This is a genomic window from Janthinobacterium sp. CG_23.4 (assembly GCF_029892305.1).
Classification (GTDB): Bacteria; Pseudomonadota; Gammaproteobacteria; order Burkholderiales; family Burkholderiaceae_D; genus Janthinobacterium; species Janthinobacterium lividum_D.
The window spans coordinates 4312100-4368156 of sequence record NZ_JARXUX010000001.1; the positions used below are offsets into that span (position 1 = coordinate 4312100).

Consider the following 56057-nt stretch of genomic DNA (forward strand, 5'->3'; position numbering starts at 1 on the left):
CGGGTCCGGCGTTTCATGGGGGTAGCGCTGCAAGAACAGGCCCACGGTGATATCGCCGGCCACATAGCCGAGCGCAAAGCGCTGGCGCCACGGCAAATGGGAGAAATGTGGGGCCAGCAGCACGGAAAAGATGACAAAACGCAGATTGACGACGAGGGCCGTGGCAAAAATCACCCACACGGGCGCGTGCGCGGCCAGCAGGGGCAAGGACGCCAGCTGGGCCGAGCCGGCAAAGACCAGCAGCGTCATCGCCCCTGCCTGCACCGGCGTCAGGCCGCTTTTCACCATGGCAACGCCCACCACCATACCCCAGGCGGCAATGCCCAGCAGGCTGGGCGCCCCCAGTTTCAGGCCAGCGCGCCAAGCGTCTTTCAGCAAGCCCTCGTCCTTGTCGGCGGCAACGGCGTTCACGCGATGCTCCGGTAGGCTGAGTGTGGTAACTGCACAACATTTAGGCAGGGCGAGAGGGGCGGCAACGGTAATACCGGCAAGGCAAATCCAGTCAGTGTGGCGCTGCAGCCGCTATATTTGCGCAAAAAACGCGCCGCAGCCGCAAATAATCAAGCCGCCATTTTAGCCATGATTTTTGCTGTCTGCCTGAATCCGTTAAAATCGTACTTTTTGCAGCAGCCGACTTCCTTCCATATAGCCTCACGGAGCATGACAAGATGACAAAAACCACCCAGCCAGCGGTCGAACTCGACAGTAAAGACTTGCCAGCCCACTGCCCTAACCCGGCCATGCCGCTGTGGTCGTCGCATCCGCGCGTGTTTCTGGAGTTTAACCATGACGGTATCGCCAAGTGCCCGTATTGCGGCACGGCGTACACCCTGAAGGAAGGCGCCAGCGCCGGCCATCATTAAGCTGCCCAGCGGCGCGCACCGAGCGCGCCGTTTTCATTTGCACCTCTGAGTGCATACTCTGAGTGTCATATATAGCGCTCAAGCCGGAGTCGTCATGAAACGTCTGAAAGAACTCAATGGCAGCGCCGCCGAAGTCGAAGCGGCGTTCTACGATGCCTTGCACCGCGCCGACCTCGAAGCGCTGATGGCGCTGTGGGCCGACGATGAAGAGATCGTCTGCATCCACCCGGGCGGCGCGCGCCTGATCGGCCATGCCGCCATCCGCGCCGCATGGGAAACTATCCTCGCCGGCGGTGGCCTGCACATCGTGCCGGCACAGCTGCATGAAACGCACAATTTGATGAGTTCGGTGCACACCGTCATCGAAGGCGTCACCAATGAAGCCGGCGCTGCGGCGCACTTGCTGGCCACGAATGTGTATGTGAAAACGCCGCGCGGCTGGCGCATCGTCCTGCACCACGCCTCCGTCGCCCCCGGCGGCGCGCCGCCTGACGTCACGCGAGCGCAGATCTTGCACTGATGCCCATACCCTTTTCCACCAGCGCGCCCTACAGCGCGCCACTCTGGCTGCCCGGCGGCCACGCGCAGACGATTTATCCGGCCGTATGCCTGGCCAAGCCGGCCGTGCTGTTCCGCCGCGAACGCTGGCAAGCACCCGATGGCGATTTCGTCGACGTCGACCTGGTCGACGGCCAGCCGGGCCAGCCTTTCGTGGTGCTGTTCCACGGTTTGGAAGGCTCATCGAACAGCCACTACGCGCGCGCCCTGATGGCCGAGGTAGCCGCGCGCGGCTGGTCGGGCGCCGTGCCGCATTTTCGCGGCTGCTCGGGCGTAGCCAACCTGGCGCCGCGCTTTTACCACTCGGGCGATGCACAGGAAGTGGACTGGATCGTGCAGCGCCTGCGCCCGCGCGCAACGGGCAAGTTTTACGCAGCCGGCGTCTCGCTGGGCGGCAATGCCCTGCTATGCTGGCTGGGCCAGTCGCAGCACCAGGCCGAGATCATCGATGCCGCTGCGGCCGTGTCTGCCCCGCTGGACCTGGCGCAGGGAGGCAAGGCCTTGTCTTCCGGCGCCAACCGGCTCTATACGCGCATGTTCCTGAACACGCTCAAACCCAAATGCCTGGCCAAGCTGGAACAGTTTCCGGGCCTGTTTGCACGCGACGCCATGCTCGCTGCGCGCGACTTGCACGCCTTCGACAATGTCGTCACGGCCCCCCTGCATGGATACCGCGATGCCGACGATTACTGGCACCGCGCCAGCGCCAAGCATGTCTTGCAAGACATCACTGTGCCGACCCTGGTGTTAAATGCGCAAAACGATCCTTTCCTGCCCGGGCGCTACTTGCCGCGCAGCGCCGCAAGCAAGGTAACGCTCGAGTATCCGCGCCACGGCGGCCACGTCGGCTTTGCCGCTGGCAGCTTGCCAGGCAGTACGCGCTGGCTGCCGCAGCGCCTGATACATTTTTTTGAAGGCGGCAACACGGCGCCAGCGGCACCACAAAGCTGTCACGCTAGTGGCTCGCAAACGCACACGGAAAACCCTACACATGGATGAACTCGTCAAACAGGCGCTGGCCAAATGGCCCAACGTGCCCCACTGCTACGGCTGGCTGGGTCTGGATGCGCGCGGCAACTGGCGCATGCGCGACCAGCAGGCGCAACAGCAACAACTGCCAGGCGACAAGATCGCCCACGTGGCCCTGCTGGGATTTATCAACCGCAATTACGACCATGACGAACGCGGTTGCTGGTTTTTCCAGAATGGCCCGCAGCGCGTCTACCTGAACCTGGAAGCGACGCCGTATATCGCCCGCAGCGATCCGCAGCACGGTTTTGTCTTGCAGACAGGCGCACCGCTGGCGGCCATCGATGCCGCCTGGCTGTGCGACAACGGGGCGCTCATCCTGCGCCAGGGCGACTGCGTGGCGCAGGTCGATGACCGCGACATGGCGCAGGTGCTGCCCGCGCTGCGCGTCGACGGACAGGTGGCCAGCGACGAGGCGGTGCTGGACTGGCTGGAAAATAACCAGGGGAACTTGGTGTTATTGCATGACGGCAAGGAGATTGCCGTGCAGCCGCTGGCCTATGCCAGCGTAGCGCAAACCTTCGGCTTCCAGCGCGCGCCGCAAGCCGAATAAAAACTAGCCCTTCTGGTCCTTGATCTGTTCGCGGCGCTTTTCCTGCAGTTCGCGCTCGCGCGCATCGATCACGGCCTGGTCATAAAAAGTCGCGTCCGTCGATTTGCGGGCGATCGTCAACTGGTCCAGCGCGGCCATGGTGGCGCCCTGCAGCACGTAGGATTCGGCCAGCGCCATGTGCTGCAAGGTCATCTTGCCCTGGTCCGCATAAGACTTCGCCAATAAATCATACAGTTCCGGCTCTTCCTTGTAGAGCTGCACCTGGTCGCGCAAGTACAAGGTCGATTGCTCCAGCTTGCCCGCCGCCATCAACGCTTGCGCATACTGGTGGGCAATACCGCGCGAGAGCGGAAACTGCTGGCGCGCCGCCTCGGCCGCCTTCAGGGCTTGCTGCGCCACTTCCTTTTTCTGCGCCGGCATCAGCAACACTTCCAGCCCCATCGCGGCCAGCAGCGAATTGGGGCCCTGCGTGCCACCCGAGGTATACACATTCGGCCCGGCCGGCTGGTGCAGCGCGGTATTGGCCGCATCAAGTTCCTTCTGCGCCTCGACCGGCTTGCCCTGCTTGACGGCGACAAAGGACAAGCCGTAATGGGCGGCCGTCACCTGGAAGCGGCTTTGCTGCTCCAGTTGCGTCTTGAAGATGGCCGCAGCATTGAGCAAGCCTTGCACGCTTTCATCTTGCAGCGCGCGCGCGCGGGCGCGGGCCAGGTGGAAACTCAAGCTATCCGGACGCTGCTTGTAGGGCTGCTCGCGGATGCGTGCCTGGATGTCGGCGATGCGCTCCGTCGTCAGCGGGTGCGTCTGCAGATAGGCGGGCATCAGGTCACTGTACGAGCGGCTGGCGGCCTGCATGCGGCCGAAGAAGGCGACCATGCCGGTGGTATCGAAACCGGCTTCGCCCATGATCTGGAAGCCGATGCGGTCGGCCTCGCGTTCGGCATCGCGGCCGAAATTGAGCTGGCGCTGGATGGCCAGGCCCTGGCCCGCGGCAAACACGCCCAGCGCCACATCGCCGCCCGCGCGTGATGCCAGCGCCGCGAGCAGCATGGCCGCCAGCGGCATCAGGGCATCCTGGCGCTGCTGGCCCAGCATGCGCGCGATATGGCGCTGCGCCACGTGGCCGATTTCGTGCGACAGCACGGACGCCAGTTCGGCCTCCGTTTGGGCTGCCAGTACCAGCGCCGAATGGACGCCGATGAAACCGCCGGGCAAGGCAAACGCGTTCAATTGCGGATCGCGCACGGCAAAGAAAAAATAGTCGTAATTCGTTTCGCCGCGCACGCTGGGGCGCGCCGCCACGAGGGCGTTGCCGAAGGTGTTCAGGTATTCCAGCAAGGGCGCGTCGTCGAGATAATCGCGGTCGCCGCGGATGCCACGCATGATTTCCTCGCCGATCTTGCGCTCCATCGCCGGCGACAGGTCTTCGCGCGAGGTGTCGCCCAGGTTCGGCAGATTCGGCGCTGACGGCACGGCCAGCGGCGTCCAGTTGCCGGCCGGCTTGGCCACCGCGCTGGCGGCCGACGCCGGTGCGGACGTGTAGGATTGCGCCAGCGCAAACGGCGCCGCCAGCCACAATGCAGCGAGCATGGTTGCGCGCCGGCAGCCGCACAGCGATGCTGCAGCGGCGTTTTCAAATACGCTCGGAAGGGTAGTTTTTGAATTCACGGGTGCTATCATACCTTGTTAGCGGCGCCCATTCCCACGCGACAAACATGCACCATGCCAAGACATGGCGTGCTGGCCTGGCGTGCCGCATCTCCACTCCTCACCTATTTTGACGCCATGACAACAGCAGACAAGCAAGCCCCCGCCGGGGAACTGAGCCATTTCGATGCCACGGGCCAGGCCCATATGGTCGACGTAGGCAGCAAGGAAGACACGCGCCGCAGCGCCGTGGCCGCCGGCACCATCCGCATGCAAGCGGCCACCCTGGCCTTGATTATTTCAGGCAACGCCAAGAAAGGCGACGTACTCGGCATCGCCCGCATCGCCGCCATCATGGGCGCCAAGCGCACCAGCGACCTGATTCCCCTATGCCACCCGCTCGCCCTCACCCGCGTCAGCGTCGATTTTGAAGTCGATGAAGCGGCCAACAGCGTGCACTGCCGCGCCCAGGTCGATACCACGGGCAAGACCGGCGTGGAAATGGAAGCGCTCACTGCCGTGCAAATCGGCTTGTTGACGATCTACGACATGTGCAAGGCCGTCGACCGGGGCATGGTCATGACGAATGTGCGCGTGCTGGAAAAGCAGGGCGGCAAGTCGGGTGATTGGCACGCCGAGGTGTAAGGCGACAGCGCCACCGCTACAGGCAGGCACTGGCTAAGCCAACTTGACGCGGCGCACACGCCCGCATGCAGGGATGCGCGCGCCGTGGCCATGCCGAGCCGGCCAGTAACACGGCAATAACTGCCAGCTTAGCTAGCCGCTTGGCTACCCGCTTAGCCACCAGGAAAGCCCGAATGAATTTCCGTAAAATAAGTGCTTTTTCATCAATAAATCATGCATACTGCGGTTCGCCAATATCGAGATGAGCATCGCATGACAAGCAACAAGCCCGCCGCGCAAAACAAGCTCCAGGACTACGAATTCGAGGCGATGAATCTACAGGTGGGCGGACGCATCCAGTTCATCACGCACCGCACCATCAAGCCCATCCAGCATTTCTCTACCCTGATCGGCTACGTGAAAGACGAGTACCTGATCGTCAAGATACCCATGGAAAACGGCGCCTCCATCGCCCTCAACGAGGGCGACAAGCTGACCATCCGCGTGTTTTCCGGCGTCACCGTGTGTTCGTTTGCGTGCAGCGTGCTGCGCATGTTCGGGCGCCCCCTCAATTATGTGCATCTGAGCTTTCCCGACGCCATCCAGGGCACCAGCCTGCGCACGGCGATGCGCGTGAAAGTGGACATTCCAGCGCAACTCAGTTACCGCGACGTGGCGCCCGCGCCCGTATTCATCGTCAACCTCAGCGTCTCGGGGGCATTGATCGAGGCCGCCAGCATGCTCACGCCGGACGACGATGGCGTAGCGCTCAGCTTTACCCTGCTGGTGCAGCCGAACAAGCATCAGATGCGCGTCAATACGCGCGCGCGCATCCAGAACGTCAGCGTGGGCAAGCCCTCGCATGGCAACGCCGCCGACAACGCCGAAATCTATACGTATGGCGTGCAATTCATCGACCTGGAACCGACCCACTATACCCTGCTGCAAAACCTCACCTATGAAGCGCTGATTGCAGACCGGCAAAAAATCGTCTGACACGGACACGTCAGGCGCCGCTCACTGCGTCGCCACCACCTTGGGAGCATTGTTCCTGATAATGGCTTCCCTGGCCGCCGCATTCGTCACGCTGGTGCTGTTGAACCAGTTCAGGCTGCTGCCGCTGTTGAGCTGCAGCTCCATGCTCACCGTCTGGCCGCCCAGGCCACTGCCCAGGTCAGCTGCCAGGGTCAACTCGATATCACCCTTGAGCACCTTGGCGCCGGCCACTTCGCGCGTCGGGGTAAAGGTGGGGATGGCGCTGGGCACGGCCGGGGTAGGTGTGCTGCAGGCATCTGCCAGTCCACCATTTTCCTGCACGCACAGGGCCACGGCCGTCTTCAGCGGTGCAGCGGCCATCAGCACGTTGCTGACCTTGGCGCGCATCGTATAGTCACCGTACTGGGGAATGGCCACGGCCGCCAGGATGCCGGCGATGGCCACCACGATCATCAGTTCTATCAGGGTAAATCCGCTCTGCGCGCGCATCATATTCTCCCATGGTGCCGTTGCTCACGTCAGGTACACAGCAAGCGTCATGCCAGCCATGCGCCCGGGCAGCGGCAGTACCGGTGGAAAGAAAAGCGACACATTTGGGCAGGTTCGGACCAACGCCGTCGGTCCAGACCCGCAAGCGGACTGTCTTGCGGACAAAAAAAAAGGAGCCGAAGCTCCTTTTTTGTACTACGTGCACCGGGCTGGAATTACAGCATGGCTTTCAGCAGACGCGCCATTTCCGACGGGTTTTTGGTCACGGTGATACCGCAAGCTTCCATGATTTCCAGCTTGGCTTGTGCCGTATCGGCACCGCCCGAGATCAGCGCGCCGGCGTGGCCCATGCGCTTGCCTGGAGGAGCGGTAACGCCGGCGATGAAGCCAACGACCGGTTTTTTCATGTTGTCTTTGATCCAATAAGCCGCGTTGGCTTCGTCAGGACCACCGATTTCGCCGATCATGATGACCGCGTCGGTATCTGGATCATCATTGAACATCTTCATGATATCGATGTGCTTCAGACCGTTGATCGGGTCGCCGCCGATGCCGACTGCCGACGATTGGCCCAGGCCCAGTGCGGTCAACTGACCCACTGCTTCATAGGTCAATGTGCCCGAACGCGATACCACGCCGATGCGGCCTTTTTTATGAATGTGGCCTGGCATGATGCCGATCTTGATTTCGTCTGGCGTGATCAAGCCTGGGCAGTTAGGGCCCAGCAGCAATGTTTTGCTGTTGGCTTTAGCCATGCGGTCTTTCAGAGCCATCATGTCACGTACAGGAATGCCTTCGGTGATGCAAATGGCCAGATCCATTTCAGCTTCGACCGCTTCCCAGATCGCCGCTGCTGCGCCTGCTGGCGGCACGTAGATCACGGAAACGTTGGCGCCGGTTTCTTTTTTCGCTTCGGTGACGCTAGCGAAAATGGGAATGCCTTCGAAATCTTCGCCGGCTTTCTTCGGGTTCACGCCTGCCACGAAGGCAGCTTTGCCGTTCGCGTAGTCGCGGCAACCGCGGGTGTGGAACTGGCCGGTCTTGCCGGTGATCCCTTGGGTTACGACTTTGGTATCTTTATTGATCAGAATGGACATGTTGATTCCTTAATTAAGCTTGACCGGCAGCAGCGGCAACGACGCTCTTTGCTGCATCTTCCATGGTGTCGGCTGCGATGATAGGCAGACCGGAATCGGCCAGCATCTTTTTGCCCAGATCTTCGTTGGTGCCCTTCATGCGCACGACCAGCGGGACGTTCAGCGAGACGGCCTTGACCGCGGCGATGACGCCTTCGGCGATCACGTCGCAACGCATGATGCCGCCGAAAATGTTCACCAGGATGGCTTTCAGGCCTGGGTTTTTCAGCATGATCTTGAACGCTTCGGTCACTTTTTCTGCCGTGGCGCCGCCGCCTACGTCGAGGAAGTTGGCTGGCTCGCCGCCGAACAGCTTGATGGTGTCCATGGTGGCCATGGCCAGACCGGCACCGTTCACCAGGCAACCGATGTTGCCGTCGAGCGAAATGTAGGCCAGGTCGAATTTCGACGCTTCGATTTCAGCTGGATCTTCTTCATCCAGGTCGCGCAGGGCGACGATTTCCGGATGACGGAACAGCGCGTTCGGGTCGAAGTTGAACTTGGCGTCCAGGGCGATGACCTTGCCGCTGCCGGTGACGATCAGCGGATTGATTTCGGCCAGCGAGCAATCGGTTTCCCAATACGCTTTGTACAGGCCTTGCAGGTTGACGCGGGCGTCGACGATGGAACCGGCAGGCACGCCGATTTTGCTCGCGATGTCATCTGCCTGGGCATCGGTCAGGCCAACGCCTGGATCGATGGTGACGTGATGGATCTTCTCTGGATGGCTCTCGGCCACTTCTTCGATGTCCATGCCGCCTTCAGACGACGCCATCAGGACGATTTTCTGCGTGACGCGGTCGGTGACCAGCGAAACATACAGTTCTTGTTTGATGTCGGCGCCTTCTTCCACCATCAGGCGGTTGACTTTCTGGCCTTCGGCGCTGGTCTGATGCGTGATCAGCTGCATGCCCATGATCTGGTCAGCATATTGCTTGACCTGCTCCATCGATTTCGCCACTTTGACGCCGCCGCCCTTGCCGCGACCACCTGCGTGGATCTGGGCCTTGACGACCCATACCGGACCACCCAGGGTTTCCGCAGCCTTGACGGCTTCGTCGACGGACATGCACGCAATACCGCGTGGTACCGTCACTCCATATTGCCGGAGGATTTCTTTGGCTTGATACTCATGGATTTTCATGCTGGCTTCCCTTCTGATACTGATGTATAAAAATACGGTTAGTGGTGCAAAAAAAACAGGAAAGCGCCGGGGTCACGCTTTGGCTACCCAGCGCGGGTAATACTGTGCAACCGCCCCACCATCGGTGCGCAGGGCGTGGCATTTGTCGAGTTGAAACGGCTTTTCATGCGATAAGTCAGCATTCTCACCGTCACGGGTCGACCAGACATCGCCGGCAAATGCCTGAACCGTCGCAGTCGGCAAGACTTGCGCCAGTTCGGTCAAATGGGTACAGCCAGCGATTCCCGCCAGGCGCTGTTTCAAGTCGCGGCGGAAATTCTTGAGTAAATTCAAACCGATCAGCGCCCTGTATGCGGGGCCGATGGTATCGCAAAAACCAGGATAGGGCACGGAATCGGAGGCGGCAGCGGCCTCGACGATAGTCAGTGCGTGATCGACGGTAATGCGCAAGTGGAGGTCATGCAGGGGAGTGCCGGCGGGACGGGGGCCGGAGGCCAGCATCGCGTCATAGCTTTTGATATCGGTAATACGGGCGTCAATATCCCACAGGCCGTCGTCGCGCACATACGCTTGGACGTCGATAACGCGGGAGTGCCGTAAGGCGCGCCGGGATACGGGAGTTGACAGGGGCATAAGACCGATGCCGCTTGCGCGGCCGTAATTTAGTAAGCAGCAATGTGCATAAAGCACGCTGTTCGCAGCTTCTACGAACAGCAACCGCACCTGCGGCGCCGCAAAAACCCTAAAAGTGTAGCACACTGGACGCCGGTTGCGCCGCAACATAATTTTTTACTGCCTCGATAAAGACATTTCAAAGCATAAATAATGCACATGGAAATTGATGCCATTATCACCGATGGTGATGATTGATATGTCCGATGCACGCCGCGAAATACGCCAACGTGCCGCGCTTGCCCTGCAAACAGCAGCATGGGCAAGCCTGGCCCCACGCAGCGCAACAATAGGCCATCCAATGAACTGGCTGATGCCAGGGAAAGTGACTTGCCAGTAAAACCATGCTCTGGCGCGATGCGAGCGCGCGGGCAAGGCTCAGGGCAGCCATCGACTGTTGCAGAAGGAACACAGCGGTGCCGGCGAGGAGTCGCGGCCAGCGGGACCGCTAGCGGCGCGTACCTAGTCGTCTTCGGGCTCCAGGCCCTTCAAGGCCACGTGCACGGCACGCTGCGAAAAGCCGCGCTGCATCAAAAAGCGCATCTGCTTGTTGCGCTGTTCGGCATCCTGCGCCACCGTACCGAATTTGCGACGCCATACTTCGCAGGCGCGTGCGGTCTCGCCTTCGGCCAGGCCCGCCTTGAGTTCCTGCAAGGCCTCGCCAGCAATCCCATGGCTTTGCAATTCCGCCATGATGCGGCTATTGCCGAAACGGGCCGAGCGGCGGTGTATCAGCGACTCGGAAAAACGCTCCTGCGACAGCCAGTTGGCTTGTTCCAGGCTGTCGAGCAAGGCCTCCACATCATCGCCTTCCTGCGCATGGCGCTGCAACTTACGCCGCAATTCCATGCGGCTATGTTCGCGCATCGACAAAAAGCGTAGCGCCCTGCCCTTCAGGCTTAGTTGTACTGCAGCCATACACCCACCTTGTCTTTCATTCCACGATCACAGCACCCAAATACAATCGCCGCCCGGCGCAACAGCGCGGGACGGCGATCAGGGTCCTACCTTGCGGCAAGCCATGCGTAGGTCGGATTAGGCCACCTGGGCCGTAATCCGACAACATTGTTGGCGTCTGATCCGACAACATTGTTGACGTCTGTGGTGTTGTCGGATTACGCGCCGCTTTGCCGCGCTAATCCGACCTACTCTGACTTGGCTTCCGCCTTGGCAGCCTTGTCGGCGGCTTTATCCGCTTTTTCCGGCTTTTCAGCCGCCAGCGGTGGCAGTTCGCGCACGCCCAGCGAAGCGCGGACCTTGTTTTCGATCTCGCGGGCCAGCGCCGGACGCTCTTGCAAGAAGGCGCGGGCGTTGTCTTTGCCCTGGCCGATGCGTTCGCCGTTGTAGCTGTACCAGGAACCGGATTTTTCCACGATCTTGGCATCCGAGCCCAGGTCCAGGATTTCGCCTTCGCGCGAGGTGCCGGCGCCGTACAGGATATCGAAGTGCGCTTCCTTGAACGGTGGCGCGATCTTGTTCTTGACGACCTTGACCTTGGTTTCGTTGCCGATCACTTCATCGCCGGACTTGATCGAGCCGGTGCGGCGGATATCGAGGCGCACGGAGGCGTAGAATTTCAGCGCGTTGCCGCCGGTAGTCGTTTCCGGGCTGCCGAACATCACGCCGATCTTCATGCGGATCTGGTTGATGAAGATGACCAGGGTATTGGTGCGGTTGATGGAACCGGTCAGCTTGCGCAGGGCTTGCGACATCAGGCGCGCTTGCAAGCCTGGCAGGGAATCGCCCATGTCGCCTTCGATCTCGGCGCGTGGCGTCAGTGCGGCCACGGAATCGATGACGACAAGGTCGACGCTGCCCGAACGCACGAGTGCGTCGCAGATTTCCAGCGCCTGCTCGCCCGTATCCGGTTGCGAGATCAGCAACTCATGCAGGTTCACGCCCAGTTTTTGGGCGTATCCGACGTCGAGTGCGTGCTCGGCATCGATAAAGGCGCAAGTACCGCCAATTTTTTGCATTTCAGCAATGGTTTGCAGGGTCAGCGTGGTTTTACCCGACGATTCTGGACCGTAGATTTCCACTACGCGGCCGCGCGGCAAGCCGCCCACGCCCAGCGCGATATCGAGGCCGAGCGAACCAGTTGACACGACTTGCACTTCTTCGATCACCGCGCTGGCATCCATGCGCATGACCGAACCTTTGCCAAACTGCTTCTCGATCTGCGCCAGTGCGGCGGCCAACGCCTTGGCTTTTTCCGATGCGGGTACTACAGCTTTTTTATCGTCCATATGTTCTTTCAGCCGTTCTACAGTTGCAGATTCAGTTGAATCGTGCAGCCTGCGATAGCGCCAGTGGGTTAAATTCTTTATACAGACAGTACTGTATAAAAAAACAGTGATCAATGCAAGCGGAACGTGGATTTGTTTTGAAACAGATCAATACAAGCCTGGTTTTTCACAAAAACTATCCACCTTGCGGAAAATCAAACACAATACAGACTTCTGATGTCCTGAAGTTGCAAGCATAGGAAGTTCACCATGCGTATTTTACTTGCCGAAGATGACAGCGTGCTGGCCGATGGCCTGACCCGTTCGCTGCGCCAGTCCGGTTATGCAATCGACTACGTCAAGACCGGCCAGGAGGCCGATACTGCCCTGTCGACCCAGGAATTCGACCTGCTGATCCTCGACCTGGGCCTGCCGAAGATGTCCGGCCTGGAAGTGCTGCGCCGCCTGCGCGCGCGCGCCTCGCTGCTGCCGGTACTGATCCTGACGGCTGCCGATTCCATCGAGCAACGCGTGAATGGCCTCGACCTGGGTGCCGATGATTATATGGCCAAGCCGTTCGCCCTGTCAGAACTGGAGGCAAGAGTGCGCGCCCTGACGCGCCGTGGCGCCGGCGGCGGCGCGGCCATCATCAAGCACGGCCCCCTCAGCTACGACCAGGTGGGGCGCAGCGCCTACATCAACGAGCAGATGCTCGACCTGTCGGCGCGCGAACTGGGCTTACTGGAAATCCTGCTGGGCCGTACCGGCCGCCTCGTCTCGAAAGAGCAGCTGGTCGACCATTTGTGCGAATGGGGCGAAGAGGTGTCGAACAACGCCATCGAAGTGTATGTGCACCGTTTGCGCAAGAAGATCGAGGTCGGTGGCGTGCGCATCGCTACGGTGCGTGGCCTCGGCTATTGCCTGGAAAAATACTCGGAAGCGGCGCGCCTGAACGCCGAAGCGGGCGTGTCGGCCAGCCCGGCCAGCGGAACCGCCAGCAAGTGAAGGCGCGCGAAGCGCCAGCGGACGAAGTGAACGACGACGACTGGTTCGAGCCGCCCACCACGGAGCAAGATGACAGCATCGAGCATTCGCTGTTCGGCGAAATCCTCGACTGGATGCTGGCGCCCTTGCTGCTGCTGTGGCCGATGAGCATCGCCATCACTTACCTGGTGGCCAAGGGCATCGCGAATCAACCGTTCGACCATGCGCTGGAAGACAGCGTGACGGTGCTGACGCAGCAGGTCAAGCAAGCCGATGGCGCGATGCTGCGCCGCATGCAGGACAAAAGCAGCAAGGGCCGCGACTTCCTGCGCGGCGACGATGTCGATACCTTGTATTACCTGGTCATGGGCGGGCAAGGCGAATACCTCGACGGCGACCGTGACTTGCCGCCGCCGCAAGAACCCGATAAATACCGCAGTGGCATGGTGCTGTTTCGCAACGACACCATCCACGGCACGCCCGTGCGGGTGGCGTTCACCTATCTCGACATGCCCTCCAGCATCGACGATGAACCGCGCCGCACGCTGGTGCAAGTGGCCGAAACGCTGGAAAAACGCGCCCAGTTGGCGAATGAAATCATCAAGGGCGTGATCTTGCCGCAGTTCATCATCCTGCCCGTGATCCTGGCCCTGGTCTGGTTTGCCCTGGCGCGCGGCCTGTCACCGCTGGCGCAATTGCAGGAACGCATACGCGCGCGACCACCGGATGACCTCTCCCCCATCGAATCGGGCCAGGTGCCCGAGGAAATCACGCCACTGGTCGCTTCGCTCAACGAGATGCTGGCGCGCTTATCTTTGTCCATCGACATGCAGAAACGCTTCATCGCCGACGCTGCGCACCAGATGAAGACACCGCTGGCCGGCATGCGCATGCAATCCGAACTGGCCCTGCGGCAAACCGACCACGACGAGATTCACCGCTCACTGCTGCAGTTGGCGAAAAGTTCGGAAGCGGCCACGCGCCTGGTGAATCAGCTGCTGGCCCTGGCACGCGCGGAAAACCAGCCGCAGGCCGGCACGGCGTTTGCTCCCATCGAGCTGAGCGAACTGGCGCGCGGCGTGGTGCAGGACTGGGTGCAAGCCTCGTTTGCCCAGCATATCGACCTGGGCTTCGAACAGCCCGCGTATTCGATCATGATTTCCGGCAATGCCATGATGCTGCGTGAACTGCTGAGTAATCTGATCGACAATGCCCTGCGCTACACGCCCACTGGCGGCAGCGTCACGGTGCGCGTGCGCAGCACCCTGGAACTGGCCATCCTGGAAGTGGAAGATACGGGTCCCGGCATACCGCAGGCCGAGCGGGAACACGTGTTCGAGCGCTTTTACCGCATTCTCGGCAGCAATGTCGACGGTAGCGGACTGGGCTTGGCCATCGTGCGCGAAATTGCTCAGCAGCATGGCGCCGAAGTCGATATTTTTAACAATCCGCGCGCCCACGCACCAAAGCTGCCGGGCACCCTGTTACGCCTGAGCATCGCCCTGCTGTTGCCCGATCCCCCCGAAGACGATGAGATCACGTATGGATAAGCCCAGCATTCCCGCGACGCCGTTGCGGCCGGCACGCACACCGAGTCCCGAGCTGCAGGCGCGCCTCGATGTGCATTGGCAACAGACGCGGCGCCTGACAGCCATCCTGTTGCTAATCTGGCTACTGACGGGCTTTCTGACCGTATTTTATGCGCGCGAACTATTGCATCTGAACCTGTTCGGCTGGCCGCTGCCTTTCTATATGGCGGCCCAGGGCGCCTCGCTGGTCTACCTGGCCATCATTGCCTTCTATGCCTGGCGCATGCGGCGCCTGGACCGTGCTTTTCATGCCGAGGAGCAAAAATGAGCGGCCAGCGCAGCTTCTTTGCGCGGCTGTGCCGCTACTACCTGCTGTTTACCGCCGGTTTTGCCGCCTTCCTGCTGGCCCTGTCGGTACTCGAACAGGAAGGCATGCCGCGCGCCTGGATCGGCTACCTGTTCATGTTGGTCACCATCACCCTGTACGCCACCATCGGCGTCATCAGCCGCACCTCGAACGTCACCGAATACTATGTGGCAGGGCGCAGAGTGCCCGCCATGTTCAACGGCATGGCCACGGCCGCCGACTGGATTTCGGCCGCCAGCTTCATCAGCCTGGCCGGTGGCCTGTACCTGAACGGCTTCGACGGCCTGGCCTTCATCATGGGCTGGACGGGCGGCTATTGCCTGGTAGCACTCTTGATCGCGCCCTACCTGCGCAAGTTCAGCCAGTACACGATCCCCGATTTCCTCGCCGCCCGCTATGCCAGCGGCACCGACAAGCGCGGCGCCAGCGTGCGCGTCGTGGCCGTGGCCGCCACCATCATCGTGTCGTTTACCTATGTCGTGGCGCAGATCTACGCCGTCGGCCTGATTGCCTCGCGCTTCACGGGCGTGGATTTTTCCGTCGGCATCTTCCTGGGCCTGGCCAGCATCCTGGTCTGCTCTTTTCTGGGTGGCATGCGCGCCATCACCTGGACGCAGGTGGCGCAGTACATCATCATCCTGGTCGCCTTTCTGATTCCCGCCATCTGGCTGTCGGTCAAGCATGCGGATAACCCCGTGCCGCAGATCGCTTACGGCAAAGTGTTGCCGCAACTGAGCGCACGCGAACACGTGCTGGAAACGGACCCGAAAGAAAACGAAGTGCGCGCCATCTTCCGCCAGCGCGCACAAAGCTACCAGGCGCGCATCGCCGGCTTGCCCGGCTCCTGGGAGCAAGGCCGCCTGACAGCCCAGCGCCAGCTCGATACTTTACGCCAGCGCAATACCTCGCTATTCGATATCCGCAACGCGGAGCGCTATCTGATTGCCTATCCGAAAAGCCCGGAGGAGGCACGCGTGCTGTGGCAGGCGATGCAGGCGCAGAATCAGAAACGCGCCGAACCGATCATTCCGCACGCGCAGCCGTTTCCCGCCGCCGACCACGAGCAGTCCGACATCAAGCGCAACAATTTTCTGGCTCTCGTGTTTTGCATGATGCTGGGCACGGCTGCCCTGCCGCATATCCTGATGCGCTCCTACACCACGCCATCCGTGCACGAAACGCGCGTATCGGTCTTCTGGACCCTGTTTTTCATCTTGTTGATCTACCTTACGATTCCTGCGCTGGCCGTGCTGGTCAAGTACGATATTTACTCGGCACTGGTGGGCACGCAGTACACCAAGCTGCCCACCTGGGTGTCGTACTGGGCCAATGTGGACAAGCTCAGTCCGCTGATCAGCATCGTCGACGTCAACCGCGACGGCATCGTGCAATTGGCGGAAATTTCCATCGACGCCGACGTACTGGTGCTGGCCACGCCCGAGATCGCCGGCCTGCCCTATGTGATTTCCGGCCTGGTGGCGGCTGGCGGCCTGGCCGCCGCCCTGTCGACGGCGGACGGCTTGCTGCTGGCTATTTCAAATGCCCTCTCGCACGACATCTATTACAAGGTGGTCGATCCCAGCGCCTCGACGCAAAAACGCGTGACGATTTCAAAATTGCTGCTGCTGGCCGTGGCCTTCATCGCCGCCTACGCGGCCTCGCAAAAACCGGCCGACATCCTGTCGCTGGTGGGCGTGGCTTTTTCGCTGGCCGCCTCGACCCTGTTCGCGCCGCTGGTGCTGGGTGTCTTCTGGCAACGCGCCAATTACCAGGGCGCACTGGCCGGCATGCTGGCCGGCTTTGGCGTGTGCCTGTATTACATGCTGCACACCAGCGCCATGCTCGGTGGCAATGCCAGCGGTCAATGGTTTCATATCGCGCCCATTTCCGCCGGCATCTTCGGCGTACCGGCCGGCCTGGCCGCCGCCATCGTGGTCAGCTGGCTGACACCGGCACCAGCGCGCCGCAGCAAGGGACTGGTGGAGCATATCCGGGCGCCGGAATGAACCTCTATATTTAAATTTTTCATTCCAGCTTAAAACACACTATGCCCCAGTCTCTCTTGCGTCTGCTACATGCCTTGGCCGCCTGCGCCAGCCTATTTGCCATCTCCGTACAAGCGCACACCGCCATCGTACCGCCGCTGCCAGCTTTCTTCGCCAACCCGGAATTTAGCGCACCCCAGCTGTCACCCGATGCGCGTCACCTGGCCGTAAAAGTGAGCGGCGCGAACAAGCGCGACCGGCTGGCCATCGTCAACCTGCTCGATAACAACATCAACATCGTGGCGCAATTTAGCAACGTCGATGTCGGTGACGTCGAATGGGTCAACAACGAGCGCCTGATCCTGAACACGCGCGACCGCCAGACGGCGCCCGGCGACCTGCGTTTCGGGCCGGGACTGTTTGCCGTCAACCGAGACGGCAGCAACTTTCGCCAACTGGCCGCGCGCAGCGCCGCGCCCGACGCCTCCACCTCGGTCTATAAATTGCTGCCATGGCATACCTACCTGATGGGACAGCGTGGGGCGCAGGATTCCCCGGCCGTGTATGTGCGCAGCACCGTGTACACCTCGACGGGCGAAGTCGACTATGAGGGCTTGCGGCAACTCGATACGCTCACGGGCCGCAGCACGAGCGTCAAGCCGCCGGGCAAGGTGCGCCGCTGGCTGCTCGACCAGCATGGCGAACCACGCCTGGCTGTAACCCGGGAGCGCAATATGGAAAGCATCATGTACCGGGAACCGGACGGCGGCGCCTGGCGCACGCTGGCGCAGTTCGACGCCTACCTCGGCGGCCCAGATGCCTTCACCCCGCTCTCCTTTGGCCCGGATGGCGCCCTGTACGTGAGCGCCCGCATGGGCAGCGATACGCTGTCCGTGCATGCCTACGACCTGGCCAACAGCCGCATCACACCCACGCCCATCATCTCGCTCGACGGCTATGATTTCAGCGGCAATCTGATCGTCCGGCAAGGCAAGTTGCTGGGTGTGCGCCACCTCAGCGATGCGCGCGCCACGCGCTGGTTCGCCCCCGCCATGGCAGCGACCCAGGCGCGCATCGACGCCCTGCTGCCAGCGACAATCAACCTGGTCTCGCTGGCGGCCCGCCCCACCACGCCCTTCATTCTGGTAACCTCGTATTCAGATCGGCAACCGGGCAAATTCTCGCTGTTCAATAGCGACACGGGCACGCTGAGCATCATCGGCGAAACGCAGCCGCTGATTCAGCCGGCGCAGATGAGCGAGCAGCAGTTGGTGCGCTACAAGACGCGCGATGGCCTGTCCATTCCAGCCTGGCTCACCGTGCCCGCCACGACTTCCGGCAAGCAGTTGCCGCTGGTCGTGCTCGTGCATGGTGGCCCATATGTCCGCGGCAACTCCTGGCAATGGAATGCCGAAGTCCAATTTCTTGCCTCGCGTGGCTATGCCGTGCTGCAACCGGAATTTCGCGGCAGCACAGGCTTTGGCGCCAAGCATTTTCGGGCCGGCTGGAAACAATGGGGCTTGAAGATGCAGGACGATCTTGCCGATGGCGCGCGCTGGGCCATCACCGAAGGGATCGCCGATCCGCGCCGTATCTGCATTGCCGGCGCCAGCTATGGCGGCTATGCTGCCCTGATGGGCCTGGTCAACGATCCCGACCTGTTCCGCTGCGCCGTCGACTGGGTGGGCGTGACCGACATTAACCTGCTGTATAGCGGCCATTGGAGCTTCAAGTCCGATCTCGGCGATGACTGGAAACAATACGGCATGCCCGAACTCATTGGCGACCGGACGGCCAACGCAGCCCAGTTCCAGGCCACCTCGCCCATCGCCCAGGCGGCGCGCATCACCCAGCCCCTATTGCTGGCATACGGCGCCGCCGACCAGCGGGTGCCGCTCTACCACGGCAAGCAGTTTTATGCGGCCGTCAAACAACACAACCGCGATGTCGAATGGGTGGTCTATGACGAGGAAGGCCATGGCTGGACGCTGCCGAAGAACCGCATCGACTTCTGGGGCCGGGTGGAAAAATTCCTCGACAGAATGATCGGAAAAGACAGCGCCGTGGCAAAAAAGGAGTAGGCTGGAAGGCCGTACCGTTTGCGAGGAGACCCCATGCCGTCTGGAAAAATTCTTGTTGCCCAGGGAGGCGGCCCCACCGCCGTCATCAACCAGTCGCTGGTGGGCGTGGTGCTCGAATCGCGGCGCTTTCACCATGTCACGCGCGTGTATGGCGCGCTGCACGGCGTGCGTGGCATCGTCAATGAAGAGTTTGTTGATCTGACACAGGAAACCAGCCATAACCTGGAACTGGTGGCCGCCACGCCCTCATCGGCCCTCGGCTCCACGCGCGACAAGCCCGATATCGCCTACTGCCAGCAAATCTTCGAAGTGCTGCGCGCGCACGAGATCGAACACTTCTTCTATATCGGCGGCAATGACTCGTCCGACACGGTGCGCATCGTCAGCGAGGAAGCGCACAAGGCCGGCTACCCGCTGCGCTGCATCCACATCCCGAAAACCATCGACAACGACCTGGTGGGCAGCGACCACACGCCAGGCTTTCCCTCGGCCGCGCGTTTCGTCGCCCAGGCCTTCGCCGGCGCCAACCTCGACAATGCAGCCTTGCCTGGCGTGTACGTGGGCGTGGTGATGGGCCGCCACGCGGGCTTTTTGACGGCCGCCTCGGCGCTGGGCAAGAAGTTCCCCGACGATGGCCCACACCTGATCTACCTGCCCGAACGCGTCTTCGTGCTCGATCAATTTATCGCCGACGTGAAAGCTGCATATGAAAAATACGGCCGCTGCGTGATCGCCGTCTCGGAGGGCATCCACGATGCCTCGGGCGAACCCATCGCCAGCCTGCTGGCCCAACAGGCTGGCGATGCGGTGGAGCGCGATGCGCACGGCAATGTGCAATTGTCGGGCACCGGCGCACTGGCCGACCTGCTATGCGATGCCATCAAGGCCAAGCTGGGCATCAAGCGCGTGCGCGGCGACACCTTCGGCTATCTGCAGCGTTCCTTCATCGGTTGCGTCTCTGATGTAGATCAACGCGAAGCGCGCGAAGTGGGCGAGAAGGCGGTGCAGTTCGCCATGTGGGGCGAGCGCGATGGCTCGGTCGCCATCAAGCGTACGGGCTTTTATTCCGTTGACTACGAGTTGCTGCCGCTGGCGGACGTGGCGGGCAAGACGCGCACCATGGAAGACGAATTCATCAGCGCCAGCGGCACGGACGTCACCGATGCCTTCCGGCTGTATCTGCGCCCGCTACTGGGTTCGGGCATGCCGGACGCCTTCCGCCTGCGGGCGGCCAAGGTGGCCAAGGTGCTGAAGCCCTAAATGCTTCTGCGCCAGCGATGGTAATGACAGTGGCCGCAATAGTTGCTGACCACTGATCATGCTGCTCGATGGCATGCCGATGGCGCTTTGGCGGACGGGCACGCTACGCACCAAGAAAATCGCCCCGACAGTTGTCGAGGCGAGATGCCCTGCATGGCCGGCGTCAGCAGCCGTGCATCAGAAGCAGTGTTCCTGTGCCGGGAAGCTGCCATCCTTGACCGCTTGCACATAGCCGGAGACGGCGGCGTCGATGCTGGCAGCGCCTTCCATGAAGTTGCGCACAAAACGCGCCTTGCGCCCTGGGAACACGCCCAGCATGTCGTGCATGACGAGTACCTGGCCCGAGCAGTCGGGACCGGCGCCGATGCCGATGGTCGGTATCGTCAGCATGTCGGTCACTTCCTTGCCCAGCTGCGTCGGCATCGCTTCCATCAGCACGATGGCGGCACCCGCGCTTTGCAGCGCCAGCGCGTCATTCTTGAGCTGTGCGGCACTTTCCGTGCTCTTGCCCTGCACCTTATAGCCGCCCAGCTGATGCACCGATTGCGGCGTCAGGCCGATGTGGGCGCAGATGGGGATGCCGCGCTCGGTAAGGAAACGGACAGTCTCGGCCAGCCAGGCACCGCCTTCGATCTTGACCATGTGCGCACCGGCTTGCATCAGGATGACGGCGTTGGCATAGGCTGTTTCGGGCGTGCCATACGCACCGAACGGCAAGTCGGACATGATCAAGGCCGACTTGGCGCCGCGCGCCACGGCAGCCGTGTGGTAGGCCAGTTCAGCCACGGTGACGGGCAGGGTCGAGTTATGGCCATTGCAGACCATGCCGAGCGAATCGCCGATCAGCAAGATCTCGACGCCGCAACGGTCCATCAGGGACGCGAAGCTGGCGTCATAGCAGGTCAGCATGGAAATCTTTTCGCCGGCGGCGCGCAGCGTGGCCAGCGTGTGGATGGTCACAGCCTTGTTGGCGACAGTCTTCGATGGCGCCGGCGCCGGGGTGGCGGCCTTGTCTTTTGCGGCCAGATCTGTTCCTTGCAAATAAGCGGACATAGGTATTCTCTAGAGTGTAAAGGGGGTGGTGCGACGACGATGCCGCTAGTGTAGTACTTTATGCGGCGTGCTGCAGCAGCGCCATTGTAGAGGATGGGCGCGAAACGGCTCAGAGCTGACTGATGGCCTGCTCAGCGACGCTTGCCAGGTAATCCTGTGCTGGCCCGAGGCCGGGCACGACGATGGCGGGCGCCAAGGCCAGCAGCGGCACCAGCACGAAGGCGCGCTCGGTGATGCGCGGATGGGGCACCGTCAGCGTGGCGCTGGCGATCTGCGCGTCGCCGTACAGCAGCAAGTCCAGGTCCAGCGTGCGCGGGGCGTTGCGGTAGGGCCGCTCGCGCCCGTGCGCCGCCTCGATGGCATGCAGCGCCAGCAGCAGCTCTTCGGCCGGCACTGTGGTCGAGATGCGCGCCACGGCGTTGATGTAGTCGTCACCGCTGGAAGCTATGGGCGCCGTGCGGTAGCTGGCCGAGGCGTCGAGCAAGCTGGTGCCGGGCAGGCGCGCCAGGCGCGCAATCGCATCCTGCACATTGGCCTGCGCCTCGCCCAGGTTGGCACCGATACCGATGTAAGCGGTGACGGGGGCAAGTGCGTCCATCATTCGTCGCCAGTGCTGCCCGTGCTGCTGCCGCCCGTGCCGCCTGTGCCACTCTTGCTGCGCGTGCTGCGGCGTGGCGGACGCTTCTTCTTGATGGCGCCCGGCGCGGCATTCGCGCTGACCAGCAAGGCTTCGCGCGTTTCCTCGTCGCCTTCATAAAACGCGGTCCACCATTCGCCGATCTCCATGTCGATCTCGCCCGAAGCGCAGCGCAGCAGCAGGAAGTCGTAGCCAGCACGGAAGCGCAGGTGTTCCAGCAATTTGTGCGGCGCCTTGCCGACGCGGCGCTCGAAGCGTGGCTGCATCGACCAGATGTCGCGCATGTCGGAGCCGATCTTGCGTTGCAAGGCCAGCTTTTCCGTTTGCGAGTCGAGCACGTCGTCGGCCGCCAGGTGCAGCGCGGGGATCGTCGACTCGCCGGCGGCGCGGTAAGCCGTCCATTTTTCCAGCACCTGGTGCCACAAGAGCGAGGCAAACAGAAAGCCTGGCGAGACGGTCTTGCCGGCGGCGATGCGGGCGTCCGTGGCGTCCAGCGCCAGGGTGACGAATTTCGCTCCCAGCGGCTGCTCCAGCACCACGTCGAGCAGCGGCAGCAAGCCGTGATGCAAGCCTTCCTTGCGCAGCTGCTGCAGGCAGGCCAGCGCGTGGCCGCTCATCAGGAGCTTCAGCATTTCGTCGAACACGCGCGGCGCGGGCACATTGTTGATCAGCGGCGCCATGATGGGAATCGGTGCCGCCGTATGCGGCTCGATGGTGAATTTCAGCTTGGCCGCAAAGCGCACCACGCGCAGCATGCGCACGGGATCTTCGCGGTAGCGTTCTTCCGGCTTGCCGATCATGCGCAGGGTCTGGGCGCGGATATCTTCCACGCCGCCGTGGTAATCGAGCACTTCCTGCGTGGCCGGGTTGTAGTACATGGCGTTGATGGTGAAGTCGCGGCGCAGCGCATCTTCGTGCTGCAAGCCGAAGGTATTGTCGCGCAGGACGCGGCCATGTTCATCCTTGGGCGCGGAATCGGCGCCGGCGCCGCGGAAGGTCGTCACTTCCAGCAAATCCTGGCCGAACATCACATGCACGATCTGGAAGCGCTTGCCGATGATGAAGGCGCGGCGGAACAAGCGCTTGACCTGTTCCGGCGTGGCGTTGGTGGCGATATCGAAGTCTTTCGGCTTCACGCCCAGCAGCAGGTCGCGCACGGCGCCGCCGACGACGAAGGCTTCGAAGCCCGCCTCCTGCAGGCTGCTGGTGACGCGGATGGCATTCGACGATACCAGTTTCGGGTCGATTCCGTGTTGCGCAGGACCGAGCACGACGGCGGCCGTGGTGTCGCGCGCTGCCTCTTTTTTAACGCCGAGGATCTTGCGGATGAATTTTTTAATCATTGAATAAGTGGAGTGATGGCCAGCCGTGGACGGTTGCATGTGCGCTCAAAGCGGTGTTGGGATTGGTCGCGACCGGATGGGTAACGACCGATAGCAAGGGAATGTCGTTGTGTGAATCGCTGTAAAAGTAGCTGCGCTCGAACTGCCCCAGCGCCTTGCCCATCTTGTCCAGCCAGGCATGGGTGTGGGTCAGCTTGCCCGCGCCCAGGGTCGGCGTGCCCAGCAGCTTGCCCGTGACGTTGCCTTCAGCGTCATATTCGGGCATGGCGGCCAGCAGGTGTTCGACACCCAGTGCCTCGGCGATGGGCTTGGTGATGAAATAGTTGGTGGCCGTGACGATGGCCAGCAAATCGCCTGCGTCCCGGTGCTGTTTCAGCAGCGCCAGCACTGCGGGGCGGATCGCCGGCAAGACCACTTCGGCCATGAATTGCTGGTGCAGCGCGTCCAGGCGTTCGCGCGGGAATTGCGCCAGGGTGCCGAGGGAAAATTCCAGGTACTCCACCGGGTCGAGCGTGCCGGCCTGGTATTGGGCGAAGAATTCATCGTTACGGCGGGTGAATTCGGTGGCATCCACGGCACCGATGCGTACCAGGAATTCGCCCCACTCGTGATCCGAGTCGATGGGCAGCAGGGTGTGGTCGAGGTCAAACAGGGCCAGATTCATCATTCTTTCGCTTCCGCCTGCAGCAACTCGCGCAACAATGGCAAGGTGATCGGGCGTTGGGTTTCCAGGGAGTAGAGGTCGAGAGAGTCCAGCATCGTCGACAGCGAACGCATGTCGCGCCGGAAATGGGACAGCAGATAGGGTAACACGCCCGGCGATAAGGTCAAGCCGCGGGTGGTGGCCGCCTGGGTCAGGGCGGCGATTTTTTCATCGTCGGTCAAGCCCTGGATCTGGTAAATCAAGCCCCAGCCCATGCGCGTGCGCAAGTCTTCGCGCACGGGCAGCACGGCCGGCGGCACGGCGCCACTGCACACCATATAGGCTTTGTTGGCGCGGATTTCATTGAACAGTGCAAAGGCATCGATCTGCGCCAGCGGCGAGAGCTTTTCGCAGTCGTCGAGCAGATACAAATCGACCTCCGGCGAATACACGAATTCGGACTCGATCGAGAATGGAGAAATGTAGCGCGCGCGCTCGGTGCTGGCCAGGGCCTTGAGCAGATGGCTCTTGCCGGCGGCCAGTTCGCCCCACAGGTAAGCAAAATGTTCGCGCGCAGTGCGCGCGGCGAACTGACGCATCAACTGCGCCACTTCGGCATTCTGTCCCACCTCGAAGGTATCGAGGCTGTGCGCCTGGTCTGTGCCTAAATCGAGCACCAGTTGTTTCATGGCGTACGCCTTGTCCTGTTTTTCATTACTGCTTGAGCGTCGTCGTCGCTGTTGTTAGTTCGTTGTTAGTTTCGCATTGTAGCCGTATCGGGTACCCTGTCATGCATTATAGAAGCTGCTGGACAGGTAGTGGCGTCTTAGATGCTTAAAAGCGACCATCAGGACGGCCGAAGCGGGCAAAGCGAGCAAAACACCGACGAAACCGAATAATTGTCCGAAGGCCAATAAGGCGAAGATGACGGCCAGCGGGTTCAGGCCGATGCGCTCGCCCACCAGGCGCGGCGTGAGGAAAAAGCCTTCGATGACCTGGCCACAGCCATAGATGACGGCCACGGCGATGACGCCGCTCCAGTCGGCAAACTGCAGCAGGGCGGCGATCAGGGCCAGCATCAGCCCCAGGCCGAAGCCCAAATAGGGGATGAAGACCAGCAAGCCGGTGATGATACCAACAGGCAATGCCACTTCAAAACCGGCGATGGCCAGCGCCACCGAGTAATACGTGGCCAGCACCAGCATGACGAGCAACTGGCCGCGCAGGTATTGCGCCAGCAGCGTATCGACTTCCTGCGCCATGCCCACCGTGCGCCCGACCCAGCGGCGCGGCACGGCGCCGGCGATGCGCGCCAGCATCGGATGCCAGTCCAGCAACAAGTAAAACAGCACCACGGGAATCAGTACCACGGTGGCCAGCCAGCCCAGCACGGCGGTGCCGCCGATGCGCGCCGAGGCCAGCACGGTGCTCCAGATTTCATCGCCGCTGGTCGCCATCTGCTGGCTCAGCATGCGTTTGATGCCCGTGCCGTCGAGGCGCACGCGAATGCCCAGGTCACGCAGTTTCGGCGCCAGCAGCTCATTGGCCTTGCTGAGAAATTGCGGGATCTGCGCCTGCAGCAGGGGGATTTCCTTTTGCAATACCGGCACGACGATCAGTACCAGCGCTGTCATGGCGAGGAAAAACAACACGACGACGAGCAGCACGGCCAGCGGACGGGGCACGTAAAAACGCTTGTAATGCAGGCGTTGCAATCGGTCCACGCCCGGATTGAGCACATAGGCGAGGATGGCAGCCGCCAGGAAAGGCGTCAGGATGGGGCCCAGGCTGACGAGCAGCAGCAAGAATGCCAGCCAGACCGCGATCCAAAATGCTGTTTGCTTCTGCTCTGCGCTGATCGGGAATGGCATGGCGTTGTACTTTTGCGTTAAAAAAAGGCAGTTAATTACGAAATAGCGGGGGCAGTTTGATAAAATAGCGTCTTGATCGACCGAATTCACCCGCTGGCACCCTGCCGCATGATGTTGAAAAACATGCTTGCGCGCGCGTGCCGGCGGGTATCCGCCTTCTATTTTACCGCCTCCGCTGCCACCACACCATGAACCAGACTTCTAATGTTTCCCTTTCCTACCGTGACGCTGGCGTCGATATCGACGCAGGCGACGCTTTAGTCGAAGCAATCAAGCCGTTTGCCAAGCGCACCCTGCGCGAAGGCGTGATGGGCGGCCTGGGCGGTTTTGGCGCCATGTTTGAAATCAGCAAGAAGTACAAGGAACCGGTGCTGGTCTCGGGCACCGACGGCGTGGGCACGAAATTGCGCTTGGCGTTTGAATTGAACCGCCATGACACGGTCGGCATCGACCTGGTCGCCATGAGCGTAAACGACATCCTGGTGCAAGGCGCCGAGCCCCTGTTCTTCCTCGACTATTTCGCTTGCGGCAAGCTCGACGTGGCCATTGCCACCGACGTCATCAAGGGCATCGCCCAGGGTTGCGAACAAGCCGGTTGCGCGCTGATCGGCGGCGAAACGGCTGAAATGCCGAGCATGTACCCGGCCGGCGAATACGACCTGGCAGGTTTTGCCGTCGGCGCGGTGGAAAAATCGAAAATCATCGACGGTAGCAAAATCGCCCCCGGTGACGTGGTGCTGGGCCTGGCTTCGTCGGGCGTGCACTCGAACGGTTACTCGCTGGTGCGCAAGATCATTGAAGTGGCGAAGCCTGACCTGGAAGGTGACTTCCACGGCCGCAAGCTGGCCGACGTGCTGATGCAGCCAACGCGCATCTACGTCAAGCCGCTGCTGGCGCTGATGGATGCCATGGAAGTGAAGGGCATGGTGCACATCACCGGTGGCGGCCTGGTCGAAAACATCCCGCGCGTACTGCAGCCTGGCCTGGTGGCCGAACTGGACTCGAAGGCGTGGACCATGCCACCGCTGTTCACGTGGCTGCAACAGCACGGCGGCGTGGCTGACGCCGAAATGCACCGCGTCTTCAACTGCGGCATCGGCATGACCGTCATCGTCTCGCAGGAAAATGCAGACGCCGCCATCGCACAATTGCAAGCGGCCGGCGAAAGCGTCTCGCGCATCGGTACCATCCGCGCACGCGTGGGTGACGAGCATCAAACGATAGTCATCTAAGCTGCAGCTTGAATGGCCAAGGCAGGCGCTCGCAAGAGCGCCTGCCTTTTTTCTTGGTCATAAAAACTGTGTTGATCGACGCAGGGTATTCATCCGCCCTTTCAAGTACGCTGGCAGCAATTAAGCCGCCTAAGCTATCTGTATCCAGGTCGTCTTCAATTCCGTGTACTTGTCCAGCGCGTGCAGCGACTTGTCGCGCCCGTTGCCCGACTGTTTATAACCGCCGAACGGCACGGTGATGTCGTCGCCGTCGTACTGGTTGACATGCACGGTACCTGCACGCAGCGCGCGCGCCGTCAAGATGGCCTTGCTGAGGTCCGACGTCCACACGGCCGCCTGCAAGCCATAGGGCGTGGCATTGGCCTGTTTGATGGCATCGGCGATATGCGTAAAGCCCAGCACTGACAGCACGGGGCCGAAAATCTCTTCGCGCGCAATCGTCATGCCCGCGTCCACGCCACCGAACACGGTCGGCTGCACATAGTAGCCGCCCGTCTGCGTGCGTACGGCCTCGCCGCCGCCCAGCAGTTGCGCGCCTTCGCTCTTGCCCGCCGCGATATAGCCCATGACCGTGTTCATCTGCGTGGCGTCGACGATGGCGCCCATGACGGTGGCTTCGTCGAGCGGGTCGCCAGGCTGGAAGCGGGGCAGCATGGCCAGCGCCTTGGCCAGGAATTCTTCCCTGATCGATTCTTCCACGAACAAGCGCGAGGGCGCGTTGCAGCTTTCGCCCTGGTTGAAAAAGATGGAACCGACGGCGGCGGCCACGGCCTTGTCCAGGTCCGGGCAATCGGCGCAGACGATGTTGGCAGACTTGCCGCCCAGTTCCGTCCACGCCCGCTTCAGATTCGACTGACCCGCCATCTGCACGATCAACTTGCCCGTGCGGGTGGAACCTGTGAAACCGATGCAATCGACATCCATGTGCAGCGCCAGCGCCGCACCTGCCTCGTTGCCAAAGCCAGGCAGCACATTGAAGACGCCCGCCGGCACGCCTGCCTGCAGCGCGATGTCGGCCAGGCGCAGGGCCGTCAATGGCGATTTTTCCGATGGTTTCAGGATAACGCTGTTGCCAGCCGCGAGCGCGGGTGCGATCTTCCAGGCGGCCATGATCATCGGATAATTCCACGGCACGATGGCGGCGACGACGCCCACCGGTTCGCGCGTGATCAAGGCCAGGCTGCTGGACGGCGTAGGTGCGATTTCATCGTAGACCTTGTCGATCGCCTCGCCATACCAGCGCAGGCAATTGGCCGTGGCACCCACATCCACGCTCTGGCTGTACTTGATCGGTTTACCCATGTCCAGGGTTTCCAGCAGGGCCAGTTCGGCGCCGTTCTGCTGCACCAGGTCGGCGAACTTGATCAGTATGCGCTTGCGCTGCGCCGGGGATTTGCCGGCCCAGCGGCGGTCGTCAAAGGCGGCGCGGGCGGCCAGCACGGCCGCATCCACGTCGGCGCTGTCGCAGCGCGCCACCTGGCCCAGGAGACGGCCATCGATGGGCGACAAATTATCGAAGCTCTGGCCAGACCTGGCCGCCATCCGTTCGCCATTGATGAAGGCGCGTCCATCGATCGTGAGCGCTGCTGCGCGTGCGTGCCAGCTGGTGTTTTCCGTCATGCTCGTCTCCCGCAAGGTAAAAACGCCAGCTTACTCCTAGTCGGCCAAATAGGCCGCAGAGATCTGCTTGCGCCGTCTGCGGTCGGCGCGCGCCAGCATCACGGCATACACGATCACGGCAATCGTCACGACGAGGATGGTCAGCGCGGCAATGGCATTGACGCGCGGATCGAGCCCCAGGCGCGCGCGCGAAAAGATCACCAGCGGCATGGTCGTCGAACCGGGGCCGGACAAGAAGGCCGACAGCACCACATCGTCCAGCGACAGCGTAAACGTCAGCAACCAGGCCGAGGCCAGCGCCTGCGTGATATTCGGCAGGGTCACCAGGAAGAAGACCTGGTGCGCGCGGCAACCCAGGTCCATCGCCGCCTCGGCCAAGGATTTACTCATCTCCTGCAGGCGCGATTGCACCACCACGGCCGCATACGCCATGCCCAGCAGGGTATGCCCCAGCCACATGGTGAGTACGCCGCGCTCGGGGAAACCGAAGACCTTTTGCATCGATACCAACATCAGCAACAGCGATAGGCCGATGATCACTTCCGGCATCACCAGCGGCGCGCTGACCATGGCCGAGAACAAGGTACGCCCGCCGAAGCGCTGGTAGCTGGTCAAGACAAAGGCGGCGAAAGTGCCCAGGATGACGGACGAGGTGGCCGACATGAAGGCGATCTTCAGCGACAGGCCGAAACCCGAGATGATCTGCGTATCGCTCATCAACTCGCTGTACCAGCGCAGAGAAAAGCCGCTCCACACCATGTCCTGGCGCGAGCTGTTGAACGAGAAGACGATCAGCACGATGATCGGGAGGTAGAGGAAAAAATAGCCGAGCGAGAGCCAGCCGCGGCCGAACCAGCGCTGCAGGAAGGTAGCTTTATTCATGTGCGCTGCTCCGCGTCCTGGTGTGTCTTGTATCGGTTGAAAATGGCCATCGGCACGAGGATCAGCAATATCATCAACACCGTCACGGACGAGGCCATGGCCCAGTCGTTATTGGTGAAATACTCATCCCATAGCACTCTGCCGATCATCAGGGTTTCCGGACCGCCCAGCAGCTCGGGGATCACGTACTCGCCCACGGACGGGATGAACACCAGCATGGCGCCGGCGATGATGCCCGACTTCGACAGCGGCACCGTGATGCGCCAGAACGCCTGCAATGGCGTCGCGCCCAGGTCGGCCGCCGCTTCGAGATAACGCACGTCCATCTTCACCAGATTGGCATACAGCGGCAAAATCATGAACGGAAGATAGGCGTAGACCATGCCGACTACCAAGGAGAACGAGGTATTCATCATGTGCAGCGGTTCGCTCACCACGCCCAGCGAGATCAAGAGGTCGTTGAGCAAGCCGTGGTTGGCCAGGATGCCCTTCCACGCATACACGCGCAGCAGGAACGAGGTCCAGAACGGCAGCATCACCAGCATCATCAGCACAGGGCGGATCGATGGCTTGGCACGCGCCATGAAGTAGGCGAATGGGTAGCCGATAAACAGGCAGATGGCCGTAGTGATGGCCGCGTACTTGATGGAACTGAGGTAGGTCAGCAGATACAGTTCATCGGCGGCGATGAACAGGTAGTTGGCGATTTTCACCTTCAGCACAACGATGCCGTCGACATATGACAGCAGGCCGCCAAACGGGCTGCCCGCCGTGTCCATGTCGGACAGGCTGATGCGCAGCACGATCAGGAAGGGTAGCAAAAAGGCCGCCGTCAGGAACAGCGCAGGCACGGCGATGACGGCGTTGCGGCCCGCATTTCGCCCCGTTATCCAGCGCAAGGTAAAGAAGTGGCACAGCGATTGCAGGAGAGATGTCATGATGGCCTCAGCTGGTCAGCACGACGATGTCGGCGCCATCCCACCATAGCCACACGCGCTGTTCGCGCTCCGGGCGCGAGACATCGTGGCGGGCGGCGTTGGTGCGCGACACTTTCACCACCGTACCGCTATCGAGGCGCACATGGTAGCTGGTTTCGTTGCCAAAATACGCCATGGCGACGATCACGCCTTGGGCGCAGTTAAAACCGTGTTCGGCCGGCGACGCGCGTTCTTCCAAGGCAGGCGGCGCGATCTGGATGCCGATTTTCTCGGGGCGCACGGCCACCGAGACATCCATGCCCAGGTTGCCCGTGATGCCGTGCGAGACATACTGGCGGCCGTCCGGCGTGTCGATGACCACGTGATCGGGTTCGTCTTGCGTGATGTGGCCGTCGAACAGGTTGACGCTGCCGATGAAGTCGGCGACGAAACGGCAGTTCGGCGTTTCATAGATTTCACCGGGCGCGCCCACCTGCAGGATGCGCCCTTCGCTCATGACGGCGATGCGGGTGGCCATGCTCATGGCTTCATCCTGGTCGTGCGTGACCATCACGCAGGTCACGCCCACCTGTTCGATGATGTTGACCAGCTCCATCTGCGTGCGCTCGCGCAGTTTCTTGTCGAGCGCGCCCAGCGGTTCGTCCAGCAGCAGCAACTGCGGACGCTTGGCCAGGCTGCGCGCCAGCGCCACGCGCTGCTGCTGGCCGCCCGACAGCTGGTGCGGCTTGCGCCGGGCGTATGGGCCCAGTTGCACCAGCGCCAGCATCTGTTCGACACGCGCCGCCACTTCCGCTTTCGGCAAGCCATCGCGGCGCAGGCCGAAGGCAATGTTATCCCACACCGACAGATGGGGAAATAGCGCGTACGACTGGAACATCATGTTGATGGGCCGCTGGTGTGGCGGCACATCGACGATGCTATTGCCCGCCAGGGCAATGCGGCCCGAGGTCGGCGTCTCGAAACCGGCCAGCATGCGCAGCAGGGTCGACTTGCCGCAACCGGAACTGCCCAGCAAGGCGAAAATCTCGCCCTTGTTGATCGTCACGGAAATCGCATCGACGGCGCGCACGCCATCGAATTCCTTGACCAGCTGATCAATCAGCAAGAAAGGCGCTTGGGCGTCGGTGGCCGACGCGGCAGGTGTTGCTATCGTCATCTATGGGTGGCTTCTGGGTAAGAGCGTGTCAGAGTGTCTCAAAAAGAAAAACTGGCCGCTGTAGTAGCGGCCAAGACGGAAGTTTAGCGGAACTGCCGCGATTCTGGTCCAAAAAAACTTGAGTTAGCGCCTATTTGGGTGAAAAACTGACACCAACCCAAGAGCAAACCCTGGGGTCGTACCCTGAGGGTACGACCCAATCCACCCAAGTTAAGCAACAGGCTGCCATCAAGCAGCCTTGTAGGCCATGTATTTATGGGGCTTGTAGGCGTTGGTTTGCCGTGACCTTGATTGTCCTGGGCGATGTTGAAACGTTCGCTTGGCGATCAGAGCCAGCGCGTCGGCAAGCAAGTGGGCTGCCGCCAGCCCAAGCAGCAACGATGGCAAGAGCGGCTTGAGTACCGAATGGACATAGGCGCGGTTGATGCGTCTGTCCGTCGGCAATGCATCTTGCTGGCCGGCAGCACAGCTCGCCAACGCCTGCAGGTTATCGCATATTACCTTGGCGGCCAGATCCTGCATCAGGGCCTGCTGTGACAGTCCCGTCACGTGCTCCAGATGGAGGCGGTGTTTGATGCGCTTGAAGGCTTCCTCGATGCGCCAGCGTTGGTGGTAGAGGTATCCGAACAATGCGGCAGGGAATTGTTCAACGTCCAGTAAGTTAGTCATCAGAACACGCACCTTGCCGGTCGAGGCAACATGGCGTATCAGGCGCACGGTCTGCAGCTCAATGGGACATTCATAGTCAAGCGCATCGCGTCGATCCGGCGCCCGCAGCGTGACGATCTGCTCCTGCAGCCCCGACTTCAGAAACTGATTGACGCAGGGAAAGCCGCCACCGCGCGCCTGTTCGACACGCATGCAGAAGGCAATGTGGCGCTGGTTCAATACGGCAGGCATCCAATAGCACGGGTAGCCTCGGTCGAGTAACAGCAGATCATCCTTGCCAAGCCGGTCGAGCTGTTCGAACAGCATCTGGCGTTCACCGACGTCGGTGCTGTATAGCGAGGCCGAGAGCATCAATTCGGCACCGGGTAGAAACAAGCCAAACACCAGTTGATCGGCCACGGCGGCGCGTTTGACATGGCTGGCGCGCAAGCCAAAGCGAATGGTCGAGGCGTCAGCGGCGACCAGCCTGAAACCGTGCCAGCGCGGCAGGTAGCCATGCTGCTGTGCTTGTGCAATGAGCCAGTCGTTAAGCTCTGGGATGGCCGTGGTAGCAAGTTTTGAGCGTGCCTGAGCGAAAGCCTGGGCGCTCACCTGGTGCGTCAGTTGCGCCTGCTGTTGCAGATGGCCAAAGAATTCATCAAGTTCGGTTTGCACGCTCTTGCGCATGCCGGTGAGCATGAGCGCCACCAAGGATGGCAGCGGCAGTTTGCGGCGCCGTTGAAACGCCATCGGATGATCAGGATGGCGGGCGCTAAGCCGAAACTGGTCGGATTGAAGATGGTCGGAGAAATCGGACAGCAAGGAAGCGAGCGACATGAAGGGCCAATGAAGATCAAAAGACCTTCATTGGCCGCCGCCTTGCCGCTGTCGAAAAAAGAGAGGTCAGCAAGGCGGCGGCTGCGCAAAGCCAGTGCCACGTCAAGCACTATTTCATTGAATTGCCAGCAATTGCGCGGGCTTGCTCCTTAACTTGGGTGGATTGGGGTACGACCCCAGCCCTTGCGTTTGGGTTCACTACACCCAGCCCTTCGCTTTCACATCCGCATAGGTCTTGTCCAGGCACACGCGTATCAGGCCTACCATTTCATCGATCTGCGCGCGCGTCATGACCAGGGGCGGCGCGACGATCATGCGCTCGCCCACGGCGCGCATGATGACGCCGTTGTCGAACATGTGCGCGCGGCATAGCATGCCCACGCCCTGGTCCTCGTCGAACAACACATTTTCATGCACGCTGGCGCCCTTCTTGCGCACCAGGTTCAATCCCGCGACCAGGCCACAGCTGTCCGCATAGCCCACCAGCGGATGTTCGCCCAGGCTGGCGAAGCACTGTTTCAAATACGGCCCCGTGTCCTCGGCGACCTTCGCCACCAACTGCTCTTCTTCGATGATGCGGATGTTTTCCAGCGCCGCCGCGCAAGCGACGGGGTGGCCAGAATAGGTAAAGCCATGCGTAAATTCGCCGCCCTGCTCGATCAGCACCTTGGCCACCCTGTCACCCACCAACACGCCGCCCAAGGGCACATAGCCCGAGGTGACGCCCTTGGCAAAGGTGATCAGGTCGGGCTTGATGCCGAACAGTTCGGAGCCAAACCAGCGCCCCAGGCGGCCAAAGCCGCAGATGACTTCATCGGCGATCAGGATGATGCCGTACTTGTCGCAGATGCGCTGTATTTCGGGCCAGTAAGTGCCAGGCGGGATGATCACGCCGCCGGCACCCTGCACCGGCTCGCCTATGAAGGCGGCCACCTTGTCGGCGCCGATTTCCAGGATTTTATCTTCCAGCCAGCCGGCCGCCTTGATACCGAATTCCTCGGGGCTCAAGCCATGGCCCGACTCCAGGTAGTTCGGCTGGCCGATATGCACGATGCCCGGTATCGGCAAGCCGCCTTGCGCATGCATGCCGCCCATGCCACCCAAAGACGCGCCGGCCACCGTGCTGCCGTGGTAAGCGTTGTGGCGGCTGATGACGGTATGGCGCTCCGGATAACCGAGGATATCCCAGTAGCGGCGCACCATGCGCAGGTTGGTGTCATTGCCTTCGGAGCCGGAACCGGTGAAAAACACATGCTGGAACTGCGGCGGCGAAATTTGCGCCAGCTTGGCCGCCAGTTGCACGGCCGGCACGTTCGTCGTGCCAAAGAAACTATTATAAAAAGGCAGCGTCTCCATCTGCCGGTACACGGCTTGCGAAATCGAGGTGCGGCCATAACCCACGTTCACGCACCACAGGCCTGACATGCCGTCGACGATTTTCTTGCCCTGGCTATCCCACAGGTAGACGCCATCGCCGCGCACCATCACGCGGGCGCCCTTGCTTGCCAGGTCCTGGAAATCGGTGAACGGATGCAAATAGTGGGCCGAGTCCATCTGCTGGATGGCAGCCGTGTCGTATAGCTGCGGCGCTGCATTTTTTTGCGCCACCGAGGCGACCAGCGCGGCGCTTGGCGCCAGCGGATTATTGGATGTGCTCATTGCGATCCTTTCTCTGAGTGCCTGACAAAATGTTGAGGGCTAGACGCGTTGCCGAGGCAGTACAAATGTACGACGAGGCTAGGCAACAGCGCCATCGACTTTTTGACGGAAACTCATACGTGCAGTAACAAGTGTTCGCGCTCCCACGGGCTGATGACCGTCATGAACTCCTGGTGTTCGAGGTCCTTGATGGCCGCATACACGTCGATGAAGCGCTCGCCCAGCACCGTGCGCAGCTTGTCTTCCGCGCGCAGCAGTTGCAGCGCTTCGGGCAAGCCTTGCGGCAGCTCGAATTTCATGTCGTAGGCGCTGCCCTCCATCATCGGCGTCGCCTCCAGCTGCTCTGTCATGCCCAGATAGCCGCAGGCCAGCGTCACGGCCAGCGCCAGGTAAGGATTGGCGTCGGCGCCGATGATGCGGTTTTCCACGCGCCGGTCCTGCACGCCCGACTCGGGCACGCGAAAGCCCACGGTGCGGTTATCCAGGCCCCACTGGATGTTGATGGGCGCCGCCGTATGGCGCACGATGCGGCGGTAGGAATTCACATACGGTGCGACGATGGCCATGGCCGAGGGCATGTAGCGCTGCAGGCCGGCGATGTAATGCTTGAAGATGGGGGCAGCCGAACCATCGTCATTGCTGAAGATATTCAAGCCCGTCTTCGCATCGACGACGCTCTGGTGCACATGCATGGCGGACCCAGGTTCGCCGGCCATGGGCTTGGCCATGAAGGTAGCGTACATATCGTGTTTCAGGGCCGCTTCGCGCAAGGTGCGCTTGAAGAAGAAAACCTTGTCGGCCAGGCCCAGCGGGTCGCCATGCAGGAAGTTGATTTCCATCTGCCCGGCACCGATCTCGTGGATCAAGGTATCGACGTCGAGGTTCATCAATTCGCAGTAATCGTAGATATCCTCGAACAGGGGATCGAATTCGTTGACGGCGTCGATGCTGTACACCTGACGGCTGGTCTCGGCGCGGCCGCTGCGGCCGATAGGCGGCTTCAATGGCAAGTCCGGGTCGGTGTTTTTCGCCGTCAGGTAGAACTCCAGCTCCGGCGCTACCACCGGCTTCCAGCCCTTGTCCGCATACAGTTTCAAGACGCGCCGCAGCACCGAGCGCGGGGCGAAATCGACCAGCATGCCATCGGAAAAATAACAGTCGTGGATGACTTGCGCGGTGGGATCGGTGGCCCACGGCACCATGGTGATGGTAGTCGGATCGGCCTTCAAGATCATGTCGCGGTCGGTGCTGGAAATGGCGCGGTCATAGCCGCCATCGTCAAGCGGGTAATTGCCCGTCACGGTCATGCCCAGCACCGCCTCCGGAATGCGCATGCCGCGCTCTTGGGTAAATTTTCCGCGCGGCAGGATCTTCCCGCGCGCCACGCCCGTCAAGTCGGGCACCAGGCATTCGATTTCCGTGACGCGCTTTTCATTGAGCCACACATCCATATCCGTATAGGTGAAATTTTCGCGTATTGCCATGTTTCCCTCTCGTTGCTGTTGCGCTTTTCTTGAATAAGCGCCGCGTGCTGCGGGCGGCGCGCCCCTCTACTATGCTGTCAAGCTGTCCTGTGATTGTTTCTGGGCTGCTGTTGCTGGTAATCGCGGCACGCCTGGCCAAAGGCGCCGAACAGGCGCATCGACTGCGGATGGTCTTCCACCTGCCATTCCGGGTGCCATTGCACGGCCAGCGTAAAACCGGCGGCGCTGGCCAGGGTATAGGCTTCCACCAGGCCGTCGTCGGCCCAAGCTTCCACCAGCAAGCCCTCGGCCAGCCGGGCAATGCCTTGGCCATGCAGGGAATTGACCATCATTTCGCTGGCGCCGCCCAGCAGGCGCGACAACAGGCCCTCCGGCATCAACTTGATACGGTGCGCGCACGCGTACTGGCGTGCCAGCGGATCGAGTACGTTCTCCCGGTGCTCCAGCATGCCCGGCAGCGCATGTACGGCCTGGTGCAAGCTACCGCCGAGGGCCACGTTGACTTCCTGGAAGCCGCGGCAAATGGCGAGCAAGGGCAGCTGGCGCGCCAGCGCAGCGCGGATCAAAGGCAAAGTGGTGGCGTCACGCGCGGGGTCTTGCGGCAGGTCGGGGTGGAGAATCTGTTCGCCATACAGGCGTGCGTCGACGTTCGAGGCGGAACCGGTCAGCATGACGCCATCGGCGATCTGCAACGCCGCCTCCAGGTCGGCTTCAACACCCAGGGCGGGCAGCAGCAGCGGCATGCAGCCGGCGCCGCGCAGCACCGCGTGCAGGTATTTTTCCTGCGCCATGTGCCAAACATGGTTCCCCAGCGGGCGCTGGCAGGCGGGAACGAGAACGATGGGACGGCGCATAGAGTGCTACCTCGCTGGCGGGACGATCCAATGACAGCGCCATGACAGCGCCGCCGCTCGCTACACTGTACAGCAGAGCCCGTAGCAATGGCCACACGTGGCCAGCGGCGGCGCACATGGCTTACACTACGGCTTTGCAAGCTTGCGTTTACTAAAATCATCATATGCCCGTCCGGCGCCAAACACCAGCGCCACCGGCAAAGTGCCCTTACTTTCCCATGCATCCACAGCGTTTTCCGGCCTTCCGAAACTCTATTTGCTCCCTGCGGGGCCAGTCATGAAGAGCATGCCATGGCGTGATTTCTTCGCTCTTGTCATCAGCATCGGCGTGGTCGGCCTGGGCCTGGGTGCCACCATGCCGCTCACCGCACTGACCCTGCACCAGCGCGGCGTCGGCACGGACATCATCGGCATGATCACCGCCATCAGCGCGCTCGGCATCCTGGCAGTCTCGCCGTTCGTCTCGCGCTGGGTCGGTCGTTTCGGCGCGCGCGCCACCATGCTGGGCGCCGTCTGGGTGGCATCGCTGGCGACGATCTCCATGCAGTTCACCGACCACCTGCTGGCGTGGAGCGTGCTGCGCTTCCTGTTCGGCGGCGCCATGGGCGTACTGTTTACCATCGGAGAAGCATGGGTGAACCGGCTTGCGCCCGATAATTCGCGCGGGCGCGTGGTGGCCATGTACACCACCAGTTTTACCTTCTTCCAGCTGATCGGCCCCGCGCTGGTGGCACTCTTCAACGACAAAATCAGCTGGAGCTTTGCCGCCTGTGGCCTGCTATTCCTGCTCGCCGTGCCGGGATTGATGCTGATCTCGAACAGCGGGCCGGAACGCGAAGCGGAAGAACAGGGTGTGAAATGGACCTTGATCCTGCCACGCATGCCGATGATCGTGCTGGGCGCCGCCTTCTTTGCCCTGTTCGACACGCTGGCATTGAGCTTGCTGCCCCTGTACGCGATGGAGCACGGCATCAGCACGGACCTGGCCCTGCTGTCAGCCACCGTGGTGCTGGTGGGCGACACGGGCTTGCAATTCGCACTGGGATGGATGGCCGACCGCTACGGCCGTGCCAAAGTCCACGCGGCCTGCGGCGTAGCTGTCTGCCTGCTGCTGCCGCTGCTGCCATTGGCCGTCGGCACGCCGTGGCTGTGGTGGACTTTGCTGTTGTTGCTGGGCGCAGCGGCAGGCGGCATCTACATGCTGGCGCTGGTGGCCTGCGGCGAGCGCTTCACGGGCTTGTCGCTGACCAGCGCCAGCGCCATCGTCAACGCCACCTGGGGCGTGACCAGCGGCGGCGGTCCCCTGCTGACAGGAGTCTTGATGCAATCGGTGGGCGTCAACGCCCTGCCGGCCGTGATGTGGATATGCGCCGCCATTTTCGTCGGCAGCGCCGTGTGGGAGCGCCGCAAGGGCATCGTGTAGGGTGCACTACTGCCGCGTTTTCTGCAGCCGCTGCAGCCGCTGCAGCAGCTCGCCGGCCAGGCGACAAGCTACGCTAAGCTACGATAAGCTAGGCACGCGTGCCTGAACGCAGCCCATTGCTGCTGCGCCTGAAAATAATGACGGCGTTGCCGCCCTATTCAAAGCCGCGTATGCGGTCGCCATTAAAATTGGGCAAGCGCCACTCGAAATGCAAAGCCAGGAAACGGAACAGGAAACCGGCGCCGATGGACACCAGCTGCGCCACTGCGCTGTCGACCCGGAAGTACAGCAAGCCCACATACAGGCTGCCCGTAAACAGCGCCACGGTGGCATACACTTCGCGCTGCAGCACGAGCGGAATCTGGTTGCACAGGATATCGCGCAGCAGGCCGCCGAAGACACCCGTGATCATCCCGGCCAGCACGACGATGGCAGGATGCATCTTGGCCGACATGGCGATATCGCAGCCGATCACGCAAAACGCCACCAGGCCGAGTCCGTCCACCAGCAAGAAAATGGCGCGCAGGTGGTGCAGGTAGCGCGCGACAAACGCCGTGACGATGGCCGCGCCGATGGTAAACAGCAGGTACTCGGGATGCGCGATCCAGCCCAGCGGATAGTGCCCCAGCAGCACGTCGCGCACGGTACCGCCGCCCAGCGCCGTGACGGTGCCGATCATGCAGATGCCGAACAAATCCATGCCGCGCCGCATGCCCATGATGGCGCCGGACATCGCTTCGGCGACAATCGCCACCAGGTAAATCGTATATAACAGCATGGTCTTGCTCTTCCGAAAATGATGTGAGAATTTGTTCGCGTTCGCGCGCTTCGCTCAGGGTGCGCGCCTCGTTTGTGGCCGTACTGGAGCCGCCACTGCCAGCGTCACCGTCGAACAACGCCAGGCCGGTCGGTGCGGCCAGTACCTGCGCGCGCCGTTTCAGCTTGCACACCAGCTTTGATGGCGACTTGCGGGCCGTCATGTCGCTCGGCTGTGCTTGCTCGGCTGTGCTGACATGCTGGTATTTCCTTGCTGCCAAGAGGCCGCAGACGGCTAGCTTGCACTTCAGCAATTGAATGCATCAGCGATTGTGCATTGTGCACTGCAACACACGCATCCTTATGAAAAGTAAGTATTATTTAGTATTGATAAAATTTTCTTATGTTAGGTATGCGCCATGGATCTCAATCCCAAGCACACGGAAGCGTTCCGCGCCGTCGTCGAAACGGGCAGCTTCGAGCAGGCGGCGCTGCGGCTGCACCTGACCTCGCCGGCCATTTCGCAGCGCGTGCGGGCACTGGAAAGCCAGCTCGGCAATGCCTTGATCGTGCGCAGCCGTCCCGCGCGCGCCACGCGCATGGGGCAGCGCCTGATGCAGTATCTGAAGCGCGCCAAGCTGCTGGAAGCGGACTTGCAGGCGGAACTGGCGGTGCAGCAAGATGCCCCGCTGACCCTGGTACTGGCGCTGAATGCGGACTCGATCGGTACCTGGTTCTTCCCCGCCCTGTCGGAAGTGCTGATACGCGAGCGCGTGCTGCTGGACTTGACCGTGGAAGACCAGGACCACACCTACACTTTGCTCGAGACGGGCATGGCCATCGGCTGCATCAGCACCGAGCCAAAGCCCATGCGCGGTTGCACGGCCGAGCCGCTGGGCGTCATGCGCTACTGGCTGGTGGCCACGCCCGCGTTCCGCCGGCAATGGTTTGCGCACGGCCTCACGCGCAAGGCCGCGCGCACGGCGCCCGTGGTCGCCTACACGCGCAAGGACACCTTGCAGTCATCGTTCCTGCAAGAAGCGCTGGGCTTGCCCGAAGGCGCCTACCCCTGCCATTACGTACCGGGCGCCACCTCGCACTTCAACGCCATCCGCTACGGCCTGGGCTACGGCATGGTGCCGGAGTTGCTGCTCAAAACCAATACGCATGGCGAACTGGTGGAAATGCTCACGCCCAAAACCCCGGCCGACGTGGCACTATACTGGCATACGTGGAAAGTACAGTCGCCGCGCATGGAGCAGCTGTCACGGCAAATCATCGCGGCGGCGCGCAGCATGCTGAATTGACTAGCGCTGCACGCCCCAGCGCTGGCCACCGCGCTGATGCGACGCGCTGCACCAACGGCGCTTACGCCGTTGCTTCGTAGCGGGCCAGGCGGGTCGCCATGCGCGGCGCCAGTTCGTGGCCGGCCTGAACTGTCACTTCCAGATCGTTGAGCAAGCCATCCTTCAAGCCATAGACCCAGCCATGGACGCTCAGTTCCTGGCCACGCTCCCACGCATCTTGGACGATGGTCGTCTGGCACACGTTCAAGACCTGTTCCACCACGTTCAGCTCGCACAAGCGGTCGCCGCGCTGGCGGCTGGTCAGCACGTCACCGAGGTAGCGTTCGTGCTTCTGGCCCACATCCTGCACGTGGCGCAGCCAGTTGTCGACCAGGCCGATGCGCGTCCCCGTCATGGCCGCATGCACACCCTTGCAGCCGTAGTGGCCGACGATGATGACATGTTTGACTTTCAGCACGTCCACGGCAAATTGCAGGACGGACAGACAATTGAGGTCGGAATGCACGACCACATTGGCAATATTGCGGTGCACAAACACGTCGCCAGGCGCCATGCCCAGCAGTTCGTTGGCGGGCACGCGGCTGTCGGAGCAGCCGATCCACAAGTATTCGGGCGACGTTTGCGCTTCCAGGTTCTTGAAATAGCTGGGGTCTTTCGCCACCATAGTATCGGCCCAGCGGCGGTTACGCTGCAGCAGCTCCGCCAGGGCCAAGCCATTTTTCGGTTCGGTCATCTCGTTCCCATTGTATAAGTACGGCTGAATCGGCGGCAAATCGCGCCCGTAGGCCGGCGATGTGCCCGCATTTTCAGTCGCGGTAAAAAAACGCCGGGATGTTTAAGCATCCCGGCGCATGGTGTTATGTGTGCTTACTCAAAAAAATCCTTGACCTTGTCTTTCCAGGTCTTGCTTTGCGGACTGTGCTTGGCACCGCCCTCGGTGGTCGACTTTTCAAAGTCGCGCAGCAGGTCTTTCTGTTTTTCAGTCAGCTTCACCGGTGTTTCGATCGCCACGTGGCAGAACAGGTCGCCCGCATAACCGGAGCGCACGCCCTTGATGCCCTTGCCTTTCAGGCGGAAGGTCTTGCCCGACTGTGTGCCTTCCGGGATCGTAAACGACACTTTGCCGTTCAGGGTGGGCACTTCGATTTCGCCACCCAAGGCCGCCTTGGTGAACGAGATCGGCATTTCGCAATGCAGGTCGTCGCCTTCACGCTGGAACACGGCGTGCGGCTTGATGTGAATTTCCACATACAGGTCGCCTGCCGGGCCGCCATTCGTGCCCGGTTCGCCGTTGCCGGACGAGCGGATGCGCATGCCATTGTCGATACCGACAGGAATTTTGACTTCCAGCGTCTTGTTGCGCTTGATACGACCGGCGCCGCCGCATGGCGTGCACGGGTCGGTGATGACCTTGCCACTACCATGACATTTAGGGCAAGTTTGCTGGATGCTAAAGAAACCTTGCTGCATGCGCACCTGGCCATGGCCACCGCAAGTACCGCAGGTGGTCGGCGACGTGCCCGGCTTGGCGCCGCTGCCGTGGCAGGTATCGCACTTGTCCCAGCTCGGCACGCGGATGGTCGTGTCGAAGCCATGCGCAGCTTGCTCCAGTGTAATTTCCAGGTTGTAGCGCAAGTCGGCGCCACGGTACACCTGTGGACCCGCATTGCGGCTGCGTCCACCGCCACCGCCAAAGATGTCGCCGAAGATATCGCCGAAGCTGTCGGCAAAGCCGCCCGCACCGCCGCCGAAGCCGCCACCGCCGCCCATGTTCGGATCCACGCCAGCGTGACCATAGCGGTCATACGCTTCGCGCTTTTCCGGATTGGTCAGCATCTCGTAGGCTTCTTTGACTTCCTTAAACTTTTCTTCCGATTCTTTGCTATCCGGATTGCGGTCCGGATGGTATTTCATCGCCAGTTTACGGTAAGACTTTTTGATCTCTTCTTCCGAAGCATTTTTTGCGACACCGAGTGTCTCGTAAAAATCACGCTTTGCCATGTTGTCGGCACCTTGCAGTCTATCTACTGATGTAAAAATTACACGAAAAAGCCGAGTCGAGTGTTGCACGGGGCAACGACTCGGCTCGGCCGGTCTTCGCGGCTAATCCCGCGATGTAGCGTTCAGCCCGGCTGCCCCCACTCTATGGGAGCGCAAGACATTACTTGCTGTCTTTGACTTCTTTGAAGTCAGCGTCAACAACGTCGTCTTGCTTGGCGCCTGCGTCCGATGCGCCAGCAGCTTGCTGTGCACCTTCTGCGCCGCCGGCAGCTTGCTGCGCTTGCATGTCGGCATACATTTTTTCGCCCAGTTTCTGCGATGCGCTCGACAGTGCTTCCACCTTGGCGTCGATCTCAGCCTTGTCGCCCGCCTTGATGCTTGCTTCCAGGTCGGTGATAGCCGCTTCGATCTTCTCTTTCTCGCCCGCATCAAGCTTGTCGCCGTATTCGGTCAAGGATTTCCGGGTCGAGTGTACCAGAGCATCGGCTTGATTGCGCGACTCGGCCAATTCTTTGACCTTTTTGTCTTCTTCCGCATTCAATTCGGCGTCTTTTACCATCTTCTGGATTTCCGCCTCGGTCAAGCCGGAATTGGCCTTGATCGTGATCTTGTTTTCCTTGCCGGTAGCCTTGTCTTTCGCGCCCACATGCAAGATGCCGTTGGCGTCGATGTCGAAAGTCACTTCGATCTGTGGCGTGCCACGCGACGATGGTGGAATGCCTTCCAGATTGAATTCACCGAGGCCTTTGTTGCCGGCGGCAATTTCGCGCTCACCCTGGAAGACCTTGATGGTCACTGCAGGCTGATTGTCGTCGGCCGTCGAGAACACTTGGCTGAACTTGGTCGGAATCGTCGTGTTCTTGTGGATCATCTTGGTCATCACGCCGCCCAGGGTTTCGATACCCAGGGACAAAGGCGTTACGTCCAGCAACAGCAAGTCTTTGCGTTCGCCCGACAGGACCGAACCTTGAATCGCTGCACCCACGGCGACGGCTTCGTCTGGATTCACGTCTTTGCGTGGATCTTTGCCGAAGAATTCCTTCACTTTTTCCTGCACCTTCGGCATACGCGTCATACCGCCGACCAGGATGATGTCATCGATGTCGGATACTTTTACGCCAGCGTCTTTGATAGCGATACGGCATGGTTCCATCGTCGCGATGATCAGCTCTTCCACCAACGATTCCAGCTTGGCGCGGGTCATCTTCAGATTCAGGTGGACCGGTGCGCCGTTCGCCATGGCGATGTACGGCTCGTTGATCTCGGTTTGTTGCGACGACGACAATTCGATCTTCGCGCGCTCGGCCGAGGCCTTGATGCGCTGCAGAGCGATCGGATCTTTTTTCAGGTCGATGCCGTTGATCTTCTTGAACTCGTCGATGATGTAATCGATGATGCGCTGGTCGAAGTCTTCGCCACCGAGGAAGGTGTCGCCGTTGGTCGACAGCACTTCAAATTGTTTCTCGCCATCAACATCTGCGATTTCGATGATCGACACGTCGAACGTACCACCACCCAAGTCATACACGGCGATTTTACGGTCGCCTTTTTCGGTCTTGTCCAGGCCGAATGCCAGCGCTGCTGCGGTTGGCTCGTTGATGATGCGCTTGACGTCCAGACCAGCGATACGGCCGGCATCCTTGGTCGCTTGACGCTGCGAGTCGTTAAAGTAGGCCGGTACGGTGATGACGGCTTCGGTGACTTCTTCACCGAGGTAGTCTTCTGCCGTTTTCTTCATCTTGCGCAATACTTCAGCCGAAATTTGTGGCGGCGCCAGTTTTTTGTCGCGTACGCCGATCCATGCATCGCCGTTGTCGGCTTTCATGATTTGATACGGCATCAGCGCGATATCTTTTTGTACTTCTTTTTCGTCGAACTTGCGACCGATCAAACGCTTGACTGCATACAGCGTGTTTTTCGGATTGGTCACGGCCTGGCGTTTTGCTGGCGCGCCAACGAGAATTTCGCCATCTTCTTGATAAGCAATAATCGACGGCGTCGTGCGTGCGCCTTCAGCGTTTTCGATTACCTTTGGTTGACCGTTTTCCATGATGGAAACGCAGGAATTCGTGGTTCCCAGATCGATACCGATAATTCTACCCATGATTTTTTTCCTTTTATTTGCTAGATTTCAGATGGTTCTTATATGTGGCAAAGCGGCATGGTTTCAAGGCTTGCTTGATGCCGCCCTCTGATTATTTTGCTTGCGCGGCCGTGACAATGGCTGGACGCAGCAGGCGGTCCGCAATCATATAGCCCTTTTGCAGGACTGACACGATGGTATTGGCTTCCTGTTCCGCTGGTACCACGGCAACCGCCTGGTGCTTCATCGGATCGAGCTTTTCACCCTGCACTGGCAATACTTCCACCAGGCGATTGCGTTCGAACGCCGCGTTCAACTGCTTCAGGGTCATCTCGACGCCTTCTTTCAGCGATTCGATGGTCGGTGCTTCCACCGTCAGCGCCATTTCCAGGCTGTCTTTTACCGGCACCATGGCTTCGGCAAAGCTTTCCACTGCAAATTTATGCGCTTTGGCAACATCTTCCTGCGCACGGCGGCGAATATTTTCACCATCGGCCTTGGCGCGCATGAAGGCATCGTGCATCTCTGCAAGACGCGCTTCGGTACTCGCCAGCTGCTCTTCCAAAGTAGGCTCTGCGGGAGTCGATGGGGCAGCCGCCGCGGCGTCCGCTTGCGGATTAGGTACAGCTTGGTTTTCCTGATCTTGCATCTAGAAAGCTCCTACAATCAATGACTTAAATGAGTTAGTCTAAAATCTTCACAACACTAACCGGCAAATGGGGCTATATCCTACTGTTTCAAGGGGTATTCATGCTAAAACCAGCGATTACCGCATTTCATGTTACAGCTTATTACAAATCACTTCCCATTTCTGGACGCGAGCCGTGCGCGCCCCCTTGATTTTCCAGGCTTCCCACGGCAAAGCGGGCATTCTACCAGCCCCGCCGCAGCCATCGCCACTGGCAGTGTGGCGATCTGGATCGCACTGTGCTCGCACCAGACATGACAAAGCCGCGCAAGCGCGGCTTTGAACTGTTGAAAATGCAGATAGCTTAATTCGCCGCGCCCAGTGCCAGCGCCGCCGCGCGCGCGTGTTCGCACGCTTTCTTGTCCGCTTCGCGCTGCGCCGCCGTCTTCATCGTCGGCCAGCCTATCATGTGTTGCTCGGCAATTTCCGCCATGCCAGCGATCCAGGCCGGCGTCTCGTTCAGGCAAGCAATGTAGTGAAACTGCTCGCCACCGGCCGTTTCGAAATCATGCTTGGCTTCCATGGCGATCTCTTCCAGCGTTTCCAGGCAATCGCTGGTAAAGCCGGGACACAGCAGGTCGATGCGCTTGACGCCCTGTTGCGCCAGCGCCACCACGGTGGGCGCCGTGTAAGGCTGCAGCCACTCGGCCTTGCCAAAGCGCGACTGGAAAGTCACTACATATTGATCTTTAGATAATTTTAACTTTTCCGCCAGCAGACGCGCCGTTTTCAGGCATTGGCAGTGATAGGGATCGCCCGACATCAAGGTACGCTTGGGGACGCCATGAAAACTCATCACCAGTTTTTCCGGACGGCCATGCGCTTCCCAATGGTTCAAAACAGAATCGCGCAAGGCGTCGATATACGTGTCGTGTTCGTGATACTGCTTGATTAAGCGTAATTCCGGCACATTGCGCACCGTGGCGTAATGGGCGAATACGGCATCGTAGATGGAACCCGTCGTCGGGCCCGAGTATTGCGGATACGCGGGCAAGATGGCGATGCGCTCGCAGCCTTCGCTTTTCAGCTTGGCCAGCACCTCGGGCAGGGAAGGCGAACCGTAGCGCATGGCCATGGCCACCGTGAGGCCGTCATGGCCCCGCTCGGCCAGGGCGGCGGCCAGCAGTTTGGCCTGCTTTTGCGTATGCACTTTCAGGGGCGAGCCCTCGCGCGTCCAGATCGATGCATATTTCTTGGCCGACTGGCCCGAGCGAAATGGCAAGATGATCAGGTTCAGGATAAACCACCAGATCACGCGGGGAATCTCCACCACGCGGGGGTCGGACAGGAATTGCCTTAGGTAACGCCGTACAGCCGACGAAGTCGGTGCATCGGGCGTGCCCAGATTGACCAGCACCACGGCGCTGCGGTCGATGCTGCCATGCGTGTACGGCGGTTCTGTTTGAAATGACATGAAGACCTTTTATAGCGTTGGATGGATTAGCTAGTTATTATAGTTGCATTAGGTTAATGGCGAAGCGCTGGGGTCAGACCCTCAATGCCGCTAACGACAAGCTCAGCGCTAACGCATCCGGGGGTCTGCCCCCCGGATTTAAGCCTGCGCTTAAATCGCCAGCAGTTCGCGCGCGTGCTTGCGCGTGGTAGCCGTGATTTCCAGGCCGCCCAGCATGCGCGCCACTTCTTCCACGCGGGCCTTGGCATCGAGCATGTCGATGCGCGAAGCCGTCTTGCCATTGTCCAGGGTGCTTTTTGCCACCTGAAAATGTTGATTCGCCTGACTGGCCACTTGCGGCAAGTGCGTCACGCACAGCACTTGCCGTCCCTGCCCCAGGCGTTTCAGCAGGCGCCCCACGACTTCGGCGACGGCGCCGCCGATACCACTGTCGACTTCGTCGAAGATCAGGGTCGGCGTGGTAGTGGCATGCGAAGTGATGACAGAAATGGCCAGCGCGATACGCGCCAGCTCGCCGCCGGACGCCACCTTGGCCAGCGAGCGGGGCGCCGAGCCCGCATGGCCGGCGACGAGGAATTCCACTTGTTCGAGCCCATGAGCGGCCGCTGCACACGGGTGCAGGGCGATCTCGAAGCTGCCGCCCGTCATGCTCAGTTCCTGCATGGCGCGCGTGACGGCTTGCCCCAGCTCCAGCGCGGCGGCGCGGCGCGTCTCGGACAAGCGTTCGGCAACGCTGCGGTATTCGGCCTCGATCTTCACTTCCTGGCGCAGCAAGCCCTCGATATCGGAAGCGTCGGCCAGGTGCTGCAGCTTCTCCGACAGCTTGGCATGTTCCTCTGGCAACTCTTCAGGCGCAACACGAAATTTACGCGCCGTGCTGTGCATGGCTTCCATCCGCGCGTCGAGCTGGTGCAGACGCTCCGGGTCCAGTTCGACCCGGTCCAGGTAATCGTTCAGCGCGTACACCGATTCCTGCAGCTGGATGCGCGACGATTCGATCAAGTCGACAATCGGCTGCAATTGCGCATCGACGGACACCAGCTTGCCCAGCTTCTGGTTCAGGGTCGACAGCTGTGACACGATGGGATGGTCTTCTGACTCGGAAATGAGCGACAGCGCCTCCTGCGCCCCTTCCAGCAGGCTGGCGGCGTGCGACAGGCGGCTATGCTCGTTCGTGATATCGGTCCACTCGCCGGGCTTGGCAGAGAGTTTTTCCAGTTCGCCCACTTGCCATTCCAGGCGTTCGCGCTCGTACAGTACGTTGGCGGCATTCGTTTCAAATTCTTCACGCTGGCGCACGAGGGCGCGCCAGCGCTTGTGCAGCGCCGCCACTTGCCGCACATCGTGCTCCGCGCCCGCTTCACGCGCCGTCGCCTGGCCGTCGAGCAAGGCGCGCTGCGCTTCACTTTTCAGCAGCGACTGGTGCGCGTGCTGACCGTGGATATCGACCAGCATATCGCCCAGTTCGCGCAAATGCGCGGCCGTCGCGGGGATGCCATTGATATACGCCTTCGAGCGGCCCGCATTGTCGATCACGCGACGCAGCAGGGCGCCGCCATCGTCGTTGGCAAATTCATGCGCCACCAGCCAGGCCTGCGCCACCTCGCTGACGGAGAAGTCGGCCGTGATGTCAGCTTTGGCGGCGCCTTCGCGCACCACGCTGGCGTCGCCGCGCCCGCCCAGCGCCAGGGTCAGCGCATCGATAAGGATGGACTTGCCGGCGCCCGTCTCACCCGTCAGCACGCTGAAGCCGGCGGAAAATTCCAGTTCAATGGTATCGACAATGACAAAATCGCGAATGGACAGTGTATGGAGCATGGCTTCTGTGGTTAGGCGGCGCACCGCGGGTTAGCGTGGAGAAAACTTGTTAGCTGAGCTTGCCCTCGCCCGACGGGTACTCATTCCAGTGCAATTTTTCACGCAGGGTGTTGTAATAACTCCACCCTTCAGGATGCAGGAAGGTAATCGTATGCGGCGAACGACGGATGAGGATGCGGTCTTGCTGGGCCAGGCTGGCAAAGGTTTGCATGTCGAAATTGACGCTGATATCGCGCCCGCGCACGATTTCCAGCACGATCTGGCTGGAATCGGGCAGCACGATGGGGCGGTTCGATAGCGCATGCGGGGCAATCGGCACGAGCACGATGCCGCCCAGGGTCGGGTGCAGCAAGGGACCGCCGGCCGACAGCGCATACGCGGTCGACCCCGTGGGCGTGGCGATGATCAAGCCGTCAGAGCGCTGGTTGTACATGAAGTGGCCATCGACTTCAACGCGCAATTCCGCCATGCCGGCGCCGCCGCCGCGCGAGACGACGACATCGTTGACGGCCATGCCCACGTGTATCGACTCACCGTCGCGCAACACGCTGCCTTCGAGCAAGGTGCGGCGCTCGGCCTTGAAGCGGCCGCCGAGGATTTGCGCCAATACCGGCAACATGCGCTCGAGGGGGATATCCGTCATGAAGCCCAGCCGCCCTTGATTGATACCGATCAAGGGGACGTCGAATGGCGCCAGCTGGCGCGCAATGCCCAGCATGGTGCCGTCGCCGCCCATGACGATGGCGCAATCGGCGGCAGCGCCAATCTCGGCCGGCGTCATGGCGCGCACGCCAGGAAACGCCAGATTCAGGTGCACGGCCGTCTCTGCCTCGAAGACCACCGTATGGCCCAGCACCTGCAGGAAGTCGACGATGCTTTTCACCGGTTCAGCGATGCCATCCGTATTTTGGCGCACGACCAGGGCGATGGTCTTGGCACCCAAATTGAAGCCCTCGCCCGGGGCTGGCAAGGTCGTGGCTGGCTGTTCGGCGCGCTGTTCGGCGTGTGTATCGACGGGCATAAGAGTCTCGGAAGTAAATTCAGTGGCAAGCCGCCCCAGGCTGTCGCGTTGCACACCGCCATCGCATGATACTGTATATATGCACAGTATAGTGCGGCCGCCGTGTGCCTGCAAGAGGCGTTCTTGGTGTTGCACGCAGTGTAGCGCAGAAAAAGAATCGCTCATGCGTGCGCCAGCGCTCACTACATGGAAAAATTCGCTTGCAGACGGCCTGGCTCGGCAAGACACTGAACTCACGTTATCTTATTGTCAGGAGGCCATATGCTTACCCCACCAAGTGAACGCAAGATCAATACCGATGCCAAGGTCAGCAATGACGGTGTCGAGCGTCTGCCGCACGAGCGCGATGCATCGCCCGATGCACAAGATGTGCGCCCGCGTAAAATCATGCGACAGGCTGCCAGCGATCTGCAACGCGGCCTGGTCGACACGGACTGCCATGCCCAGCCCGGCGTAGAAAAGGTCAAGCCGGCCGCGCCACAGCAAGCTGACCCCGACGCGCAACTGGAACCAAAGAAGGCGCGCTGAATCGAATTATCACGCACTGCCATTGTTCCGGAGTACGCCATGTACCGCTACGTCTGTTCCTTCCTGCTAGCCGCTGCCTGCAGCACCACGCTCGCCCGTGCCCAGGCGCCCGCCATGCCCGTGGGCTTTGGCCCGCAACCGGCCCTGCCTGCGCCAGACAGGCAATTCATTCCCACCGTCAACGTGGCGCCGGTACAGCGCTGGACGGCTACGCAGCGCCCCGTCGTTGCACCCGGCCTGACCATCGAGGCGTATGCGCGCGAGTTCGACCATCCGCGTTGGCTGTATGTCTTGCCGAATGGTGACGTGCTGGTGGCGGAAACGAATGCCCCGCCAAAACCGGATGACAGCAAGGGCATCAAGGGCGCCATCATGCAGATGCAGATGAAAAAAGCGGGCGCCGCTACGCCCAGCGCCAACCGCATCACCCTGCTGCGCGGCGTCGATGCGAACGGCATGGCGCAAACGCGCAGCGTCTTCCTGCAAGGCTTGCACTCGCCATTCGGCATGGCCCTGGTCGGCAACGCGCTGTACATCGCCAACTCGGACGCACTGCTGCGCTTCCCCTACGAAACAGGACAGACTACCATCACGGCGCCGGGCGTGAAGGTGATGGATTTGCCTGCCGGCAGCATCAATCACCACTGGACCAAGAACGTCATCGCCAGCACCGACGGAAAATTTCTCTATATTTCCGTCGGCTCGAACAGCAATGTGGGCGAAAACGGCATGGCGGCTGAAGACGGCCGCGCCGCCATCTGGCAATTCACGCGGGCAACGGGCAAGGCGCGCGTCTACGCCACGGGCTTGCGCAATCCGAATGGCATGGCCTGGCAACCCGGGACGCAGACTCTGTGGACAGCCGTCAATGAGCGCGACGAGCTGGGCAACGACCTGGTACCGGACTACATGACCTCGGTCAAGGAAGGCGCCTTCTATGGCTGGCCCTACAGTTATTTCGGCCAGCACGTCGATGCACGGGTCGAGCCGCCACGCCCCGACCTGGTGGCCACCGCCATCGCGCCCGACTACGCGCTCGGAGCGCACACGGCCTCGCTGGGACTGGCATTCTATGACGCCACCTTGCTGCCCGCCCGCTATCGGGGCGGCGCCTTCATCGGCCAGCACGGTTCATGGAACCGCAAGCCCTTCAGCGGCTATAAAGTCATCCATGTTCCGTTCGCCAATGGCGTGCCCAGCGGCCCGCCACAGGATGTCGTCAGCGGCTTCCTGGACGAGAAAGGCAAGGCGCAGGGGCGCCCCGTCGGCGTGGCCATCGACAAGGCCGGTGCACTGCTGGTGGCGGACGACGTGGGCAATGTCATCTGGCGCGTGACACCGGCGCGGTGAGCGCATAGACGCCAAGCTTACGCGCCCTGCATGCGCCCCCTGTGTGACGCAACGGACGGAAGCGCAAAGGTGGGGCGCGCATGATGGATGCTCGAACCCACGCAAGGAGTACATCATGAAAAAAACTGGATCAGCCGTCTGGAGTGGCGGTCTTAAAGATGGCAAAGGGTTTATTTCGACCCAAAGCGGTGCGCTCGACAATGTGGCATATGGTTTCAACACGCGCTTCGAAGACGGCCCCGGCAGTAACCCGGAAGAACTGATCGGTGCCGCCCACGCCGCCTGCTTCACCATGGCCCTGTCCGGCCAACTGGCCGAGGCGGGCCTGCGCGCCACGGCGCTGAAAACCACGGCCGATGTCAGCCTGGAAAAAATCGATGGCAACTATGCCATCACGGCTGTGCACCTGAGCCTGGTGGCCAGCATTCCCGGTGCCACCGATCAAGCGTTCCAGGATGCGGCCCTGCGCGCCAAGCTCGGCTGCCCCGTGTCGAAGTTGCTGGCCACGGAAATCACCTTGGATGCCCGCCTGGAGTAAAGCCACAGGCACCCAGTTCACCGTCCGCGACTGTCCTGCACGAGAGCAGCCGGGGCGGTCTCGGCAAGAAAGCCATAAAACGCCTAAAATCCTGCCATTCCCCCATCATTTTCAAGGATTTAAGATGCGTATTTTGCACACCATGTTACGGGTCGGCGACCTGCAGCGCTCCATCGATTTCTATACCAAGGTCCTGGGCATGAAGCTGCTGCGCACCAGCGACAATCCGGAATACCAGTACACGCTCGCTTTCGTCGGCTATGGATCGAATCCCGACCACGCGGAACTGGAACTGACATATAACTATGGCACCACCAGCTACGAGCTGGGTACGGCGTATGGTCATATCGCCATCTCGGCCGACGACATCGTCGCCGCCTGCGACGCGGCGCGCGCCAATGGCGGCAACGTCACGCGCGAACCGGGCCCCGTGAAGGGCGGCAATACCGTCATCGCCTTCATCACCGACCCCGATGGCTACAAGATCGAATTGATCGAACGCAAGTTCGACGGCCAGGGCGGCGGCCTGTAAAACATCAGCCCAGGCCCTGTGCAAGTGGCGCCGTGTGAGCACAGCGCCAGAATCGACAGTGAGTGCGCCCTGCCGGGCGCACCGAAAAAAAACCAGCGCCGTTGCCGGTGCTGGTCTTCATTTGCAACAATTCCGCGCTTACTTGTCGAGCAAGGCGTTGACGGGCATCAAATCCGTTTCCTTCAAGGTGCCGGCAGCGGCCTTCAGGCGCAAGCCATTCATGATGGTGTCGTAACGTGCTTTCGACAGGTCTTTTTGCGTCGAGAACAATTGTTTCTGCGCGTTCAAAACATCGATATTGATGCGTACGCCCACTTGATAGCCGAGCTGGTTCGACTCCAACGCCGACTTGCTCGACACCTCCGCCGCTTCCAGCGCTTTTACCTGGGCCAGGCCGCTGTTGACGCCCAGGAAAGCCTGGCGCGCGCCTTGCGAGGCCGTGCGGCGCGCCGTTTCCAGATCGTTGCGGGCCTTGTTTTCCAGCGCAATCGATTCGCGCACCTTGCTGGTGACGGCAAAGCCGCTGAAGATGGGGATGCTCCACTGCACGCCGATGGCATTGTTATTGTTGCCATTGCCGTTGCCACCACCGGAAGTGTAGCTATGGCCCGTGTTGGCGATCAAGTCCAGGGTCGGGTAGTGGCCGGCGCGGTTGCGACCGATGTCGCGCTTGGCCGACTCCACGTTGAACTGGGCCGTGACGACGCCATAGTTCTGCTCTTCCGCCGAGCTCACCCATGGCTCGATGGCGGCCGGTTCCGGCGCGCTGATGAGCACACCCGTGCGCATGGGCGCCAAATTCGTTGGCGCTTCACCGATGATGGTTTGCAAGACGCTGCGTTTGTTGGCCAGGTCATTGATGGCGGCAAACTCCTGCGCCACCACCAAGTCGTAGGCTGCTTGCGCCTCGTGCGTATCGGTAATCGTTTGCGTGCCGACCTCGAAATTGCGCTTGGCCGATGCCAGCTGCTCCGTCGTGGCGACTTTTTGCGCCCGCGTAGCGCCCAGGTTATCCTGCGCGCTCAGCACGTCAAAATACGCCTGCGCCACGCGGGTGATCAGGTCTTGCTGCATTTGTGCAAATTGCGCTTCGGCAATCGCCTGCACCAGTTTGCTTTGCTGATAGGTTTCCCAACGATCCCAGCGGAACAACGGCTGCGCCAGGGTCAGGTTGTAGCTGTTCGTGCGCACGTTCACGGATGGCGAAGTGATCTTGTTACCGCCATTGTTCTGGATGATTTGCTCCTGATTGCCGCGCGTATTGCTACCCGAGGCGGAGATTTGCGGCAACAAACCTGCCATCGCCTGCGGCACCCGCTCCATCCCGGCCGACAGCGCAGCGCGCGCGCTGGCGTATTGCGCGTCATTGGCCAGCGCCTGCTGGTATACCTGGATAAGATCGGCCGCCTGCGCTTGCAGCGAGCATGTCATCGAGACAAAGGCGCTGGTCATCAGCACGGCGATAAGGGGTTTCCGCATTGCATTTCTCCGTTGGAGTCGTCAAAAGTTGATGGAATCAAAAATCTGCTACCGCCTGCCTTGCGCCCGCCGGATAAGCGGGGTACAGGCGTCCGCAGGCATGCAGGAAAACATGCCTGGGTGCATCTACTGCAAAAGAACTTAGTATTGGGCCATAGCGCTATCGACTTGCAGCGCCCAGGCATGCACGCCGCCCGTCAAATTACTGATCTTGCTAAAACCATTGCGCTCCAGGAAGGCCGCCACTTGCATGCTGCGCATACCGTGATGACAGATGCAGACGATCTCGGCGTCTTCATCGAGGTCATCGATGCGGGCAGGAATCGAGTTCATCGGCATCAGGGTGGCACCATCGAGGTGGCACAGATCGAACTCCGACTGTTCGCGTACGTCGAGTAAAAACGGGCGCGGGCGGGAAGGGTCAGCCAGCCAGGCGGCCAGCTGCGGTGCACTCAAATGCTCCATCGAATCGGTCGCCTCAGAACTGGAAATGCGACGGTGCCACGGCTTGCAGCGGCGTGACATTGGTTTCAAACAGCTTGCGCGTGTCGTATGCCTTGTCCGAGCTGCGCGTGATCAGATGCGCCGACATGATCGGCGCTTCGCCGATGATGGCCAGGATGCGGCCGCCGACTTTCACTTGTTGCCGCATCGCTTCCGGCAGCGCGGCCAGGGCGCCGGAAACGACGATCACGTCATACGGTGCACCCTTGCTCCAGCCCTGGGCGCCGTCGCCCAGTTCCACGGTCACGTTCGTCACACCGTTGGCGGCCAGGTTCTGCTCGGCCAAGGTTTTCAATTGGGGAACGATTTCCACGCTCGTCACATGACGTGCCTTGTGCGCCAGCAAAGCAGCCATGTAGCCGCTGCCGGTACCAATTTCCAGCACATTTTCATGCTTCTTGACGGCTACGTCTTGCAAAATGCGCGCTTCCAACTTTGGTGTGAGCATGTATTCGCCGCCACCCAGTGGAATGTCGGTATCGACAAAGGCCAAGTTTTTATAAGCGACCGGCACGAAATCTTCACGCTTGACCACATTCAACAGCTCCAGCACGTCGATATCCAGTACGTCCCAAGGACGGATCTGCTGTTCGATCATATTGAAGCGGGCTTGTTCGATATTCATCTTTGGACTCGGTAAGTGAAGTAATAATCCGCCATTTTATCGTTGAACTGGCTGAAAGCACATGTTAACCATAAAGATGGGGAATGGAGGGAATTTGCGACGATCTGCAGATTTGAGGGGACGAACCTTGAAAAAAGGGCAACTGAGCGGTAGTCCCCAGGCGACGCACATCAGCTTTTCCCGGGCGCTGCCACCTGCAGGCTGCGCAAGCTCATGTCGATAAAGGCATCCATGTAGGCGAGCGGATCAATATTCTTGACCTCGCATGGCAGGAAGGAATGCGTCCACATCATCAGCATCGTGACGGGCGCGCTGAGAATGGTGCTGACCAGCACGGGATCGACCTGGCGAAATTCGCCGCGCTGCATGCCCCGTTCCAGCAGGCTGACGATCAATCCATTGCCGCGCGTAACGACTTCTTCGTTGTAAAACTGCGCCAGTTCCGGAAAATTATTTGCTTCGGCCAGCATCAGCTTGGTCAAGCCCGCCAGTTTGGTGGCGCCGAACTCTTCCCACCACTGCATCATCACCTTGCGCAACAACTCGGCGCTGCTGCTATCCGAGGCGGCCATATTGTCTTCCGCCTCGCCGATCGACTGCACGATATTGTCGCGCACCACAGCCTTGAACAGCTCTTGTTTATTCTCAAAGTACAGATACAGCGTGCCTTTCGACACGCCAGCCCGCTTGGCCACATCCTCCAGGCGCGTCGATGCAAACCCCCGTTCGACAAACAGGTCGAGCGCGGCGGCGAGCAACTCCTGCGGGCGGGCATCCTTGCGCCGCTCCCAGCGGGGCTTGGTATCAATCGGGGCTTGCATGTATCTATCCAAGTAACTTACTTTTGAGTCATTAATAGTAGGCCTGTCTACCGCCAAGGTCAAGCGCAGCCAGTTAGGCAGCCAAGCAAGCAGGAAGGCAGGTGCATCCTGCTGCCAGGCGAAGAACGCAGAAGTGGACCGGCACGTCACATATAAGTGGCAACTCGCCT

At 61.0% G+C, this 56057-nt stretch carries 54 protein-coding genes (1 of these 54 cut by a window edge); 20 read left to right on the top strand and 34 right to left on the bottom strand.

Annotated elements, in window-relative coordinates; translation table 11 throughout:
- Positions 1-411, bottom strand: the 5' portion of a protein-coding gene (locus H4V96_RS19360; RefSeq protein ID WP_010401629.1) for an AzlC family ABC transporter permease. It extends 324 nt beyond the left edge of the window; the window shows 411 of its 735 coding nt (coding positions 1-411); the start codon lies at positions 409-411; its stop codon lies beyond the left edge, outside the window.
- Positions 412-668: 257 nt separating this feature from the next.
- Between H4V96_RS19360 and H4V96_RS19365 the strand changes: the two genes are divergently transcribed.
- From H4V96_RS19365 to H4V96_RS19380, 4 genes are all read left to right on the top strand, one after another.
- Entirely contained in the window at positions 669-863 is a 195-nt protein-coding gene (locus H4V96_RS19365; protein WP_010401630.1) for a zinc-finger domain-containing protein, read from the top strand.
- 94 nt (positions 864-957) lie between these two features.
- The gene (locus H4V96_RS19370; protein ID WP_010401633.1) at positions 958-1383 is read left to right on the top strand and encodes a nuclear transport factor 2 family protein; all 426 of its coding nucleotides are present in this window, start codon (positions 958-960) and stop codon (positions 1381-1383) included.
- Positions 1383-2420: an alpha/beta fold hydrolase gene (locus H4V96_RS19375; protein WP_010401637.1), complete on the top strand. Its 1038-nt coding sequence runs from the start codon at positions 1383-1385 to the stop codon at positions 2418-2420. The genes H4V96_RS19370 and H4V96_RS19375 overlap by 1 nt, the downstream gene beginning before the upstream one ends.
- Complete coding sequence (locus tag H4V96_RS19380) at positions 2413-3003, top strand: DUF2946 family protein (RefSeq protein ID WP_196854895.1); 591 nt, start codon at positions 2413-2415, stop codon at positions 3001-3003. Before H4V96_RS19375 ends, H4V96_RS19380 begins: the two co-directional genes overlap by 8 nt.
- 3 nt (positions 3004-3006) lie before the next feature.
- Here H4V96_RS19380 and H4V96_RS19385 read toward each other — a convergent pair whose 3' ends face one another.
- Complete coding sequence (locus H4V96_RS19385) at positions 3007-4593, bottom strand: M48 family metalloprotease (RefSeq protein WP_196854894.1); 1587 nt, start codon at positions 4591-4593, stop codon at positions 3007-3009.
- A 195-nt stretch (positions 4594-4788) separates the two neighbouring features.
- On the opposite strand from H4V96_RS19385, the gene moaC reads away from it, so the two are divergent.
- Both moaC and H4V96_RS19395 read left to right on the top strand, forming a co-directional pair.
- Positions 4789-5295, top strand: coding sequence for a cyclic pyranopterin monophosphate synthase MoaC (moaC, locus tag H4V96_RS19390; protein WP_196855067.1), 507 nt, complete (start codon positions 4789-4791; stop codon positions 5293-5295).
- Between the two features lie 252 nt (positions 5296-5547).
- Positions 5548-6270, top strand: a complete 723-nt coding sequence (locus H4V96_RS19395; protein WP_010401643.1) for a flagellar brake protein — start codon at positions 5548-5550, stop codon at positions 6268-6270.
- A 21-nt stretch (positions 6271-6291) separates the two neighbouring features.
- Here H4V96_RS19395 and H4V96_RS19400 read toward each other — a convergent pair whose 3' ends face one another.
- The 6 genes from H4V96_RS19400 to recA form a co-directional block, all read right to left on the bottom strand.
- On the bottom strand, positions 6292-6759 hold the full coding sequence (locus tag H4V96_RS19400) for a prepilin-type N-terminal cleavage/methylation domain-containing protein (RefSeq protein WP_193365546.1): 468 nt from the start codon (positions 6757-6759) through the stop codon (positions 6292-6294).
- 215 nt (positions 6760-6974) lie between these two features.
- Complete coding sequence (sucD, locus tag H4V96_RS19405; RefSeq protein WP_010401645.1) at positions 6975-7856, bottom strand: succinate--CoA ligase subunit alpha; 882 nt, start codon at positions 7854-7856, stop codon at positions 6975-6977.
- A 13-nt stretch (positions 7857-7869) separates the two neighbouring features.
- A complete protein-coding gene (sucC, locus tag H4V96_RS19410; protein ID WP_010401647.1) occupies positions 7870-9039 on the bottom strand; it encodes an ADP-forming succinate--CoA ligase subunit beta in 1170 nt (389 codons plus the stop codon).
- A 72-nt stretch (positions 9040-9111) separates the two neighbouring features.
- On the bottom strand, positions 9112-9672 hold the full coding sequence (locus H4V96_RS19415) for a DUF2889 domain-containing protein (RefSeq protein ID WP_196855066.1): 561 nt from the start codon (positions 9670-9672) through the stop codon (positions 9112-9114).
- A 501-nt stretch (positions 9673-10173) separates the two neighbouring features.
- Positions 10174-10629 (bottom strand): recombination regulator RecX, encoded by a 456-nt coding sequence (gene recX, locus H4V96_RS19420; protein ID WP_010401650.1) that lies wholly within the window; start codon positions 10627-10629, stop codon positions 10174-10176.
- A 227-nt stretch (positions 10630-10856) separates the two neighbouring features.
- On the bottom strand, positions 10857-11957 hold the full coding sequence (recA, locus tag H4V96_RS19425; protein WP_010401651.1) for a recombinase RecA: 1101 nt from the start codon (positions 11955-11957) through the stop codon (positions 10857-10859).
- 249 nt (positions 11958-12206) lie between these two features.
- Between recA and H4V96_RS19430 the strand changes: the two genes are divergently transcribed.
- From H4V96_RS19430 to H4V96_RS19455, 6 genes are read left to right on the top strand one after another with little or no spacing between them, the layout of a single operon-like run.
- Entirely contained in the window at positions 12207-12941 is a 735-nt protein-coding gene (locus H4V96_RS19430; protein WP_196854893.1) for a response regulator transcription factor, read from the top strand.
- Positions 12938-14470, top strand: a complete 1533-nt coding sequence (locus H4V96_RS19435) for a sensor histidine kinase (RefSeq protein WP_280721114.1) — start codon at positions 12938-12940, stop codon at positions 14468-14470. Before H4V96_RS19430 ends, H4V96_RS19435 begins: the two co-directional genes overlap by 4 nt.
- A complete protein-coding gene (locus H4V96_RS19440) occupies positions 14463-14777 on the top strand; it encodes a DUF4212 domain-containing protein (protein ID WP_280721115.1) in 315 nt (104 codons plus the stop codon). The genes H4V96_RS19435 and H4V96_RS19440 overlap by 8 nt, the downstream gene beginning before the upstream one ends.
- Positions 14774-16822: a sodium:solute symporter family protein gene (locus H4V96_RS19445; protein ID WP_196854892.1), complete on the top strand. Its 2049-nt coding sequence runs from the start codon at positions 14774-14776 to the stop codon at positions 16820-16822. Before H4V96_RS19440 ends, H4V96_RS19445 begins: the two co-directional genes overlap by 4 nt.
- Positions 16823-16863: 41 nt before the next feature.
- A complete protein-coding gene (locus H4V96_RS19450; RefSeq protein WP_280721116.1) occupies positions 16864-18882 on the top strand; it encodes an alpha/beta fold hydrolase in 2019 nt (672 codons plus the stop codon).
- A 33-nt stretch (positions 18883-18915) separates the two neighbouring features.
- A complete protein-coding gene (locus tag H4V96_RS19455; protein ID WP_070346159.1) occupies positions 18916-20142 on the top strand; it encodes a 6-phosphofructokinase in 1227 nt (408 codons plus the stop codon).
- A gap of 177 nt (positions 20143-20319) precedes the next feature.
- On the opposite strand, the gene panB is transcribed toward H4V96_RS19455, so the two are convergent.
- The 6 genes from panB to H4V96_RS19485 all read right to left on the bottom strand — a co-directional run bounded on the left by panB (position 20320) and on the right by H4V96_RS19485 (position 25689).
- A complete protein-coding gene (gene panB / locus H4V96_RS19460) occupies positions 20320-21195 on the bottom strand; it encodes a 3-methyl-2-oxobutanoate hydroxymethyltransferase (RefSeq protein WP_196854891.1) in 876 nt (291 codons plus the stop codon).
- A 109-nt stretch (positions 21196-21304) separates the two neighbouring features.
- Positions 21305-21793: a 2-amino-4-hydroxy-6-hydroxymethyldihydropteridine diphosphokinase gene (folK, locus tag H4V96_RS19465; protein WP_010401665.1), complete on the bottom strand. Its 489-nt coding sequence runs from the start codon at positions 21791-21793 to the stop codon at positions 21305-21307.
- A complete protein-coding gene (pcnB, locus tag H4V96_RS19470; RefSeq protein WP_010401667.1) occupies positions 21793-23175 on the bottom strand; it encodes a polynucleotide adenylyltransferase PcnB in 1383 nt (460 codons plus the stop codon). The genes folK and pcnB overlap by 1 nt, the downstream gene beginning before the upstream one ends.
- On the bottom strand, positions 23168-23839 hold the full coding sequence (locus H4V96_RS19475; RefSeq protein WP_029496704.1) for an HAD family hydrolase: 672 nt from the start codon (positions 23837-23839) through the stop codon (positions 23168-23170). The genes pcnB and H4V96_RS19475 overlap by 8 nt, the downstream gene beginning before the upstream one ends.
- Positions 23839-24507, bottom strand: a complete 669-nt coding sequence (gene hda / locus H4V96_RS19480; protein WP_010401672.1) for a DnaA regulatory inactivator Hda — start codon at positions 24505-24507, stop codon at positions 23839-23841. Before hda ends, H4V96_RS19475 begins: the two co-directional genes overlap by 1 nt.
- Positions 24508-24606: 99 nt before the next feature.
- Positions 24607-25689 (bottom strand): AI-2E family transporter, encoded by a 1083-nt coding sequence (locus H4V96_RS19485; protein ID WP_010401673.1) that lies wholly within the window; start codon positions 25687-25689, stop codon positions 24607-24609.
- A gap of 188 nt (positions 25690-25877) precedes the next feature.
- Between H4V96_RS19485 and purM the strand changes: the two genes are divergently transcribed.
- Positions 25878-26921: a phosphoribosylformylglycinamidine cyclo-ligase gene (purM, locus tag H4V96_RS19490; protein WP_010401674.1), complete on the top strand. Its 1044-nt coding sequence runs from the start codon at positions 25878-25880 to the stop codon at positions 26919-26921.
- A gap of 129 nt (positions 26922-27050) precedes the next feature.
- Here the strand turns inward: purM and H4V96_RS19495 are convergent, their stop codons facing one another.
- The 8 genes from H4V96_RS19495 to H4V96_RS19530 all read right to left on the bottom strand — a co-directional run bounded on the left by H4V96_RS19495 (position 27051) and on the right by H4V96_RS19530 (position 36999).
- Entirely contained in the window at positions 27051-28541 is a 1491-nt protein-coding gene (locus H4V96_RS19495) for an aldehyde dehydrogenase (RefSeq protein ID WP_196854889.1), read from the bottom strand.
- Positions 28542-28577: 36 nt separating this feature from the next.
- Positions 28578-29423: an ABC transporter permease subunit gene (locus tag H4V96_RS19500; protein WP_010401676.1), complete on the bottom strand. Its 846-nt coding sequence runs from the start codon at positions 29421-29423 to the stop codon at positions 28578-28580.
- Positions 29420-30361, bottom strand: coding sequence for an ABC transporter permease subunit (locus H4V96_RS19505; protein ID WP_196854888.1), 942 nt, complete (start codon positions 30359-30361; stop codon positions 29420-29422). The genes H4V96_RS19500 and H4V96_RS19505 overlap by 4 nt, the downstream gene beginning before the upstream one ends.
- A gap of 7 nt (positions 30362-30368) precedes the next feature.
- A complete protein-coding gene (gene potA / locus H4V96_RS19510; RefSeq protein ID WP_196854887.1) occupies positions 30369-31517 on the bottom strand; it encodes a polyamine ABC transporter ATP-binding protein in 1149 nt (382 codons plus the stop codon).
- A gap of 228 nt (positions 31518-31745) precedes the next feature.
- Complete coding sequence (locus tag H4V96_RS19515; RefSeq protein ID WP_280720863.1) at positions 31746-33002, bottom strand: IS4 family transposase; 1257 nt, start codon at positions 33000-33002, stop codon at positions 31746-31748.
- A 198-nt stretch (positions 33003-33200) separates the two neighbouring features.
- Positions 33201-34661, bottom strand: a complete 1461-nt coding sequence (locus tag H4V96_RS19520) for an aspartate aminotransferase family protein (RefSeq protein ID WP_196855622.1) — start codon at positions 34659-34661, stop codon at positions 33201-33203.
- Between the two features lie 113 nt (positions 34662-34774).
- Positions 34775-36145 carry a glutamine synthetase family protein gene (locus H4V96_RS19525; RefSeq protein ID WP_010401682.1) on the bottom strand — a complete coding sequence of 457 codons (1371 nt, stop codon included), beginning with the start codon at positions 36143-36145 and terminating at the stop codon, positions 34775-34777.
- Between the two features lie 77 nt (positions 36146-36222).
- The gene (locus tag H4V96_RS19530) at positions 36223-36999 is read right to left on the bottom strand and encodes a gamma-glutamyl-gamma-aminobutyrate hydrolase family protein (protein ID WP_196855624.1); all 777 of its coding nucleotides are present in this window, start codon (positions 36997-36999) and stop codon (positions 36223-36225) included.
- 277 nt (positions 37000-37276) lie between these two features.
- Here H4V96_RS19530 and H4V96_RS19535 point away from each other — a divergent pair, with 277 nt between their 5' ends.
- The gene (locus tag H4V96_RS19535; protein WP_196855625.1) at positions 37277-38422 is read left to right on the top strand and encodes an MFS transporter; all 1146 of its coding nucleotides are present in this window, start codon (positions 37277-37279) and stop codon (positions 38420-38422) included.
- Positions 38423-38576: 154 nt separating this feature from the next.
- Here the strand turns inward: H4V96_RS19535 and H4V96_RS19540 are convergent, their stop codons facing one another.
- Positions 38577-39200 carry a trimeric intracellular cation channel family protein gene (locus H4V96_RS19540; RefSeq protein ID WP_010401687.1) on the bottom strand — a complete coding sequence of 208 codons (624 nt, stop codon included), beginning with the start codon at positions 39198-39200 and terminating at the stop codon, positions 38577-38579.
- Between the two features lie 23 nt (positions 39201-39223).
- Here H4V96_RS19540 and H4V96_RS19545 point away from each other — a divergent pair, with 23 nt between their 5' ends.
- Positions 39224-39496 carry a hypothetical protein gene (locus H4V96_RS19545; RefSeq protein WP_280721117.1) on the top strand — a complete coding sequence of 91 codons (273 nt, stop codon included), beginning with the start codon at positions 39224-39226 and terminating at the stop codon, positions 39494-39496.
- Between the two features lie 101 nt (positions 39497-39597).
- Positions 39598-40485: an HTH-type transcriptional regulator ArgP gene (locus H4V96_RS19550; RefSeq protein WP_196855626.1), complete on the top strand. Its 888-nt coding sequence runs from the start codon at positions 39598-39600 to the stop codon at positions 40483-40485.
- A gap of 61 nt (positions 40486-40546) precedes the next feature.
- Here H4V96_RS19550 and can read toward each other — a convergent pair whose 3' ends face one another.
- The 7 genes from can to H4V96_RS19585 form a co-directional block, all read right to left on the bottom strand.
- The gene (can, locus tag H4V96_RS19555; protein WP_196855627.1) at positions 40547-41218 is read right to left on the bottom strand and encodes a carbonate dehydratase; all 672 of its coding nucleotides are present in this window, start codon (positions 41216-41218) and stop codon (positions 40547-40549) included.
- A 134-nt stretch (positions 41219-41352) separates the two neighbouring features.
- A complete protein-coding gene (gene dnaJ / locus H4V96_RS19560) occupies positions 41353-42486 on the bottom strand; it encodes a molecular chaperone DnaJ (protein ID WP_010401694.1) in 1134 nt (377 codons plus the stop codon).
- A 160-nt stretch (positions 42487-42646) separates the two neighbouring features.
- Positions 42647-44590 carry a molecular chaperone DnaK gene (gene dnaK / locus H4V96_RS19565; protein WP_010401696.1) on the bottom strand — a complete coding sequence of 648 codons (1944 nt, stop codon included), beginning with the start codon at positions 44588-44590 and terminating at the stop codon, positions 42647-42649.
- A gap of 91 nt (positions 44591-44681) precedes the next feature.
- Positions 44682-45218: a nucleotide exchange factor GrpE gene (gene grpE, locus H4V96_RS19570; protein WP_029496707.1), complete on the bottom strand. Its 537-nt coding sequence runs from the start codon at positions 45216-45218 to the stop codon at positions 44682-44684.
- Between the two features lie 343 nt (positions 45219-45561).
- Positions 45562-46671, bottom strand: a complete 1110-nt coding sequence (gene hemH, locus H4V96_RS19575; RefSeq protein ID WP_010401699.1) for a ferrochelatase — start codon at positions 46669-46671, stop codon at positions 45562-45564.
- Between the two features lie 150 nt (positions 46672-46821).
- Positions 46822-48489, bottom strand: coding sequence for a DNA repair protein RecN (gene recN / locus H4V96_RS19580; RefSeq protein ID WP_196855628.1), 1668 nt, complete (start codon positions 48487-48489; stop codon positions 46822-46824).
- Between the two features lie 49 nt (positions 48490-48538).
- A complete protein-coding gene (locus H4V96_RS19585; RefSeq protein WP_280721118.1) occupies positions 48539-49510 on the bottom strand; it encodes an NAD kinase in 972 nt (323 codons plus the stop codon).
- Positions 49511-49771: 261 nt separating this feature from the next.
- On the opposite strand from H4V96_RS19585, the gene H4V96_RS19590 reads away from it, so the two are divergent.
- The 4 genes from H4V96_RS19590 (at position 49772) to gloA (ending at position 52458) form a co-directional block, all read left to right on the top strand.
- Positions 49772-50038, top strand: a complete 267-nt coding sequence (locus H4V96_RS19590; RefSeq protein ID WP_010401709.1) for a hypothetical protein — start codon at positions 49772-49774, stop codon at positions 50036-50038.
- 39 nt (positions 50039-50077) lie between these two features.
- Complete coding sequence (locus H4V96_RS19595; RefSeq protein WP_196855629.1) at positions 50078-51388, top strand: sorbosone dehydrogenase family protein; 1311 nt, start codon at positions 50078-50080, stop codon at positions 51386-51388.
- Positions 51389-51503: 115 nt separating this feature from the next.
- A complete protein-coding gene (locus H4V96_RS19600; RefSeq protein ID WP_196855630.1) occupies positions 51504-51926 on the top strand; it encodes an OsmC family protein in 423 nt (140 codons plus the stop codon).
- Between the two features lie 124 nt (positions 51927-52050).
- Positions 52051-52458: a lactoylglutathione lyase gene (gene gloA, locus H4V96_RS19605; protein WP_010401713.1), complete on the top strand. Its 408-nt coding sequence runs from the start codon at positions 52051-52053 to the stop codon at positions 52456-52458.
- Positions 52459-52596: 138 nt separating this feature from the next.
- Here gloA and H4V96_RS19610 read toward each other — a convergent pair whose 3' ends face one another.
- The 4 genes from H4V96_RS19610 to H4V96_RS19625 form a co-directional block, all read right to left on the bottom strand.
- Positions 52597-53937 (bottom strand): TolC family outer membrane protein, encoded by a 1341-nt coding sequence (locus tag H4V96_RS19610; protein ID WP_196855631.1) that lies wholly within the window; start codon positions 53935-53937, stop codon positions 52597-52599.
- Between the two features lie 141 nt (positions 53938-54078).
- On the bottom strand, positions 54079-54402 hold the full coding sequence (locus H4V96_RS19615) for a rhodanese-like domain-containing protein (RefSeq protein WP_010401715.1): 324 nt from the start codon (positions 54400-54402) through the stop codon (positions 54079-54081).
- A gap of 13 nt (positions 54403-54415) precedes the next feature.
- Positions 54416-55066, bottom strand: coding sequence for a protein-L-isoaspartate O-methyltransferase (locus H4V96_RS19620; protein WP_196855632.1), 651 nt, complete (start codon positions 55064-55066; stop codon positions 54416-54418).
- Positions 55067-55236: 170 nt separating this feature from the next.
- Positions 55237-55887 (bottom strand): TetR/AcrR family transcriptional regulator, encoded by a 651-nt coding sequence (locus H4V96_RS19625; RefSeq protein WP_010401718.1) that lies wholly within the window; start codon positions 55885-55887, stop codon positions 55237-55239.
- Positions 55888-56057: the final 170 nt, after the last annotated feature.

Excerpts from the sequence above, each read along its gene's own strand:
- H4V96_RS19365 (WP_010401630.1), top strand. The coding sequence starts at position 669 with ATGACAAAAACCACCCAGCCAGCGGTCGAACTCGACAGTAAAGACTTG.
- H4V96_RS19370 (WP_010401633.1), top strand. The coding sequence starts at position 958 with ATGAAACGTCTGAAAGAACTCAATGGCAGCGCCGCCGAAGTCGAAGCG.
- H4V96_RS19375 (WP_010401637.1), top strand. The coding sequence starts at position 1,383 with ATGCCCATACCCTTTTCCACCAGCGCGCCCTACAGCGCGCCACTCTGG.
- H4V96_RS19380 (WP_196854895.1), top strand. The coding sequence starts at position 2,413 with ATGGATGAACTCGTCAAACAGGCGCTGGCCAAATGGCCCAACGTGCCC.
- H4V96_RS19385 (WP_196854894.1), bottom strand. The coding sequence starts at position 4,593 with ATGCTCGCTGCATTGTGGCTGGCGGCGCCGTTTGCGCTGGCGCAATCC.
- moaC (WP_196855067.1), top strand. The coding sequence starts at position 4,789 with ATGACAACAGCAGACAAGCAAGCCCCCGCCGGGGAACTGAGCCATTTC.
- H4V96_RS19395 (WP_010401643.1), top strand. The coding sequence starts at position 5,548 with ATGACAAGCAACAAGCCCGCCGCGCAAAACAAGCTCCAGGACTACGAA.
- H4V96_RS19400 (WP_193365546.1), bottom strand. The coding sequence starts at position 6,759 with ATGCGCGCGCAGAGCGGATTTACCCTGATAGAACTGATGATCGTGGTG.
- sucD (WP_010401645.1), bottom strand. The coding sequence starts at position 7,856 with ATGTCCATTCTGATCAATAAAGATACCAAAGTCGTAACCCAAGGGATC.
- sucC (WP_010401647.1), bottom strand. The coding sequence starts at position 9,039 with ATGAAAATCCATGAGTATCAAGCCAAAGAAATCCTCCGGCAATATGGA.
- H4V96_RS19415 (WP_196855066.1), bottom strand. The coding sequence starts at position 9,672 with ATGCCCCTGTCAACTCCCGTATCCCGGCGCGCCTTACGGCACTCCCGC.
- recX (WP_010401650.1), bottom strand. The coding sequence starts at position 10,629 with ATGGCTGCAGTACAACTAAGCCTGAAGGGCAGGGCGCTACGCTTTTTG.
- recA (WP_010401651.1), bottom strand. The coding sequence starts at position 11,957 with ATGGACGATAAAAAAGCTGTAGTACCCGCATCGGAAAAAGCCAAGGCG.
- H4V96_RS19430 (WP_196854893.1), top strand. The coding sequence starts at position 12,207 with ATGCGTATTTTACTTGCCGAAGATGACAGCGTGCTGGCCGATGGCCTG.
- H4V96_RS19440 (WP_280721115.1), top strand. The coding sequence starts at position 14,463 with ATGGATAAGCCCAGCATTCCCGCGACGCCGTTGCGGCCGGCACGCACA.
- H4V96_RS19445 (WP_196854892.1), top strand. The coding sequence starts at position 14,774 with ATGAGCGGCCAGCGCAGCTTCTTTGCGCGGCTGTGCCGCTACTACCTG.
- H4V96_RS19450 (WP_280721116.1), top strand. The coding sequence starts at position 16,864 with ATGCCCCAGTCTCTCTTGCGTCTGCTACATGCCTTGGCCGCCTGCGCC.
- H4V96_RS19455 (WP_070346159.1), top strand. The coding sequence starts at position 18,916 with ATGCCGTCTGGAAAAATTCTTGTTGCCCAGGGAGGCGGCCCCACCGCC.
- panB (WP_196854891.1), bottom strand. The coding sequence starts at position 21,195 with ATGTCCGCTTATTTGCAAGGAACAGATCTGGCCGCAAAAGACAAGGCC.
- folK (WP_010401665.1), bottom strand. The coding sequence starts at position 21,793 with ATGGACGCACTTGCCCCCGTCACCGCTTACATCGGTATCGGTGCCAAC.
- pcnB (WP_010401667.1), bottom strand. The coding sequence starts at position 23,175 with ATGATTAAAAAATTCATCCGCAAGATCCTCGGCGTTAAAAAAGAGGCA.
- H4V96_RS19475 (WP_029496704.1), bottom strand. The coding sequence starts at position 23,839 with ATGAATCTGGCCCTGTTTGACCTCGACCACACCCTGCTGCCCATCGAC.
- hda (WP_010401672.1), bottom strand. The coding sequence starts at position 24,507 with ATGAAACAACTGGTGCTCGATTTAGGCACAGACCAGGCGCACAGCCTC.
- H4V96_RS19485 (WP_010401673.1), bottom strand. The coding sequence starts at position 25,689 with ATGCCATTCCCGATCAGCGCAGAGCAGAAGCAAACAGCATTTTGGATC.
- purM (WP_010401674.1), top strand. The coding sequence starts at position 25,878 with ATGAACCAGACTTCTAATGTTTCCCTTTCCTACCGTGACGCTGGCGTC.
- H4V96_RS19495 (WP_196854889.1), bottom strand. The coding sequence starts at position 28,541 with ATGACGGAAAACACCAGCTGGCACGCACGCGCAGCAGCGCTCACGATC.
- H4V96_RS19500 (WP_010401676.1), bottom strand. The coding sequence starts at position 29,423 with ATGAATAAAGCTACCTTCCTGCAGCGCTGGTTCGGCCGCGGCTGGCTC.
- H4V96_RS19505 (WP_196854888.1), bottom strand. The coding sequence starts at position 30,361 with ATGACATCTCTCCTGCAATCGCTGTGCCACTTCTTTACCTTGCGCTGG.
- potA (WP_196854887.1), bottom strand. The coding sequence starts at position 31,517 with ATGACGATAGCAACACCTGCCGCGTCGGCCACCGACGCCCAAGCGCCT.
- H4V96_RS19515 (WP_280720863.1), bottom strand. The coding sequence starts at position 33,002 with ATGTCGCTCGCTTCCTTGCTGTCCGATTTCTCCGACCATCTTCAATCC.
- H4V96_RS19520 (WP_196855622.1), bottom strand. The coding sequence starts at position 34,661 with ATGAGCACATCCAATAATCCGCTGGCGCCAAGCGCCGCGCTGGTCGCC.
- H4V96_RS19525 (WP_010401682.1), bottom strand. The coding sequence starts at position 36,145 with ATGGCAATACGCGAAAATTTCACCTATACGGATATGGATGTGTGGCTC.
- H4V96_RS19530 (WP_196855624.1), bottom strand. The coding sequence starts at position 36,999 with ATGCGCCGTCCCATCGTTCTCGTTCCCGCCTGCCAGCGCCCGCTGGGG.
- H4V96_RS19535 (WP_196855625.1), top strand. The coding sequence starts at position 37,277 with ATGAAGAGCATGCCATGGCGTGATTTCTTCGCTCTTGTCATCAGCATC.
- H4V96_RS19540 (WP_010401687.1), bottom strand. The coding sequence starts at position 39,200 with ATGCTGTTATATACGATTTACCTGGTGGCGATTGTCGCCGAAGCGATG.
- H4V96_RS19550 (WP_196855626.1), top strand. The coding sequence starts at position 39,598 with ATGGATCTCAATCCCAAGCACACGGAAGCGTTCCGCGCCGTCGTCGAA.
- can (WP_196855627.1), bottom strand. The coding sequence starts at position 41,218 with ATGACCGAACCGAAAAATGGCTTGGCCCTGGCGGAGCTGCTGCAGCGT.
- dnaJ (WP_010401694.1), bottom strand. The coding sequence starts at position 42,486 with ATGGCAAAGCGTGATTTTTACGAGACACTCGGTGTCGCAAAAAATGCT.
- dnaK (WP_010401696.1), bottom strand. The coding sequence starts at position 44,590 with ATGGGTAGAATTATCGGTATCGATCTGGGAACCACGAATTCCTGCGTT.
- grpE (WP_029496707.1), bottom strand. The coding sequence starts at position 45,218 with ATGCAAGATCAGGAAAACCAAGCTGTACCTAATCCGCAAGCGGACGCC.
- hemH (WP_010401699.1), bottom strand. The coding sequence starts at position 46,671 with ATGTCATTTCAAACAGAACCGCCGTACACGCATGGCAGCATCGACCGC.
- recN (WP_196855628.1), bottom strand. The coding sequence starts at position 48,489 with ATGCTCCATACACTGTCCATTCGCGATTTTGTCATTGTCGATACCATT.
- H4V96_RS19585 (WP_280721118.1), bottom strand. The coding sequence starts at position 49,510 with ATGCCCGTCGATACACACGCCGAACAGCGCGCCGAACAGCCAGCCACG.
- H4V96_RS19590 (WP_010401709.1), top strand. The coding sequence starts at position 49,772 with ATGCTTACCCCACCAAGTGAACGCAAGATCAATACCGATGCCAAGGTC.
- H4V96_RS19595 (WP_196855629.1), top strand. The coding sequence starts at position 50,078 with ATGTACCGCTACGTCTGTTCCTTCCTGCTAGCCGCTGCCTGCAGCACC.
- H4V96_RS19600 (WP_196855630.1), top strand. The coding sequence starts at position 51,504 with ATGAAAAAAACTGGATCAGCCGTCTGGAGTGGCGGTCTTAAAGATGGC.
- gloA (WP_010401713.1), top strand. The coding sequence starts at position 52,051 with ATGCGTATTTTGCACACCATGTTACGGGTCGGCGACCTGCAGCGCTCC.
- H4V96_RS19610 (WP_196855631.1), bottom strand. The coding sequence starts at position 53,937 with ATGCGGAAACCCCTTATCGCCGTGCTGATGACCAGCGCCTTTGTCTCG.
- H4V96_RS19615 (WP_010401715.1), bottom strand. The coding sequence starts at position 54,402 with ATGGAGCATTTGAGTGCACCGCAGCTGGCCGCCTGGCTGGCTGACCCT.
- H4V96_RS19620 (WP_196855632.1), bottom strand. The coding sequence starts at position 55,066 with ATGAATATCGAACAAGCCCGCTTCAATATGATCGAACAGCAGATCCGT.
- H4V96_RS19625 (WP_010401718.1), bottom strand. The coding sequence starts at position 55,887 with ATGCAAGCCCCGATTGATACCAAGCCCCGCTGGGAGCGGCGCAAGGAT.